Here is a 56456-nt window from a genome sequence, read left to right on the forward strand (position 1 = left end):
GTCGGAGCCGTGGCGCCGGGCTGAGCCGGAGCGGGAGCGCCGGGAGCGCCGGCCGGAGGCGTTCCGGGAGCGGGCTGCGCAGGCTGGGCCGGGGCAGTGCCCGCGGGCGGAGGCGGTGTCGGAGCGGCCGTTCCGGGCTGTGAGGGAGCTGCGGGAGCGCCGGGCTGCGGGGTCGCAGCCGGCGGGCGCGGCTGGGACGGCTGCGCCGAAGGCGGAACAGCAGGACCGCCGCGCGGAACGGCGGAGGGCGGAGCGCCAGCGCCAGGCTGAGCGGGAGCTCCTGGCTGGGGCGGAGCGGTCGGCGCCGTCGCAGGAGGCGTTCCCGGCGGACGAGGCTGTCCCGGTGCCGCCGAGGGCGGAACGGCCGGGCCGCCACGCGGAACGGCTGATGGCAGGGCACCAGCGCCCGGTTGGGCGGGCGCACTCGGAGCCGCGGCGGGCGGCGCGGCCGGCGGGCGAGGCTGGGTCGGTGCAGCCGAGGGCGGAACGGCCGGACCACCGCGCGGAACCGCCGAGGGCGGCGCGCCCGCACCCGGTTGGGGAGCTGCGGCCGGCGGCGCTACCGGCTGAGGCGCCGCACGCGGAACGGTCGGCTCCGCCGGCGGACGCGGCGGTGTCGGGCGGGCTGCCGGGGCTTCACTGGGGGTCGGCGCAGCGCGCGGCACGGCAGGCGCCTCACGCGGCATGGCCGGGCGCTCGGGCTGCTGGCGCATCGCGGGCGGCTCGGCACGCGGCTGCGGTGCAGGCATGGCGGGCGGTTGCGCCCGGGGCACGGACGGCGCGGGCTGCATCTGTGGCGGGCGCGGGGCCTGCGGCTGGGCGGGTGCAGCGGGCGCGGCAGGCCGTTCCGGCCCACGCTGCTGGCCGGGCTGTGCTCCTCCTGGCGGCTGCGGGCGCCGTGGCCCGCGTGGATCGTCATCTCCGGCGGCGGGGGCCTGTGCGACCCGGTATCCGGCCTCAGCGAAGGCCTGCCCGGCTTGCGAAAGGACGAGGGCCGGCAGGACAGTCCCGACCAGCAACCAGCGTTTCGTGCGCATCTTTATTCCCGTCGTTCTGTTTCAACGTGCGGGTATCAGGCCGCTTCCGGCCTGAACCCCCGATGAAGCGAAAACGGCGGGAATCGGGCAAGGGTTCCCGTGCTGCGGCGTTTTAGAGGCCGGCCTCGGCCTTCACATAGGCCGCGATCTCGGCATGGGTCGCGAACCAGCAATCGCCCTTGGCCTTGGCCAACCTGACCAGCTCCTCGAGGATCCAGAAGCGCGAGCGATAGGTGATGACATGCGGGTGCATGGTCAGCAGGAAGAGCCCGCCCTCGGCATAGGCGCCCTCGAATTCGCGGCGGAAAATGTCGAAGACCGCTTCCGGCGAGGTATACGGCCTGAGTCCCTGGAAGCGGTTCATGCTGAGATAGGGCGCGTCGTCGCGGATCCACTCGACCGGCAGTTCGACGATGCCGGTCGGCTCACCCTTCTCGACGATCTCGTAGGGGTCGTCATCGGCGAAGAGCGAGGAATCGTAGAGCAGACCGAGCTCGCGCTCGATCGAGAGCGTCACATCGGAGAAATCCCAGGACGGGGTGCGCATGCCGACGGGTCGGATGCCGGTGACCTTCTCCAGCGTATCGGCCGAGCGCAGGTGCAGTTCACGCTCGTTTTCGGGTGGCACCGCCGTGTTGACCTCGTGGATCCAGCCATGGAGACCGATCTCGTGGCCGGCGCCGATGATGCGGCGCTGCTCGTCCGGATAGAGCAGGGCGGTGACGGCGGGCACGAAGAAGCTCGCCGGAATGTCCTGCCGCTTCAGCAGGTCGAGGATCTTGGGCACACCGACGCGGTTGCCGTACTGGCCCCAGGACAGGCGCCCGACCGACTTGCCGCCGTCACGCAACTCGTTGGTCTCGTGATCGACATCGAAGGAAAGCGCCACCGCGCAGCGCGCGCCGTTCTTCCATCTGGCGGGCTTGAGGTTACGGCCGGCGCGGACCTGCTCGACCTTGCCGCGCCAGACCTCTTCCGGCCATTGCCAGGGCAGGAGTTCATCGGGCTGGCTCGTCATGGCGGCTCTCCTCAGGTCGTCGTAGCGACCGGCAGCACCGGCACGGCGGCGAGCAGGCGCTTGGTGTAGTCGTGCTGCGGATGGTCGTAGACCGCGCCGGCCGGGCCGCTCTCCACGATCCGGCCGCGATACATGATGGCGACGCGGTCGCAGAGATGACGGACGACCGAGAGGTCGTGCGAGATGAAGATCAGCGTCAGGTCGAGTTCCTGCCGCAGGCGGATCAGCAGGTTGATGATCTGCGCCTGGATCGAAACGTCGAGCGAGGCGACCGGCTCGTCGCAGACGACGACATCGGGCTGCATCGCGAGCGCACGGGCGATGGCGACGCGCTGGCGCTGGCCGCCCGAGAACTGGTGCGGATAGCGATCGGCGAAATCGGGATTGAGCCCGACCGCCGCCAGCCATTGCCGGACGTAATCCTTGGCCTGCGCACGTTCGACGAGACCGTGAGCTAGCGGCCCCTCGGCGATGCTGTCGCCGACCGTCATGCGCGGGTTGAGCGAGGCGAACGGGTCCTGGAAGATGGTCTGGACGCGCGTCGTGACCTTGTGCGGCTGTTCGCCCGCGCTCATCACAGGTGCGCCGTCGATGCGGACCGAGCCGCTATCGGGCGCATAGATGCCGGCCGCGACACGGCCGAGCGTCGACTTGCCAGAGCCGGATTCGCCGACGAGGCCGAGCGCCTCGCCGCGCTTCAGCACCAGCGTGACATCGTCGACCGCCTGAACCGCTGCCGGCGCCTTCGACAAACCGGCCTTCTGGGCAAGCTTGCGGAACAGGCCTGGCGTCCCGGCGAAACGCTTGGCGACATGCTCGATGCGGACATAGTGCGCGGCATCCGCGACAGCAGGTGGCGCCTGTTTCGCGGCGCGCGGCGGCGGCGCGACATCGGAACCGACGCCGCCGGCGAGTAGCTTGCCCGGCTCGGAGCGCGAAGGCAGCGCATCGAGCAGAGCCTGCGTATAGGGGTGCTGCGGATGGGTCAGCACCGAAAGCGTCTCCCCGGCCTCGACGATCCTGCCGTGGCGCATGACGCAGACATGGTCGGCGAGCGAGGCGACGACGGCGAGATCGTGGCTGATCCAGATCAGCGCCGTGCCGAGCTCGGCGACCAGCTCCTTCATCTCGGCGAGGATCTCGGCCTGCACGGAGACGTCGAGCGCGGTGGTCGGCTCGTCGCAGATGATCAGCTTCGGCCGGTGCAGCAGGGCGATCGCGATGGCGACGCGCTGGCGCATGCCGCCGGAGAACTGGTGCGGATAGAAATCGACCTTGGCTTCGGCATCGGGGATGCGGACCTGCGCCAAGGCGGCGACGGCGCGGCGGCGCGCCTCGGCGCCCGAGACCGCCTCATGGGCTTCCAGGGCGAGCCTGATCTGCGTGCCGATGGTCAGCATCGGGTTCAGCGTCATCATCGGGTCCTGGAAGACCATCGAGATCTGCTTGCCGCGCACCTTGCGCAGTTCGGCCGAAGGCAGGCCGGTGAGCTCGCGCCCCTCCAGCTTCACCGAGGAGCCGGGCTCGACACGGCCGGGCGGATCGATCAGGCCGATGATCGAGAAGCCGGTGATGCTCTTGCCCGAGCCGGATTCGCCGACGAGGCCCATCACCTCGCCGCGCTTCAGCGCGAAGGAGACGCCGTCGACCGCCTTCACCATGCCGGCGCGGGCGTGGAAATAGGTCGCAAGGTCGGTGACTTCGAGGAGAGGCGCGTCGCTCATCGCTTCAGCCTCGGATTGACCTGATCGCGGATGCGGTCGCCGACGAGGTTGATCGCGACGATCAGCACGATCAGCGCGAGGCCGGGATAGATCGAGATCCAGTAGCGGCCCGAGAGCATGTACTGGAAGCCGTTGGCGATCAGCATGCCGAGCGACGGCTCCGTCACCGGCAGGCCGACGCCGAGGAAGGAGAGCGTCGCCTCCAGTGCGATGGCATTGGCCACCTGCACGGTCGCGACCACGATCAATGGCGGCAGGCAATTCGGGAAGATATGGCGCAACACCACGCGCCAGCCCGGCAATGGCGTCGAGAGCACGGCCTCGACATAGTCCTTGCCGCGCTCGGCCGAGGCCGCGCCATGCGCCGTGCGGGCGAAATAGGCGTATTGCGCGGCGGCGAGCGCGGCGATGAGCTGCATCTTGCCCTGGCCGAGCAAAGCCGAGAGCACGAGCGCGAGCAGGATCGCCGGGAAGGCGAGCTGCAAGTCGATGACGCGCATGATGAAGGCCTCGCGGCGGCCGCCGGCATAGGCCGCGCCGATGCCGAGCGAGACGCCGAGCGTGAAGGCGATGGCACCCGCCACCAGCCCCATCTGCAGGGAGATGCGCAGGCCGTAGAGGATTGCCGAGAGCAGGTCGCGGCCCTGCGCGTCGGTGCCGAGCCAATGGGTATAGCCGCCCTCGCCGACGAAGCCGGGCGGGCGGCGCGCATCGGAGAGCGAGAGCTTGGCGAGGTCGTAAGGGTCCTGCGGCGCGACGAACGGCGCCAGCAAGGCGATACCGATCGTCAGGACGACGACGGCGAGCGCGACGACCGCCGTCTTGCTCTCGCGGAATTCGGCCCAGAAGCGGGCTACGGGAGAGGCGTCCTTCATCGCGCGCCTCCCTTTCTCAGGCGTGGATCAAGCCCGACATAGGCGAGGTCGACGAGGAAATTGATGGTAATGAAGACGAGGGCGACGAGCATCAGGTAGGCGACCATCACTGGCCGGTCGAGCGACTGGATCGAATCGATGATCAATTTGCCGATGCCGGGCCAGGAGAAGATCGTCTCGGTGACCACCGCGAAGGCAAGCGTCGAGGCAAATTCAAGCCCGAACACGGTGACGAGCGGGATCGCGATCAATCGCAGCACATGGCGGCGCAGCACGGTCCATTCCGAGAGCCCGGCAGCGCGAGCGAATTTCACAGTGTCCGACAACATGGTTTCGCGTGTGCCAGCGCGGGCAAGGCGCGTCATCAAAGCGAGCTTGAAGAAGGCGAGGTTCAACGCCGGCAGCAGCAAATGGCTCAGGCCGTTCAGCGTGAGGAAGCTCCATTCGACGCCGAAGATCGCGACGGTCTCGCCGCGCCCGCCGGCCGGGAGCCATTGGAGTTCGACGGCGAAGGCCATGATCAGCACAAGGCCAATCCAGAAGGTCGGCACGGAGAAACCGAGGATCGAGACCGTCATGATCAATTTCGAGGCGACGCTGTCCGGCCGGTAGCCGGCATAGATTCCGGCGGGAATGCCGATCAGCGCCGCGCCACAGACAGCCAACAACGTCAGTTCCAGCGTCGCCGGCAGCCGCGACAGGATCAGGTCCATCACCGGCATGCCGAAGACGAAGGAGCGGCCGAAATCGCCATGGAGCACCCGGCCGAGGAAGGTCAGGTACTGCTCCCAGAGCGGCCGGTCGAGCCCGTATTGGGCGATGGTCTGAAGCCGCAATTCCTGGCTGACATCGGGGCCGATCAGCACGTCGATCGGGTTGCCGATCGCATAGACGCCGACGAAGACCAGCACCGACATGACGAGCATGACGACGAGTGCCTGCGCCAGCCGGACGGCGACATGGCCTAGCATCGGTGGAGTTTCCGGCGCGGCCTCACGGCCAGTTCTCCACCATCACGGCCCGCGTCTCCTCGACGCCGACCTGCCAGAGCCTGAGCATCTCCTCGTCCGGCCGCTGGTAGAGGCCGTGGAAATTGCCGTCGCCGAGGATTTCGCGGCGCTTCGCCGGGCTCGCGGCGTGATATTCGGCCGCATTGAAGGGCGGCTTCAGCGTGTCCGGCATGGCGACGCCGGCGAGCCTGGTCCAGGGGAAGTTCTCCATCCAGGAGGCGTGCGAAGCCGCCGGATCGACCGCCTGGACCGCCGCCTGGAATTGCGGCGCCGCCCACCAGTTATGCAGGCGGATGCTGGCATCGGGATGGGCATCCAGCCATTCGGTGGCGAAGTTCAGCGCCGGTGAATTGCCGCCATGACCATTGACGAGGACGATGCGACGGAAGCCCGAGCGATAAAGGCCGTCGAAGATGTCGCCGAGCAGGGCGGCATAGGTGCTCAAGCGCAGCGAGATGCTGCCGGGGAAATTCAGGAAGCCCGGCGTCAACCCATAGGCCAGGACCGGGAAGACGGGAATGCCGAGCGGCTCGGCCGCCTCCTGCGCCACACGCTCGGACAGGATCACGTCGGTCGCAAGGCTTAAGTAGGCGTGCTGCTCGACGCTGCCGAGCGGCAGGACGCAGCGATCGTCCCGCTTCGCCTGGGCCTCGATCTGCATCCAGTTCAAGTCGGCGACACGCACGGCGCGATCCTTGCTTAGCTTCTGCAAGCAGTAGACAATCCCGGCGGGAACCGGCCGGTCGGCCGGAGCTTCCCAATCCTGCGGAGCGCCTGCCGAAGCCAACCTTGACTCTGGGCTTCGGGAGCGTCAAGTTCCATTTGGAACTAAATCGGCCGAGAGATATTCCTGATGCGACGCGCGCCGACCTCTCCTTCCCGCGTCGATCCGGAGCGCGAAGCCGCGTTGGCCGAGCTCGATCCGCTGACCGTGACCAAGCTCTGGGACAATCCCTGCTGGCTGTCCTTCCGTCTGAACTTCGTCGCTTTCCGCTTCAACGACCCGGTCTATCGCTGGATCGAGACGCGCTACGGGCTCGTGCGCCCGGAATTCGTCGCGCTCTATGCGGTGGGCTTGAAGGAAGGCGTCGCGGCCAAGAACATCGTCGCCTCCTCCGGCCTGCCGAAGAACACGCTCTCGCGCGCCGTGCAGAAGCTGCTGCAGCGGCGCCTGCTCAAGCGCGAGACCGATCCGGCGGATCTGCGCAGCTATGTGCTCCACCTCACGCCGGCCGGGCGCAAGATTTTCGACGAGACCATGGTGCCGATGGTCGAGCACCAGACGACGATGCTCGCCGGCCTCAGCGAGGACGAGCAGCAGCAGCTCTGCGCCCTGATGGACAAGCTCGTCTTCGCCTCGCCGGCCTGGCCTCAGGAACTCCAGACATAACCATAGAAAAACAGGGGATACCGTCATGACTCGCGTGAACAGCTTCCGCCTAGCCGCCTTCGCCGCCCTGCTCGGCGCCACCGTCTCGACCGGCGCGCTGGCGCAGACTCTGACGATCGGCGTCCGCGCCGGGCCGGAATCGATCGACCCCCATTTCACCGCAACCGGCACTCATGCCGAGGCGCTGAAGCATGTCTTCGACACGCTGACCTGGTCCGGCGACAAATTGCAGATCGAGCCGCGGCTGGCGCTGAGCTGGAAGACGCTGGAGCCGACGGTCTGGGAGTTCAAGCTGCGCCCCGGCGTCAAGTTCCATGACGGTTCGGACTTCACCGCCGAGGACGTGAAGTTCTCGATCGAGCGTATCCCGGTCGTCGCCGGGCCGAACCCGACCACGATCTATGTCCGGCGCGTCAAGGAGGTGAAGATCGTCGATCCGCTGACAGTGAATATCGTCACCGACGGGCCGGCGCCGAACCTGCCGAACGATTTCATCCGCTTGTTCATCGTCTCGCACAAGGCCGCCGCTGGCCTGACCAAGGACAGCGCCAACGAGGCCTTCAATTCCGGCAAGGCTGCGGTCGGCACCGGCCCCTACAAATTCGTCTCCTGGACGCCGAAGGACCAGATGGTTCTCGACCGGTTCGACGGCTACTGGGGCGCCAAGGAGCATTGGGCCAAGGTCGTGCGCAAGGAGCTGCCGAACGACGCCGCGCGCGTAGCCCAGCTCAAGGCGGGCCAGGTCGACATCATCGTGCGCGCGCCGGCTTCCGACGTGCCGACGCTGAAGCGCGATCCCAAGCTCACTGTCGCGACGATCGAGAGCGTCTATCTCTTCAACATGGAACTCGACATGCGGGACAAGTCTCCGCAGGTCAGCGCCAAGGACGGCTCGGCCCTGCCGAAGAACCCGCTGCAGGACGCGAAGGTGCGCGAGGCGATCGACCTCGCCATCGACCGCCCGGCGCTGGCGGAGATCGCGATGGAAGGGCTCGGCACGCCCGCAAACCAGCTGGTGACGCCGACCATCGCCGGCTTCAACAAGAGCCTGCCGGCGCTCAAGCCGGACCTCGCCAAGGCGAAGAAGCTGATGGAGGAGGCCGGCTACCCCAACGGCTTCAAGGTCGGCTTCTCCTTCACCAATGATCGCCTGCCCGGCGACCGGCAGGTCGGCACCTCGATCGCGCAGATGCTGGCACGCATCGGGATCGATGTGAATGCCAATGCCCAGCCTGGCGCCGTGTTCTTCCCGGCGCGCCTGCGCGGTGATTTCTCGCTGTCGATGTCCGGCTGGGGCACGCTGACGGGCGAAGCGAATTACACGCTGTCCTCCGTCGTCCATTCCAATGACCCGGCCAAGAAGCTCGGGGCGTTCAACGTGCTCGGCTACAAGAATGCCGAGGTCGACAAGCTGATCGAGGACGCGGCGGTCGAGATGGACGAGGCCAAGCGCAACCAGATGCTCTCGGACGCGGCCGCGATCGTCGCCAAGGACCGGCCGCGCCTGCCGATCGCCGCCGTGGGCTCGGCCTGGGCGATGCAGAAGGACAAGGTGACGATCTCCCCGCGCGTCGACGAGGACACGCTGGCGATGGACATCAAGCCCGCCAAGAAGTAACGGGGCCGCCTTCGACGCCATGGCCGGCACCTGCCGGCCATGGCGCAGTACGCTTCAAAGACCCGACAGGATACCGACATGACCCTCGCGCTTGCCATCCATGGCGGCTGCGGCACGTTGCCGAAAGCCGAAATGACGGAGGCCGAATGGGCCCAGGCCCGCTCCGACCTCGCCAGCGCATTGCGGGCCGGCTGGGCGATCCTGAGCAAGGGCGGCGCGGCCGTCGACGCCGTCGAGGCTGCGGTGCGGGTGATGGAGGATTCCCCGCATTTCAACGCCGGCCACGGCTCCGCCTTCAACACCGAGGGCGAGCATGAACTCGATGCCTCGATCATGGACGGGGCGACGCTGGCCGCCGGGGCGATCTGCGGCGCCAAGCGCATCCGCAACCCGATCGTCGCCGCCAAGGCCCTGATGCTGCGCGGCGATCCCCTACTGCTGGCCGGCCCCGCTGCCGATGATTTCGCCGAGCATGAGGGCGTCGATACCGTCGAGAACGAGCATTTCTCGACCGAGCGGCGCCGCAAGAACCTCGCCTCGATGAAGCTGCGCGAGATCGTCGGCACCGCCGCCGAGGCGAGCGAGGCCGAGAAGCATGGCACGGTCGGCGCCGTCGCCTGCGATGCACAGGGCCATCTCGCGGCGGCGACCTCGACCGGCGGCTATACCAACAAGCCGGTCGGCCGCGTCGGCGATTCCCCGATCATCGGCGCCGGCACCTATGCCCGCGACGGGCGCTGCGCCGTCTCCGGCACCGGCAAGGGCGAGTATTTCATCCGCTACTGTGTCGGCCACGAGATCGCGTCGCTGATCGCCTATAAGGGCCTCTCGCTGGAGGCGGCGACGGACGCGGTCCTGGCGGAGCTTTCCGAGCACAAGATCGGCGCCGGGCTCGTCGCCGTCGATGCCGATGGCGGGATCGTCGCCCCCTACAACACCGAAGGCATGTACCGCGGCTGGGTGACGGCTGACAGCCTGATCCATGTCGCGACCCATGACCATGTCGAACTGGCGGGGCAGGCGTAATGCGCGCTTCGTCTCCCGCAGCTCTCATCCTGAGGAGCCGCGCAGCGGCGTCTCGAAGGATGTTCGCGGAGGTGCGGGAGATATCTGGAGCATCCTTCGAGACGCAAGCCTCTGGCTTGCTCCTCAGGATGAGGGCTTGGTGGTGGAAAGGCTTCTGTTGTGACCGCTGAACCCATCCTGATCTGGGGCGCCGGCGCGATCGGCGGCACGCTCGGGGCCTATTGGGCACGAGCCGGCGTGCCGGTGCTGCTCGTCGATATCGTTCCGGAACATGTCGAAGCGTGCCGGACCAAGGGGCTCGCCATTTCCGGTCCGGTCGAGGAATTCACGCAGATCGTCCAGGCCGTGACGCCGGCCGAACTGACCGGGCGCTACAGCCGCATCGTGCTCGCCGTGAAGGCCGGCGCGACGGAGGCCGCGCTCGCGGCGCTTCAACCGCATCTGGCCGCGAATGGCTTCGTGCTCTCCGCCCAAAACGGCCTGAACGAAATCGCCCTCGCCAGGGCTGTCGGCGAGCGGCGGACCATGGGCTGCTTCGTCAATTTCGGTGCCGACTGGCTCGGGCCCGGCGAGATTCTCTACGGCAATCGCGGCGCGACCGTCGTCGGCGAGCTCGACGGAGCGATGAGCGAACGCGTCGTCGAGATGCATCGCCTGATGCAGTTGTTCGAGCCGGACGCGATCCTGACCGACAACATCTTCGGCTATCTCTGGGGCAAGCTCGCCTATGGCGCGATGCTGTTCGGGACGGCGCTGACCGACGATTCGATGTCGGCGAATTTTTCGGACCCGGACCGGCTGCCGGTCTGGCTCGCGCTCGGGCGCGAGGTCGGCGCGGTCGCGGCCAAGCGCGGCGTCATCTCGCTCGGCTTCGGCGATTTCGACCCGATGGTGTTCGCGCCCGGCCGGCCGGAAAGCCCGCAGATCGAGACGATCAACTGGCTCGCCCATTACACCGCGCAGACGGCCAAGACCCATTCCGGCATCTGGCGCGATCTCGCCGTACGCAAGCGCAAGACCGAGGTCACCCCGCAGATCGGCGTCATCGCCACGCTCGGCCGCGAGGTCGGCATCGCGACGCCCGCGATCGAGACCTTAGTCTCGCTGATCCACGATATCGAGGACGGCCGCCGCCCGATGGCCTTCGAGACGCTCAAGGTGTTGATCGACCAATGCAGATCCGCTTCGACGGCCGCGTAGCCCTCGTCACCGGCGCAGCCCAGGGCATCGGGCGCGCGATCGCCGCCGCCCTGGCCGAGGCCGGCGCGCGCGTCCATCTCGCCGATATCGATGAGGGCGGTGTTGCCGCGACGGCGCAGGAGCTCGGCGCGACCGGCCATGCCGTCGATCTCGGCTCGCCCGAGGCTGCACAGGCGCTGGTGCGCGAGATCGTGGCGGCCGATGGCCGGCTCGACCTTCTCATCCATGCGGCCGGCGGGGTGCGCGGACAGGTCGGCCGGGCGATCGAGGCGATTTCCGAGGGGGATTGGCGGGTGATCTTCGCCGCCAATGTCGATGCCGCCTTTTTCTTGGCGCAGGCGGCGGCGCCCGCGATGAAACAGGCCGGCTATGGGCGGATCGTGACGATCTCGTCGGGTGCAGGTTTGAGGCCGAGCCTCACCGGCATCCAGGCCTATGCCAGCGCCAAGCATGCGCTGGTCGGATTGACGAAGCAGCTCGCCTGGGAATTCGGACCGCACGGCATCACGGTGAATTCGGTGGCGCCGGGCTTCGTGCGCTCCAATCCCGCGAGCGAGCGGCAATGGCAGAGCTATGGGCCGGAGGGGCAGAAGCGCCTCGTCGAGAGCATCCATACCCGCCGGCTCGGCACGCCCGAGGACATCGCCAACGCCACGCTGTTCTTCCTGAGCGAGCAGGCCGGCTGGATCAGCGGGCAGGTGCTCTCGGTGGATGGCGGGCGGTCGTAGGGGCGGCTGGAGCGCGCCGTCATGCTCGGGCTTGACCCGAGCATCTCGTCCCGAAGGAGGCTCCAGCGCCTTGTTCTGCATGAGATTCTCGGGTCAAGCCCGAGAATGACGCCACCCTTATCTCAGCCGCAATTCGCCTGATCGGCCGGCATCTCGGCACCGACCATCCAGTTCGTGCCGAAGCGGTCGATCAGCATGCCGAAGCGCGGCGACCAGAAGGTTTCGCCGATCGGCATGGTGATCTTGGCGCCGCCCTCGGACAGGCCGGCGAAGATGCGGTCGGCCTCCTCCGGCGTCGCCACGCCAACGCTGACCGAGACCGAGCGCATCGGGCCGTCGCTGTTGTTGGGCGGGGCGTCGGAGGCCATCAGCAGCTGGCCCTCGATCTCCAGGCAGGCATGCAGGATCTTGTCGCGCCATTCCGCGGGGACATGCTCCTCCGCCGGCGTGCCCGTGTGCTCCATCATGGCCTGGATCTTGCCGCCCAGGACCTTCTCGTAATGGGTGAAAGCCTCGCGGCAACTGCCATCGAAAATCAGATAGGTCGACAGTTTCATATCGTTCTCTCCTCGGTTGCGACGGGAAGCGCTCAGCGCTTGCGGTGGTACTGGGCCGCCATGAACTCGGCCCACTGGCCGTCCGGGCCAAGGGCGCGAGAGGTCAGGGTGCGGTGGTCCGGCGACAGGAAGGTGATGATGTCCTGATACTTCGTCAGCGAGCCGTCGCCGGTCATGCTCGGCCCCTCGGTGTCGAGGACCAGCGACTTGCCGTCGGCCGAGAGAGCGCCGTCATAGGTCCACATCATCGTCATCATCGAGGCGACGAAGCTGCCGACGAAGCGGCCCTTGGCGGGATCGAAGCCGAGCGTCATCAGGCTGGTGACCGGCTTGCCTTCGGGGGAATCGCCCTGCCCTTCGCCGAGGGTCCAGAGCCCGCCGAGCGAGCGCACGCTCTCCGTGCCCTTCGAGGTCGAGCTCGGCTGGTCCGGCCCCATCGAGCAGTTCATCTCGGCGGTCCAGTCACCGATCAGCTGGTGGAGCCACTCATGCTCCTTCTGCGGTTCGCCCATCATGGTTTCTCTCCTCCGGTTTCGTTCTCTGGGTGATCGGGTTATGCGCCGCCTCAGGCGGTGCGCTCGGCCGCGGCCTTCATGGCCTTGAGTCCGGCCTCGAAATCGCCACCGACCATGCGGTCCATGTCCATGAAGACATGGATGATCTTGCCGATGAACGGCGTCGGGCCGGTCATGATCCAGGTCACGTTCGTACCCTGGCTCTGTGGCGTCAGCGCGAAGACGACGTCGTTATGCGCCTCGAAGGGCTTGAGGAAATCGAGCTTGAGCCCGAGCTTGCCCGGCGCCTGCGCCTCGGTGATGCGCATGCTGCCCTCGCCGACATTCTTGTCGCCGGCCCAGGCATAGGTCGCGCCGACACCGGTCTCGGGTCCGCCGAAGGTGCGTTTCATCGCCGGATCCTTCTTCTCCCAGGGCGACCAGGCGTTCCAGGCCCGGAAATCGGCGATCAGGGGGTAGATGCGATCCGGCGCGGCATTGATCGCGATGGAGCGCGTGACCTGGAAGGTATCGGGCTTGCGGGCGGCGAGGATCAGCACGACGACGATGCCGGTCGCGACGATACCGAGCAGGCTGAGAAGAATGGTCTTGAGCATGACGAGCACCTGAAATTGAGCGGAAGGAATGGTTTTGGCGTCAAACGCCGGAGCTATCGGGCGGTTTCGCCTTGATCTCGCGGAGCATCTCGTCCAGCCGCCCCAGGCTTTGGTCCCAGAAACGGCTGTAATGCTCCAGCCATTCCGAGACGTCCTGCAGCGGGCCGGGGTCGAGCCGGCAAGGTCGCCACTGGGCTTCCTTCCCCCGCGTGATCAGCCCGGCGCGCTCCAGCACCTTCAGGTGCTTGGAGACCGCCGGCAGGCTCATCGCGAAGGGCTCGGCCAGTTCCTTCACCGAACTCTCGCCTTGCGACAGCCGGGCCAGGATGGCGCGGCGCGTCGGGTCGGCGAGGGCTGCGAAGGTCAGGCTGAGCGGGTCCGTCGACATCGTATGAAACCGATCAGTTAATTAACTAATCGGTTCACTAATCGCATTCCTCCTGCCTGTCAACCGGGTTCGGCCGCAAGCTGGCGCGAGCCACCGCCGGTTGTTGTCAGGAGCGCGGACACGCGGCTAGAACCGGAGAGAGAACGAGGAGGGTTCATGAGCTTCGAGACCGCAGCGACACCGGAAGCCGCCGTGGACCGGCTCGAACGGCTCTATGACGAGGCGCGCTCGGCCTTGCGCAGCGACCTGCAGCGCTTCTTCGATACCGGCGAGGCCCCAACGCCCGATGACCGGGAGCGTTACCGCTACCCGATGCTGCGCGTGACCTACGAGCCGTCGAAGCTGCCGGCAGCGACGCGGCGGGGCTACGCCAAATTCGCGGTTCCCGGCATCTATTCGACCACGGTGACGCAGCCGGCCGAGTTCCGCGCCTATCTGCTCGACCAGCTCAAGCCACTGGTCGCCGAATATGGCGCGACGATCGAGACCGGCGTCAGCACGCAGGAAATCCCCTACCCCTATGCGCTCGAAGGCGGCGACGAACTGGGCCGCGGCAAGATCACCGCAGCGGAACTGGCGCGCTATTTCCCGACGCCGCTGCTCGCGCTGGTCGGCGACGAGATCGCCGACGGCACCTATGAATTGATCGAGGGCGAGCCGCGTCCGCTCTCGCTGTTCGACGCGGTGCGGGTCGACTATTCGCTAAGACGGCTGGTGCATTACACCGGCACCGACTGGCGGGCCGTGCAGCCCTGGGTGCTGCTAACCAACTATCACCGCTATGTCGACCAGTTCGTCCGGCTCGGCCTTGCCGAGATCGAAGCCGGCACCGCCGAGGCGCTGATCGCGCCGGGCGGCATCCGTATCGACAAGGACGGCATCGACGTCTCGGCCGCCGAGCGGGTGATGTCGGCGCCCTGGCACCGCTTCCAGATGCCGGCCTATCACCTGATCCGGACCGGCGGCGAGGGCGTGACGCTGGTCAATATCGGCGTCGGCCCCTCCAACGCGAAGAACATCACCGACCATCTCGCGGTACTCCGGCCGAATTGCTGGCTGATGGTCGGCCATTGCGGCGGCCTGCGCCAGACCCAGATCATCGGCGACTACGTGCTGGCCCATGCCTATCTCCGGCAGGACCGCATCCTCGACGATCTCGTGCCGCCGGATATCCCGATCCCGGCGCTGGCGGAGGTGCAGGTCGCGCTCCAGCAGGCGGCGGCCGACATAACCGGCGAGAAGGGCGACCGATTGAAGCAGCGCCTGCGCACCGGCACGGTCGTGACTCAGGACGACCGCAACTGGGAATTGCAATGGACCAAGGAGCGGCGGCGCATCAATCTCTCACGCGCGATCGCGGTCGACATGGAATCCGGCACGATCGCGGCTCAAGGGTATCGGCTCAGGGTGCCCTACGGCACCTTGCTCTGCGTCTCAGACAAGCCGCTCCATGGCGAGATCAAGCTGCCAGGCGCGGCGAACGCCTTCTACGAGCGCGCGGTCGGAGAGCATCTGCGCATCGGGCTCGACGCGCTGGAGAAGCTGAAGGAAGCCGGCGCGACGATCCACTCGCGCAAGCTCCGGAGCTTCGACGAGCCGCCGTTTCGGTAAGGCGCGGCGGCAGCCGCCTCTCCCTTCTCCCCCTGCGGGAGAAGGTGCCGGCAGGCGGATGAGGGGTCGCGCAGGTCTTGGACGTCGGTGTTCGGCCCACGACCAGCGTCGCGAGACCCCTCACCCTAACCCTCTCCCGCAAGGGGAGAGGGGATTGCGTTGCGCTCGGCCCGGCCGCTCAGCCGAAAACGCCGTAAGCCAGCAATCCCGCGATCACCCAGAGCGCGATATTGCCCCAGCGGTTGCGCCGGGCTTCGGCCCGGCCGATCGCCTCGACGCTGCGCTCGTCCAGCGAGAAACCGTGGCGCGAGGCGTCCTCGAGCTGGCCGAGCACGCGCTCGGCGCGGACGACCGTGTCGGGCAATGTGGCCAGCGAGCCGAGCAGGGAGCGGGCGCCGCGCCCCGCCTCCTCCAGGCGGCCTACGGGACCGAGATTATGGGTGATCCAGCTCCGCACCACCGGATCGGCCGTGCCCCACATGTCGAGATGCGGGTCGAGCGAGCGGGCGACGCCCTCGACCACCACCATGGTCTTCTGGAGCATGACGAGTTCGGTCCGGGTCGCCATGTCGAACATGCCGGTGATCTCGAAGAGCAGGGTCAGGACCTTGGCCATCGAGATCTGGTCGGCGCGCTTGTCGTGGATCGGCTCGCCGACGGCCCGGATCGCCTGGGCGAAATCCGCGACATCATGATGGGCCGGGACATAGCCGGCCTCGAAATGCACCTGCGCGACACGGGCGTAATCGCGGGTGATGAAGCCGAGCAGGATTTCGGCGAGGAAGCGCCGTTCCTTCAGGCCAAGCCGGCCCATGATGCCGCCATCGACCGCGACGAGCCGGCCCTCGGCATCGACGAAAAGATTTCCGGGATGCATGTCGGCATGGAAGAAGCCGTCGCGGATCGCATGCTTCAGGAAGGACTGGATGATGTTGCGGGCGAGCTCGGCCAAGTCGTGCCCGGCGGCGCGCAGGCCCTCGATGTCCGAGAGACGCACACCGTCGATCCATTCATCGACCAGCATCTCGCGGGCGGTGAGCTGCCAATCCGGTTCCGGCACGCGGAAATCGGCGTCGCCCTTGGTATTCTCCGCGAATTCGGAGAGGGCGGCCGCCTCCAGCCGCAGGTCCATCTCCATCGCGACCGAGCGGGCAAGGGTCTCGACCACGCCGGTGAAGCGCAGGCGCCGCGCCTCGGCGGAGCGCGCCTCGGCCGTCTCGGCGCCGAAACGCATCGCGGCGAGATCGCGGTTGAAGCGGTCGCGAATGCCGGGGCGCAGGATCTTCACCGCGACCTCGCGGCCATCCTTCAGCCGGGCGCGATGGACCTGGGCGATCGAGGCCGCGGCAACCGGTTCGCTGAATTCCGGGAACAGCGTCTCCAGCTTCACGCCATGGGCGGCCTCGACGATGGAGCGAGCCTCGGCCATCGGGAAGGCCGGCATCCGGTCCTGCAAGGCGGAGAGATCCTGCGCAATCTTCATGCCGACGACATCGGGCCGCGTCGCGAGGAACTGGCCGAACTTGACGTAGGAGGGGCCGAGCCGGGTCAGCGCCGCCGCGAGCCGCGTCGCGGAGGAGCCCGCGCCGCGGCGCTCGATCAGGCGGCCGACGCGGATCAGCCCGCGCGCCAGCGGCGGCAGCACGGAGGGGTCGACCAGCGCCAGCGCTCCCTCGCGCGCCAGCACGAAGCCGACGCGCGCGCCGCGCAGCATGTGGAAGAAGGAGGAGATCATGCGGGTCCAGCCGTCATGCTCGGGCTTGACCCGAGCATCTCAGGAAGGGAGCCTTTTCCGGCACGAGATGCCCGGGTCAAGCCCGGGCATGACGCAAGACAGCCCATCACAGCTTCCAGCCGGAATGCAGCGCCACGACGCCGCCGGTCATCGGCGTGAACTTCGCCCGGCGGAAGCCGGCATCCTCGATCATGTTCGCGAAGGCCTGCGGCTTCGGGAACTTGCGGATCGATTCGACGAGATACTGATAGGGCTCGGCCTCGCCGGTGACCATGCGGCCCATCGGCGGGATGACCTTGAAGGAATAGGTCTCGTAGATCTTGTCGAGCAAGGGCACGTCGACATGGCTGAATTCGAGGCAGAGGAAGCGCCCGCCGCGCTTCAGCACGCGATAGGCCTCGGCCAGCGCCTTGTCGATCTGCGGCACGTTCCGGATGCCGAAGGCGATGGTGTAGCAGTCGAAATGATTGTCGGGTAGCCCGAGCTGCTCGGCATTGCCCTGGACGAAGCGGATGCGATCATCGTCTGGAAAGCGCTTGTCGGCGCGCTGGCGCCCGACGCGCAGCATGTCGGCATTGATGTCGAGCACGGTGACATCGGTCTGAGGGCCACCGGCCTCCAGCACCGAGAAGGCGACATCGCCCGTGCCGCCGGCGACGTCGAGATGGTGGAAGGGCCGGTCCTTGGCCGGATTGATCGCGGTCAAGAGCGCGCTCTTCCAGGCCCGGTGCAGGCCGCCCGACATCAGGTCGTTCATCAGGTCGTAGCGGTTGGCGACCTTGTGGAAGACGTCGTCGACCTTCGCCTGCTTCTCGGCGAGCTTCACCGTCTCGAAGCCGAAATGGGTGGTGTCGGAAGCTGCTGTCACGGTCGGGCCGGCCTTGTGCAAATCTGTCTTGTACTCGCCTGAGCCGATCAATAGCCAAAGGCGGCGGGCTTGTCGCGGGCCCTCTCGACGCAGGCTTTATTTGAGGTCGCTGACATGCCTGAGCTACCCGAGGTCGAAACCGTCCGGCGCGGGCTGGAGCCCGCCATGCTGGGCGAGCGCTTCCAGCGCGTCGAGCTGCGCCGGCCGGACCTGCGCTTTCCCCTGCCCGAGCGCTTCACCGAGCGCCTGACCGGGCGGCGGATCGAGGCCCTGTCACGGCGGGCGAAATACCTGATCGCCGATCTCGATGACGGCGCCGCACTCGTGATGCATCTGGGCATGAGCGGGCGCTTCATCGTCGAGGCGCCCGGAACGCCGCCGACCGAGCCCGGCTCCTATTACAATGAGATCGGCCGGCATCTGATCCATGACCATGTCGTGTTCGAGATGGGGACCGGCGCGCGCGTCACCTATAACGACGTGCGCCGCTTCGGCTTCATGGACCTCGTGCCGCGCGCCGAACTGGCGACATCGAAGCATTTCGCCGGCATGGGCATCGAGCCGCTCGGCAACGAGCTTTCCGGCGAGACCCTAGCAAAGCTCTTCGCGGGCAAGTTCGCGCCCTTGAAGGCCGCGCTGCTCGACCAGCGGCTCGTGGCGGGCCTCGGCAATATCTATGTCTGCGAGGCCCTGTTCCGGGCAGGCCTCCACCCGGAAGCGGAAGCCGGCACGATCGCGACGCCGACAGGGCGGCCGCGCGAGACCGCGCATGAGCTCGCCCGGATCATCCGCGAGGTGCTGGAGGAGGCGGTCGCGGCCGGCGGCTCGACGCTGCGCGACTTCGCCCATGCCGACGGCTCGCTCGGCTATTTCCAGCACCGTTTCAAGGTCTATGACCGCGAGGGCGAGACCTGCGTCACGCCGGGTTGTGGTCAGTTGGTGAAGCGGCTGGTGCAGTCGGGGCGCTCGACGTTTTATTGCGAGAGTTGTCAGCCGGCGAAACGGCGCTAGCGACGCGGCTGCTCGGGGAACTCGAGCTTCGAGACGTCGTAACCGAGTGCTGCAGCTCGCGCGACCAGCTGCTTGCGCTGAGGGATATTGATCTGCGGATCGCGCGTGAAAATGTAGAGATCGCGCAACGTCGGATCGGCCGAGATGAACCAGCTGTAGTCGTCGGCGCGGTCCAACACCCAGTAGTCGCGCTGTACGGGCACGAAGCCATAAAGTTTGTAATCCACACGCAGCTTGGCGTTGAAGCCGGGGTCAAGGATCGTGCCCGGTCCGCCCACCGTCTTGAGTTCGCCCTGCGGCGTGCCCATGCGGCAGGAATCGAGCACCTGGATGCCGCCCTTGCGGTCCGGCTCGTATTCGGTCGCGCCGGCGACGCAGCCATCCGTGATCGTCATGGGGCGGCGCGCGATCTCTCGCCAGGTTCCGGTATAGAAGCGCGCGGCGTCGATCCGCTTGCGCGGTTCAGGCGCCTTGTCCGTACGCGTGAGCGTGGTTTCGGCGCAGCCGGCGAGCAGGGTGGCCGCCGTCGCGGCGAGCAGGATCGATTTCATGTCGGCCTCCCTTGGACCAGCGGCCGATCTGGCGGCGCTTCCAGAAGAATACGCGCGGGGCCATCCGCCGGATCCCTGCGCTATCTTGCACATGAGGATCTTTGCCCATTTCCCATTGACGCTACTGCCCGTGGACTTGGCCTGCTTCCGCCCGCTAAAGCTGGCAGCACAGGAGCATCCGGGAGGCCGCCATGGCTTATGAGACCATTCTCGTCGAGACGAAGGGCAAGGTCGGGCTGATCACGCTCAACCGCCCGCAAGCGCTGAACGCGCTGAACGGCCAGCTCATCGGCGAGATCAACCAGGCACTCGACGGCTTCGAGAAGGATGACGGCATCGGCTGCGTCGTCCTCACCGGCTCTGAGAAGGCCTTCGCCGCCGGCGCGGACATCAAGGAAATGCAGAGCCGGACCTTCCCCGGCACCTATCTCGACGACAAGTTCGCGGATTGGGACCGGATCGGCCAGCGCCGCAAGCCGATCGTCGCGGCGGTCGCGGGCTTCGCGCTCGGCGGCGGCTGCGAGCTCGCCATGATGTGCGACTTCATCATCGCCGCCGACAACGCCAAGTTCGGCCAGCCCGAGATCAATCTCGGCGTCATCCCCGGTGCCGGCGGCACCCAGCGCCTGACCAAGGCGGTCGGCAAGGCCAAGGCGATGGACCTGATCCTCACCGGGCGGATGATGAATGCCGAGGAAGCCGAGCGTTCCGGCCTCGTCGCCCGCGTCGTGCCGCTCGCCGATCTCCTGACCGAGACGCTGAAGGCGGCCGAGGCGATCGCGGCGAAATCGCTGCCCTCCGTGCTGATGGCGAAAGAATCGGTCGAGCGCGCCTTCGAGGTCGCGCTTCAGGAAGGCCTGCGCTTCGAGCGCCGCGTCTTCTCCTCGCTCTTCGCGACGCTCGACCAGAAGGAGGGCATGTCCGCCTTCGCCGAGAAGCGGAAGCCCGACTTCAAGAACGCCTGAGCCTCGCCGTCGTGGTTTTCCGTCATTCTCGGGCTTGACCCGAGAATCTCATCACGAGAAGGCACTGGTTTACGAGATGGTCGGGTCAAGCCCGACCATGACGCCCTGAGCAGGATCCGCATCATGACCGCCAGCAGCCCCGCCCTCCCGACCTATGCCGATGTCGAGGCCGCGGCCATCAGGCTGAAGGGCATCGCCCATCACACGCCGGCGATGAGCTCGGCCACCGCCAACCGGCGCACGCAAGCCAGCCTCGTCTTCAAGCCCGAGAACCTGCAGCGCATGGGCGCCTTCAAGTTCCGCGGCGGCTACAACGCGATCGCTTCGCTCAGCCCTGAGCAGAAGAAGGCCGGCGTCGTCACCTATTCCTCCGGCAACCATGCCCAGGCCATCGCCTATGCCGGCCAGCTGCTCGGCGTGCCGACCACGATCATCATGCCGAACGATGCCCCGGCCGCGAAGGTCGCGGCGACCGAGGGCTATGGCGGGCAGGTCATCCGCTATGACCGCTATACCGAGAACCGGCTCGAGATCGGCAACCGCCTCTCGGCCGAGCACGGGCTGACGATCATCCCTCCCTACGATCATCCTGACGTCATCGCCGGGCAGGGCACCGCGACCAAGGAGCTGATCGAGGATGCCGGCCCGCTCGACATCCTGCTAGTGCCGCTCGGCGGCGGCGGGCTTCTGGCCGGCGCGGCGCTCGTCGCCAAGGCACTGAACCCGGGCTGCCGCGTCTTCGGCGTCGAGCCGGAGGCCGGCAATGACGGCCAGCAATCCCTGCGCAAGGGCGAGATCGTCGCGATCGGCGTGCCCAAGACCATCGCCGACGGCGCCCAGACCGCCTTCCTCGGCGACCTGACCTTCCCGATCATCCAGCGCGAGGTCGAGGATATCGTCACCGTCAGCGACGACGCGCTCGTCGACGCGATGCGCTTCTTCGCCGAGCGGATGAAGCTCGTGGTCGAGCCGACCGGGTGCCTGGCGGCGGCGGCCGCATTCACTGGTGCCGTGCCGGTCGCGGGCAAGCGCGTCGGCGTCATCCTCTCCGGCGGCAATGTCGATCTGGCGAGCTTCGCGCGCTTTATCGCGCCCTCCGCGTGAGTTCGACAGGCCTGTGGCGATTCCGGCGTTGACGTAGCGCCGGCAAGCGACTATAGCCCCACCACTCGCGGCGGCCCGCGCAAGCTCGGCCGCCGCGCACGTTTTTCCAGCAAGGATGCGGCCAGCCCCGCCGGCAATAACGCCAGGCGCCCGGTCGCGATGAAGAGACGAGGACGTTTCGATGGCCAATACGACGTCGGCCAAGAAGGCTACGCGCAAGATCGCTCGCCGCACCGAGGTCAACAAGGCGCGCCGCTCGCGGATGCGCACCTTCCTGCGCAAGGTCGAGGAGGCGATCGCCTCCGGCGACAAGGCCAGCGCCGCCGAAGCCCTGAAGGCCGCCCAGCCGGAAATCATGCGCGCCGCGCAGAAGGGCGTGGTTCACAAGAACACCGCCTCGCGCAAGGTCTCGCGCCTGGCGCACCGGATCGGCACCCTGGCTTCCTGAGCCTGAATTCGCATCATTTCGATGACGGGAAAGCCCGGCCGAAAGGCCGGGCTTTTTCGTTGGCTTCATGGCCTCTGTGGCGCACTCGCCACAGGCTCCAACGGAACAAAACAAAGCTGCTTTCAAGCGATTTTCGCAAGCTTTCCACGGCCTTGCGGACTTGACTCTCGGGCGCCGTTCAGGGCGCGAAATCGCCCTCCGGAGCGGACTCTGCCGCTCATAAAAAGATGTGATTTTTCATCATCTTAGCAGGCAAAGGATTTTGGAAGACGGAATCGCGGCGACTCTGCGGCAGGCTTTTCGAGGCGCCGCAAAAAAAGATTCGGGGGCGCCTGGAAGGGGGGACATGAAGAAAATCTTAAGTTCCCCAACCAATTGCGGCAGACATCCCCAGCCGGCGCGACGCCCTGCGGACAGCGACTCTCGGAAGCCGGCTGACAGGGGTGTTGCAGCCCGTCGAGAGCGCCTTGTAAGGTCCCCTTCATCGCCGGGCGGACAGCAATGACCGCCGCGGGATTTCCAGAGATGATCAGCGTTTTGGCTCGCGACCATGGAGGTTGGAGGATGTGACCCTTTGTCTTTCTTGATCGAGATGAAGGGTGGCGTCGTCCCTCGGCGAGCCTTCCAAGCGTAATCAACAGAACCGGAACCGAACCCCGCCGCGGCGCGATGCGCCTGTCGGGACCGGAACCATTTTGACCAGACATAAGCACCGGGACGACGGTCAGGAAGCGGCCGCCGAACCCTTAGTGCGGACATTTTCAAAGAACGGGGCCATTGATGTTCGAGCGGCAGAATTTCGGGGACATGGTCGAGACGCCCGTGGTGGTGACGATCGCTGCTGAAGAGACTGCACCGGTTCACGTCGAGGAGGTTTCGATTCAGGACGCATGGGAGCGCGTGCGCCGTCGCCTGCGGGCGGAGCTCGGCGAGGACGTCTTCTCGAGCTGGTTCGGCCGGCTGGAGATCGCCGGCATCGTCGAGGGCGTGGCCTATCTCACCGTGCCGACCCGCTTCCTGAAGAGCTGGCTCGAGGCGCATTATACCGAGCGCCTGCGGGTGAACTGCATGGCCGAATTGCCGGCGCCGAACGGCGTGATGCTCTCGGTGCGCACCGTCTCGCGCGATCCCGCCGCCCAGCCGCAGATCGAGGCCCTGCGCAGCCGCCCCGCGACTGTCGCCGCCCCCGCTCCGGCCGAGGCTGGCCGCCAGGCCGTCGCCGGCAGCCCGCAGCCCTGCGAGAACGACCTCGTCGATGCCTGCGGCACCGCGCTCGACCGGCGCATGAACTTCCAGAGCTTCGTCGTCGGCAAGTCGAACCAGCTCGCCTTCGCGGCGGCCGAGCGCATCGCCGGCGCGCCGGCGGGCCAGAGCCCCTATAACCCGCTCTATCTCCATGCCGGCGTCGGCCTCGGCAAGACGCATCTGCTGCAGGCGATCGCCCAGGAAGCGCGCCGCCAGGGCAAGCGCGTCGCCTATTTCACCGCCGACCGCTTCATGTACGGCTTCGTCGCCGCGCTGAAGTCGCAGACGGCGCTCGCCTTCAAGGAGAAGCTGCGCGGCATCGACCTGCTCGTCGTCGACGACGTGCAGTTCATCCAGGGCAAGTCGATCCAGCAGGAATTCGGCCATACGATCAACGCGCTGCTCGATGCCGGCAAGCAGATCGTCGTCGCCGGCGACCGTCTTGCCGGTGAGCTCGAGGCGCTCGACGAGCGCATCCGCTCGCGGCTCGGTGGCGGCCTGGTGGTCGAAGTGGGAGAACTCGACGAGACCTTGCGCGCCACGATCCTCTCCAGCCGACTGGACGCGCTGCAGACCGCCCATCCGAATTTCCAGGTCAGCCCCGATGTCGTCGCCTATGTCTCGCGCGTCGTCGCGACCAATGGCCGCGACCTCGACGGCGCCGCCAACCGCCTGCTCGCCCATGCGACGCTGTCGGGCCAACTCGTGACGCTGGAGACGGCGGAAGCGGCGATCCGTGACCTCGTCCGCACCCGAGAGCCGCGCCGGGTCAAGATCGAGGACATCCAGAAGCTGGTCGCGACGCGCTACAATGTCAGCCGCGCCGACATCCTCTCGGAGCGCCGCACCGCAGCCGTCGTGAAGCCGCGCCAGATCGCGATGTATCTGTCGAAGGCGCTGACCCCGCGCTCGCTGCCCGAGATCGGCCGACGCTTCGGCGGGCGCGACCACACGACCGTGCTGCACGCCGTGCGCAAGATCGAGAAGGCGATCAGCGAGGACCGCTCGCTGCATGACGAGGTCGATCTGCTGAAGCGCATGCTGCAGGAGTGAGGCCTGCGGGGATTCACCACCCCTGCCAAATGGTTGTGGTTGCCGGAGCGGGCAGGCCTTGCGCCCCCGCCCGGCGTCCGGCAATGTCGCTGGCCATTCATTCGGCCCGTGCGTTCGCGCGTGGGCGGCCAGCGCCAGAAGACTAGACAATCATGAAGGTCACGGTCGAACGTTCCACGCTGCTCAAGTCGCTTGGCCACGTGCATCGCGTGGTGGAGCGCCGCAACACGATCCCGATCCTGTCGAACCTGCTGCTCTCGGCCTCCGAGAACGGCCTGCGGCTGAAGGCAACCGATCTCGATATCGAGGTGGTGGAGACGATCCCAGCCGACGCGGCCGAGCCCGGCGCCACGACCGTTCCGGCCCACACTCTCTACGACATCGTCCGCAAATTGCCTGACGGCGCCCAGGTCTCGCTGGAGACCACCGGCGATAGCGGCCTCGTGCTGCGCTCGGGCCGCTCGCGCTTCCAGCTCCAGACCCTGCCGGAAAGCGATTTCCCGGACATCACTGCCGGCGAAATGGCGCATCGCTTCGTGCTGCCGGCCGGCGAACTGAAGCGCCTGATCGACAAGACCCAGTTCGCGATCTCCACCGAGGAGACGCGCTATTATCTCAACGGCATCTATCTTCACACGATCGATGTCGATGGCCGCCCGGTACTGCGTGCGGTTGCGACCGATGGTCACCGCCTCGCGCGCGTCGACACCGCCGCCCCGCAGGGCTCGGTCGGCATGCCCGGCGTGATTGTGCCGCGCAAGGCCGTCTCCGAGATCCAGAAGCTGCTGGAGGATGGCGAGAGCGAGGTCGCGGTCGAGCTTTCCGGCTCGAAGATTCGCGTCGCCACCGCCAGCGTCGTGCTGACCTCGAAGCTGATCGACGGCACCTTCCCCGACTATCAGCGCGTCATTCCGAGCGGCAATGACAAGCGCCTGACCGTCGACAAGGGCGATTTCGCCGCGTCGGTCGACCGCGTCTCGACGATCTCGTCGGAGCGCGGCCGCGCCGTGAAGCTCTCCATGGCCGAAGGGCGCATGACGCTCTCCGTCACCAATCCGGATTCCGGTTCGGCGACCGAGGAGATCGAGGTCGATTACGAGGCGAGCCCGCTCGATATCGGCTTCAATGCCCGCTATCTCATGGATATCGCGGCCCAGCTCGACGGCGATACCGCGCTGCTCAAGCTCGCCGATCCCGGCTCGCCGACCGTGATCCAGGATCGCGAAGGCGCTTCCGCGCTCTACGTGCTGATGCCGATGCGCGTCTAGCAGCTGGCTCATGGCCGCCGTCGCGCGCCTGATCCTGCAGGACTTCCGTTCCTACGAGGCCCTCGATCTCCCGGTCGAGGGCCAAATCGTTGCGCTCGCGGGCGAGAACGGAGCCGGCAAGACCAATATTCTCGAAGCGCTCTCGCTGTTCACGCCGGGGCGGGGTCTACGCCGCGCCGAGATCACTGCGATGGCGCGGCAAGGCGGCGACGGCTCCTTCGCCGCCTCGATAACCCTTGATGATGAGGCGGGCCGGCTCGGCATCGGACTGGGACCACTCGATGCGGAGGGCCGCCGGCCGCGGCTGGCCCGGATCGACGGCGCCAATGTCGGCTCGGCGCTAGCCTTCAGCGACTATCTGCGCGTGGTCTGGCTGACGCCCGATCTCGACGGCCTGTTCCGAGGTGCGGCCGGCGACAGGCGCCGCTTCCTCGACCGGCTGGTGCTGGCGATCGATCCGAGCCACGCGACGCGCTCGAACGCGCTGGAGCGGGCGCTGCGCTCGCGCAATCGCATCCTTGAGGAAAGCCCCAATCAGGGGCAATGGCTTGATGCCGTCGAGCGCGAGGTCGCCGAACTCGGCGTCGCGGTTGCTGCTGCGCGGGCCGAGACCGTGGCGCGGCTCTCCGCCATCATCGCCGAGACGCGCGACGAGGCCTCGCCCTTCCCCTTCGCGGATATCGCGCTCTCCGGCGAGATCGACGCGCTCGTCGCCCGCCTGCCGGCCGTCGATGCCGAGGACGCCTATCGCGACCTGCTGCGCCAGAGCCGCCATCGCGACCGGGCGGCCGGGCGCACGCTCGCGGGACCGCAGGCCTCCGATCTCGAAGTCCGGCACGGGCCGAAGGATATTCCGGCCGGGCAGGGCTCGACTGGCGAGCAGAAGGCCTTGCTGATCGGGCTCGTGCTTGCCCATGCCAGGCTGGTCGCCGCGATGAGCGGCATCGCGCCGCTGGTCCTGCTCGACGAGATCGCCGCCCATCTCGATCCGCGTCGGCGGGCCGCGCTCTATGAGGGGCTGACGGGGCTCGGCTGCCAGGTCTGGATGACCGGCGCCGACGCCGCGCTGTTCGGCGACCTGCCGGCCGGGGCGCAGCGCTTTTCGGTCACGCCGGGACGGATCGATCCGCTCGATTGATCGGTCAGGCCACGGCTTGCGATGGGACGCCTGCCGACGTTCCTGCTAGTCTCGTGAGCAGTTTCGGAGGCTTTCCATGGACATTTCCAGCCTTGCCCTGTTCGCTGGCGTCTATTTCCTCGCCGTCGCCTCGCCCGGCCCGGCCATCGCGGCCCTGGTCGCGCGCTCGCTGTCCTCGGGCTTCCGGCGCTCTTTGCCCTTCCTTGCCGGCATCGTCGCGGGCGATCTCGTCTGGTTCACGCTCACCGCGCTGGGTTTGAGTGTGCTCATGCAGAGCTTCCACGGCATCTTCGTCGCGATCAAATATGCCGGCTGCGCCTATCTGCTCTATCTCGCCTACAAGGCTTGGACGGCCCCTGCCGAAGCGCCGAAGCCCTCCGCCGCCGCGCGCGGCGAGGGCGCCCGTCTGTTCCTCGGGGGCATCGCGCTGACGCTCGGCAACCCCAAGGTCATGGTCTTCTTCCTGTCGATCCTGCCCCTCGTCATCGATCTCAACGCAATGAGCACGCTCACTTTCGTCGAAGTCGCCGCGCTGATCGCCCCGATCATCACGGGCACGCTGATGGCCTATGCCTATGCGGCCGACCGGGCGCGGCGCCTTGTGGCCAGCCCGCGCGCGATGCGCTGGATCAACCGGACGACCGGCGGCGTGATGGCGGGCGCTGCTGCCGCGATCGCGACGCGGAGCTGAATGGCCTTGGCTTTGGCGGCGGGCCTGCTCGATCTCGGCTTCGCGCTGTTCCACGCCGCGTTTCGGCGTCTGTTCGGCTGGCCGGAACGGCTCGCGCCTTCCGGCAGCCTGAACACCGCGATCACGCAGACGCTCAACGCGATGCTGATCTTCGTCTTCCTGGCTTATGGCGCGGCCTTGATCTGGCTATCCGGGCAAGGCAGCGTGCATCCCGTGCTGCCGCTGGTGGGCGCCGCCTTCTGGGGCCTGCGGCTCACGCTGCAATTCATCTGGTTCGACCTCAAGCCCTGGCCCTCGAAGCTGATCACGGCGGTTTTCGCCCTAGCGGTCGTGATCCATTTGCTGGCCATCAAAATCTGAAGCTCGCCAACCTCCACGCGTCATCCCGGACGGAGCGAAGCGGAGATCCGGGATCCATCGTAGAGCACAGCGCCTTTCGATGGATCCCGGGGCAAGCCCGGGATGACGGTGTGGTTCCGCGCATGATCGACACAGCTTTGGAGGCCGAAAGGCTGGCCAAGCGTGCCCGGCTGCGGCACATCCCTTCTTCATGTCGCCATCCCGCGAATCAGACGCCCGCGCGATCCTCAAATCGGTGTGGGGCTACGATGATTTCCGCCCCGGCCAGTGGGAGGTGATCGCAGCCGCCCTTGCCGGCGAGGATGTCTTCGCGGTGATGCCGACCGGCTCCGGCAAGTCGATGTGCTACCAGCTCCCGGCACTGGTCGCAGGCGGGCTGACGCTGGTCGTCTCGCCGCTGATCGCGCTGATGCGCGATCAGGTCGGACAGCTCGTCCGGGCCGGCGTATCGGCCGCCTCGCTCAACTCGATGAATACGGAGGACGAGGCGGCGCAGGCCTGGGACAGGCTGAACTCCGGCGATCTTAGGCTGCTCTTCGTCTCGCCCGAGCGACTGGCCGGCGAGGGACTGGTTTCGCGCCTGAAACGACTCGGCGTGAACCGGCTCGCCATCGACGAGGCGCATTGCGTCTCGCAATGGGGGCATGATTTCCGCCCAGAGTACCGCCTGCTCGCCAAGACGCGCGAGGCTTTGGGCGGCGTGCCGGTGACGGCGCTGACCGCGACCGCCGACCGGCAGACCCAGGCCGATATCGCCCAGCAATTGTTTCCGCAGCCGCCGCACATGGTGGTGCATTCCTTCGACCGGCCGAACCTGAAGCTCGCCTTCGCGCCGAAGGAGCAGCCGCGCCGCCAGATCGACGATTTCCTGCGCCGGCACCGCAACGGCTCCGGCATCGTCTATTGCTCCTCGCGCAGCAAGACCGAGCGCCTCGCCACGGCGCTCAGTGAGAGGGGCTGGAACGCCCTGCCCTATCATGCCGGGCTGGAGCAGACGCAGCGCAACCGCAACCAGGATATCTTCCTGCAGGAGGACGGCGTCGTCGTCTGCGCGACCATCGCCTTCGGCATGGGCATCAACAAGCCCGATGTCCGCTTCGTCGTCCATGCGGATATGCCGGGCTCGATCGAGGGCTATTACCAGGAGATCGGCCGCGCCGGTCGCGATGGCCTGCCGGCGGATACGCTGACGCTCTACGGCGTCGACGACATGTCGCTCCGGCGCCGCCAGATCGACGAGAAACAGATCGACGACGAGCGCCGGCGCATCGAGCACAGGCGCCTCAACGCGATGATCGATCTCTGCGAGAACGCACTCTGCCGGCGCAGTGCCTTGCTGGCCTATTTCGGCGAGGAGACACCGCCCTGCCGGCACGGCAACGCCCCGTTCCGCTGCGATCTCTGCGACGCGGAGGCGCCCGCCTTGCAGGACGCAACGCTCGATGCGCGCAAATTGCTTTCGGCCGTGATCCGCTCGGGCGAGCGCTTCGGTGCCGGCCATCTCGCCGATATCCTCACCGGTACGACGACCGAGGTCATCCGCCGCCAGAACCATGACGGGTTGAAGACCTTCGGCGTCGGTGCGGACAAGCCCAAGGCCGCCTGGATGGGGCTGACGCGCAAGCTCTTCGCGGCGGGGGCACTGGCCGAAGCCAGCGTCGAGCATGGCGGTTTCTGCCTGACGTCGAAGGGCGAGGACATCCTGTTCGGCCGCGAAAGCATCGCGCTCCGGGTCGATCCCTTCACTGAGCGCCGTTCCCGCCGCTCCGAGCGCGATGCGGCGCGGGCGGACGGGCTCGACGAGAGCACGGCCGGCCTGTTCGAGCATCTGCGCAAGCTCAGGCTTCAGATCGCCCGCGAGGAGGGCGTCGCGGCCTATATCATCTTCACCGACCGGACATTGATCGCCATGGCCCGCGAACGGCCGCTCGGCCTCGACGAGATGCGGGCGATCGAGGGCGTCGGCGAGCGCAAGCTCGCGCAGTATGGCGAGGCCTTCGTCGAAGCGATCTCGGAATTCCGCGGCTGAGCATCGACGCGAATTGTCGCCGCGCTGACCTCTTCTCGCGCACGCACGCGTAGGCGCGTGAAAAAGCCATCGTCTCAGCCTATATTGTCGTTTCGAATCAGGATCATCGCGGGCGCGTGCTCGCCCGCTCAGGAACCACTTCATGACCGATGCCGCCCTCAGCGCCCAGCCCGACGACTACGGCGCCGATTCCATCAAGGTTCTCAAGGGCCTGGACGCGGTGCGCAAGCGGCCCGGCATGTATATCGGCGACACCGATGACGGCTCCGGCCTGCATCACATGGTCTACGAGGTCGTCGACAACGCGATCGACGAGGCGCTCGCCGGCCATGCCGACCTCGTCACGGTGACGCTGAATGCCGAGGGATCGGTCACGGTCAGCGATAACGGGCGCGGCATCCCGACCGATATCCACAGCGAGGAAGGCATCTCGGCGGCCGAGGTCATCATGACCCAGCTCCATGCCGGCGGTAAGTTCGACCAGAACTCCTACAAGGTCTCGGGCGGCTTGCACGGCGTCGGTGTCTCCGTCGTCAACGCGCTCTCGGTTTCGCTCAAGCTGCGCATCTGGCGCGGTGGTAACGAGCACTACATGGAATTCCGCCATGGCGACGCCGTCGCCCCGCTCGCGGTCGTCGGCCCGCAGGGCGACAGGCGCGGCACCGAGGTGACCTTCCTGCCCTCGCAGGAGACCTTCACCATGGTGGAGTTCGACTACAAGACGCTGGAGCACCGCCTGCGCGAGCTCGCCTTCCTGAACTCGGGCGTGCGCATCGTCCTGACCGATGCGCGCCATGCCGAAGTCGTCCGCGAGGAGCTGATGTACGACGGCGGCGTCGAGGCCTTCGTGCGCTATCTCGACCGCGCCAAGTCCTCCGTGATCGACAAGCCGATCATGCTGACCTCGGAGAAGGACGGCATCACCGTCGATGTCGCGCTGTGGTGGAACGACAGCTACCACGAGAACGTGCTCTGCTTCACCAACAACATCCCGCAGCGCGACGGCGGCACCCATCTCGCCGGCTTCCGCGCCGCGCTGACGCGCCAGATCACCGGCTATGCCGAAAGCTCCGGCATCTCCAAGAAGGAGAAGGTCTCGCTCACCGGCGACGATTGCCGCGAAGGCCTGACCGCGATCGTCTCGGTCAAGGTTCCCGATCCGAAATTCTCCTCGCAGACCAAGGACAAGCTGGTTTCGTCCGAAGTCCGCCCGGTCGTCGAGAACGTCGTCAACCAGGCGCTGTCGGAATGGCTGGAGGAGCATCCTGGCGAGGCCAAGACCATCGTCGGCAAGGTGGCGGAAGCCGCCGCCGCCCGCGAGGCCGCCCGCAAGGCGCGCGACCTCACCCGCCGCAAGGGCGCGCTCGATATCGCCTCGCTTCCCGGCAAGCTCGCGGATTGCCAGGAGCGCGATCCCGCCAAGTCCGAACTCTTCATCGTCGAGGGTGACTCGGCCGGCGGCTCCGCCAAGCAGGGCCGTGCCCGCGAATACCAGGCCGTGCTGCCGCTGCGCGGCAAGATCCTGAACGTCGAGCGGGCGCGCTTCGACAAGATGCTCTCGTCCGACCAGGTCGGCACGCTGATCACCGCACTCGGCGCCGGCATCGGCCGGGCGGAGGCCGATCAGGGCGGCTTCAACCTGGCGAAGCTGCGCTACCACAAGATCATCATCATGACCGACGCCGACGTCGACGGCGCCCATATCCGCACGCTGCTGCTGACCTTCTTCTACCGGCAGATGCCGGAGCTGATCGATGCCGGCCATCTCTTCATCGCCCAGCCGCCGCTCTACAAGGCGGCCCGCGGCAAGAGCCATGTCTATCTCAAGGACGAGCGGGCTCTGGAGCAGTATCTGGTCGACTCGACGCTGGACGGCGCGACCTTCCGCACCAGCGAGGGTGTCGAGCGCGGCGGCGAGGATCTGCGCGTCCTGATCGAGGAAGCCCGCAACGTCCGCAACGCGCTGGCGCAACTGCATTCGCGCTATGACCGCCGGGTCGTCGAGCAGATGGCGATCGCCGGCGTGCTGCATCCGGTCAGCGAAGACGACGAGGCCAAGGCGAACGAAGCCGCTGCTTACGTCGCGCGTCGGCTCGACGCGATCTCGGACGAGCTGGAACGCGGCTGGGAGGGCAAGGTCAGCGAGGGCGGCTTCGTCTTCTCGCGGATGATCCGTGGCGTGAAGCAGGCGGCGACGATCGATGCGGGACTGCTGGCCAGCACCGAAGCCCGCAAGCTCGACGCGGCCGCGACCTCGCTGCAGGAAGCCTATGCCAAGCCGGGCGTGCTCAGCCGCAAGGGCGATACCTTCACGGTCAACGGCCCGAGCGACCTGTTCGACGCGGTCTCGACCATCGGCAAGAAGGGCGTCTCGCTGCAGCGCTACAAAGGCCTGGGCGAGATGAACCCCGACCAGCTCTGGGAAACGACGCTCGACCGCGACGTGCGCTCGCTGCTGCGCGTGAAGAACGACCAGAACGACGAGGCCGATGATCTCTTCGTCAAGCTGATGGGCGATGTCGTCGAGCCGCGGCGCGAGTTCATCCAGACCAACGCGCTGAACGCGACGGTCGATATCTGATCGCCGCCAAGTGTCGTATGTCAGAATAAATGAGTTTAGATCAGAATACGTGAGTCCGAAGCAAGCTCCACTTTCTGCGTCCATTTGAGTTCTGCCTCGGCATCCTCATCTGGCAAGGTAGCCTTCGCTACTTGACAGCATTTTTGGTCCTGTTGGAGGTCGTATACTGGGCTCGGCTATTCGATGGAGCCGTGATGGCAGATGGGATGGTATGTCGGGGATAACAATCTCGACCGACCATGTGTTCGGGAGGCTATCCTCGGCTCCTGGAGCGCTCAGCGGTACCGGATGGTATCGCTCGTTAGGGGGAAAAAGGCGTTGAGGCGTATGCTAACAGGCCGAGACATAGACAATACCCCTGAGCGCTGGCGGCCCGACCAACGCTGATACCTGCCTACCTCTGCCAAGGTGGAACACCGCTATGGCTATCCCACCGATCTGGGTGCTCTACAAGCCTTTACACTGCTCGTACTGGCTGATGGCACGCTGGTCGTAGTAGGTCGGGCGCGCGATCCCCATCAGCCGATATCCCGTGTCGGGCCATTGGCCTCCATCCTTCGAAAGTCCGACTCCCGATCAAATGCTGGCCATCACGCTGTCCGCCTCAAGGGGCGACTCCGCGCTAGGGGAAAAACGGGTCAATCTCACGATCACGAAAGAGCGATTTGAATCGGCCTCTGGCAAAAAGTCGCAATCCTCGCCCTTTTGCGAAGTCCGCCGCCATGGCAGGAATGAAGTCATGAAGTTTCGGCTTCTCACACACGTCTTGATCTTGGGGCTGTTCGTCACAGCCACGATGTTGGCTGCCCTCGTGGCGCCGGCGAAGGCCGGATATGCCCGGATGGATAGCGAGACGATGGCGGAAATGTCGGCTGAGATGCCGTGTTGCCCCAACCCGAAAGACAAACAACCCGATTGCACGACGAACTGCCCGGTCGTGAGCTTCTGCTTGGCGAAGTGCTTTGCGAGCGTGCCGACCGCATCCGCCACCGTCGTCCAGGCGGTCGTCGCGGTGCTCGCGCTTGCGGGTAATGAGGCGCTGCGTATTTCGCGACCAGCCGAGCCTCCGGCCCGCCCACCACGAAGCTGAGACATCGCCGGCGCTGATGTGCCGGCTGCGATCGCACGGCAGTGCCGCGCGATCGGCGAATTGTGGCTAGCTCCACGTTCGGAGTTGTCTGCGCAGGCGGCAGCCCCACTGTCTCAGGATTTCGACAAATGGGTATCAACCCAACTTTGCGTGCGCTCGTCGCCGCGCTTCCGCTCGCCGCCATCGCTTTGCCGGCTCTGGCGGACATCAACGACTATGAATTCCGGCTCGTGCAGAGCGAGATCAAGCAGGGCAACGGCGTCGTTGTTGCTGTTCAGCTCGTCGACAAGCGATCGGGCAAGCCGATCCCCGACGCCGTTATATTCGCCAAGCGCATCGACATGGCGCCTGACGGCATGGAGATGATGGCGTCGCCGATCGAGGCGATGCCGTCGACCGAGCCTGGAACCTACCGCTTCAAGACCAACCTCACCATGGAAGGCGGTTGGCGCTTGTCGCTCGGTGCCAAGGTCCAGGGCGAGACCGGCACGCTTGCAAACAAGCTGATCCTCAAGGCTCTGCCATGAAGCGCGCGTTGGCTAGTGGCTTTGCGCTCGTTGCCGTTCTGGCCGCGGGAGGGGCGGGTTATTGGGCCGGTCATCGCGGTATCGCGATGCCTGCTCTGTGGAGTTGGCTCGGTATCGAGGGCTCTTTCGCGGCAAACGAGCCCGGCGGAAGCGGCCCGGTCATCTACTATCAGGATCCGGACCGGAAGCCCGTCTATTCGGCGCAGCCGCGGCAGACCGACGACGGCAGGCCCTTCACGGCCGTCCGGGCCAGCCAGGACGTCAGCTTCGAGGTGAAGCCTCCGAGCGAGGAGAGGACGGCACAGGCCGACCTGAAACGCATCCTCTACTACCGCAATCCCATGGGTCTTCCGGATACCTCGCCGGTGCCGAAGAAGGACTCGATGGGGATGGACTATCTCCCCGTCTACGAAGGCGAGGGAAACGAGGACGGCGTCATTAAGCTCTCGCCCGGCCGCATCCAACGCAGCGGGGTGCGCTCCGAACCAGTCCGGCGTCAGGTCATTGCCCAAACCATCCGGGTTCCGGGCGTGGTGCAGCTCGACGAGCGACGGGTTTCCGTCGTGACGATCCGAGCGGACGCCTTCGTCCAGGAGGTAGCGCCGATCACGACCGGCGATCGTGTCTCGAAGGGAACCCGGCTTGCCCGGATCTACTCTCCCGAGATCAGCACGGCCGGCGCGCAGTTCATCACCGAGCTCAATGCCGCCGCGCGCGGCGTGCCCGAAGGCGGCGCGCGGCAGCGTCTCGAAAACCTCGGCGTCCCGCCGGAGGTTATCGCCGAGATCGAGCGTAGCCGGAAGGTGCCGCTGACGATCAACTGGTCCGCCCCGCGCGACGGCATCGTGCTCGAACGGTCCGTCAGCGACGGCATGAAGATGGCCGCGGGTGGCAGCCTGTTCCGGCTCGCCGACATCTCGACGATCTGGGTGCTGGCCGATGTTCCGGAACGCCAACTGGCTGGCATGGGCATAGGCGCACCAGCCACTGTGCGGCTGCGCGGCCGTCCCGACACGACGTTCGAGGGACGCGTCAGCGTGATCTATCCGGAAATCGCCGAGGCGACGCGGACGGCAAAGGTCCGTATCGAGCTTGCCAACCGCGACGGCATCCTGCTGCCGAACATGTATGCCGACGTCGAGATCGGCTCCGGCGATACAGCTCCGCAACTCGCGGTTCTCGACAGCGCCGTGATTGACAGCGGCACGCGCCGCATCGTCATCCTCGATCGCGGCGAAGGTCGCTTCGAGCCGCGAGAGGTCAAGCTTGGCCGCCGCGGCGACGGCATGGTCGCGCTCACCGAGGGCGTCGCCGAGGGCGACCGTGTCGTCATCTCCGCCAACTTCCTCATCGATGCCGAGAGCAACCTCAAGGCCGCCCTGAGCGGGTTCGCACAGCCGGAGGTCAAGCCATGATCGCCCGCCTGATCGCCTGGTCGGCGCGTAACCTGGTGCTCGTCTTCGTTGCTGCGGCCTTCGCCGTGGCAGCCGGAATCTATGCGCTGAAGACCTTGCCGCTCGATGCCATCCCGGACCTTTCGGACGTCCAGGTCATCGTCTACACCGAATATCCCGGTCAGGCGCCTCAGGTGATCGAGGACCAGGTCACCTATCCGCTGACGACCTCGATGCTCACGGTGCCGAAGGCACGCGTCGTGCGCGGTTTCTCCTTCTTCGGCGTCTCCTTCGTCTACGTCATTTTCGAGGACGGGACTGATCCCTATTGGGCGCGTTCGCGCGTGCTCGAATACCTCAATGCCGCCGCGCGGCGTCTCCCGCCGGGCGTTTCGCCAACGCTCGGGCCGGACGCGACCGGGGTCGGCTGGGTCTACCAGTACGCGATCATGGCCAAGGACATGACCCTGGCCGAGCTGCGCTCCCTTCAGGACTGGGTCGTGCGCTTCGCGGCTTCTCGTGCCGAGGGCGTGGCCGAAGTCGCTAGCGTCGGCGGCTTCGTCAAGCAATACGCGATTGTGGTCGATCCGGTGCGGCTGCGCGCCCAGGGCGTCTCACTGGCGACGCTGCGGGAGGCTGTGCGCAGCAGCAACATGGATGTCGGTGGCCGTACGGTCGAGCTCAGCGAGTTCGAGTTCATGGTCCGCGGCCGCGGCTACCTGAAGTCGGTCGCGGATATCGAGAACATCGTCCTGAAGAGCGATCGAGGTGTGCCGCTGCGCCTCTCCGATGTCGCCCGCGTTGAACTTGGCCCGGACGAGCGGCGCGGCATCACCGAACTCAACGGCGAGGGTGAGGTCGCGAGCGGCATCATCCTGCAACGCTTCGGCGCCAATGCGCTCTCCGTCATTGAGCACGCCAAGGCGCGGCTTGCCGAGGTCGCGGCAAACCTGCCGGGCGGGGCCGAGATCGTGCCGGTCTATGACCGCTCCGGGCTGATCGAGCGAGCGATCGAGACGCTGAAGGGCACGCTGATCGAGGAGAGCATCATCGTCGCCCTGGTCTGCATCGTCTTCCTGCTGCATCTGCGCAGCGCAGTGGTGGCGATCATCATGCTGCCCGTAGGCATCCTGATGGCCTTCGCGGCGATGAAGGCGCTGGGGCTTGGCTCCAACATCATGAGCCTCGGCGGGATCGCCATCGCGGTCGGAGCCATGATCGACGCAGCCATCGTTATGATCGAGAACGCCCATAAGCATTTGGAACGGGCTCCGCCGGACAAGCCGCGGGTTGAAATCCTGATCGAGGCGGCCAGCGAAGTCGGGCCGGCGCTGTTCTTCAGCCTGCTCGTCATTACCGTCTCGTTCCTGCCGATCTTCACGCTGGAAGCGGAGGAAGGCCGCCTGTTCGGGCCGCTCGCCTACACCAAGACCTTCGCCATGGCGGCGGCCGCTCTCCTGTCGGTGACGCTCGTCCCGGCGCTGATGGTCATCTTCGTCAGGGGGCGGATCATCCTGGAAAGCAGAAACCCGATCAATCGTGGCCTGATCGCGCTCTACCGTCCGCTGATCCGCGGCGTTCTGGGGGCCAAGACGCTAACGATCCTGGTTGCGGTGGCCGTCCTCGGGCTCAGCCTCTGGCCAGCTCGGCAGCTCGGTTCGGAGTTCATGCCGACCCTCGACGAGGGCACGCTGATGTACATGCCGACCACCCTACCCGGGATCTCCGTCACCAAGGCCGCCGAGCTGCTCCAGATCCAGAACCGGATCATCCGCTCCTTCCCGGAAGTTGCCTCGGTCTACGGCAAGGCAGGGCGCGCCCAGACCGCAACCGACCCGGCACCGACCGAGATGTTCGAGACCATCATCAATCTGAAGTCGAGGGCGGAATGGCGCGAAGGCGTCACGCTCGACAGCCTCAAGGAGGAGATGGACAAGGCCCTCCAGTTCCCGGGCGTCTCCAACGCCTGGACGCAGCCGATCCGCGCTCGCATCGACATGCTGGCGACCGGCATCCGCACGCCGATCGGGGTCAAGGTGTTCGGCACCGATCTCGTGCAGATGGAGGCTATCTCGCGCCAGGTCGAGACCGTGCTGAAGGCCGTCCCGGGAACGAGCAGCGCCTATGCCGAGCGTGTCATCGGCGGCTACTTCCTCGACATCGTGCCGGACCGGATCGCGCTTGGGCGCTACGGACTCTCCGTCAGCGATGTCCAGAACGCGGTCGTGATGGCGATGGGCGGCGAGACCGTGACGACGACGGTCGAGGGTCGCGAGCGCTACGGGGTCAGCATCCGTTACCCCCGGGATCTGCGGTCCGATCCGCAGGCGATCGCGAGCGAGGTCCAGGTCTCGACGCCGTCCGGTGCCAGCGTGCCGCTCGCAGAGGTAGCGAGCATCGAGCGCAAGCGCGGCGCTACCTCGATCCGCACCGAGAACGGTGAGCTCGCGGTCTATATTTTCGTGGACACGGTAGGGCGCGATCTCGGCGGCTATGTCCGCGAAGCTCAGAATGCGATCGCGCAGAGTGTCAAGCTGCCTGCTGGCTACCGCATCGCCTGGAGCGGCCAGTTTGAGTATCTCGAACGGGCGGAAGCACGCCTCAAGCTGGTCGTGCCGGTGACGCTCGCGATCATATTCCTGCTGCTCTACCTGAACTTCAGCAGGCTGACCGAGACGTTCATCGTCATGTTGTCGCTGCCGTTCGCGCTGGTCGGCGGTGTCTGGCTGCTCTGGTGGCTCGGCTTCAACATGTCGGTCGCGGTGGCCGTCGGCTTCATCGCTCTGGCAGGCGTAGCCGCCGAGACCGGGGTGATCATGCTGATCTATCTCGATCACGCACTGAGCGAGGTGCGGGCGCGATGCGAAGCGGAGGGCCGGGTATTCACGCGCGCGGACCTGCATGAGGCGATTATGCTGGGTGCTGTCGAGCGCGTCCGGCCGAAGATCATGACCGTGGTCGCGATCATGGCGGGCCTGCTGCCGATCCTCTGGAATACCGGCACTGGGTCCGAGGTGATGCAGCGGATCGCGGTGCCGATGATCGGCGGCATGGTCTCCTCGACCATGCTCACGCTGCTGGTGATCCCGGCGATCTATGGCCTCATCAAGGGCTGGCGGCTGCCGACCGCTAAGAAGTTTGCATTCGAAGCAGAGTCAGCGCAGTTCGCTGCCGCTGTTGAATAGTGGAGGGACAAGAGATGCACGACATGATGGGCAATATGGGCTGGGGTATGGGCTTCGTGGGTGTGCTCGGCATTGCCGTTCTGGTGCTGGTGATCGCCGCACTCGTGAAATACACCTTCTTCCGGTAAGCGCGCGCTTGCTCGACCGGAGGAGAAGGCGAAGCGGCCGTTGGCGCGCGACACATCCAGAGGCCGCAATAGGACCTGGCCCGATGTGCTGGCGTCTCCTGCGAAAGACGGTTCCAGTAATTGTCTTGGTGTCTGCTCCAGCGTGCGGCGCCAAATTTGGCTACACCGCGCCTTGTTGCTGGTCGGAGTGAACCGCGGTTCAGTTCTGTCAGTCGTGCTTCACAAGAGCGGAATTCCCGTAACGGTCCCGGCCCCAGAACATTATGCCATCCACAAATTGATCATGGCCTTGCGCCAGCGATCTGACTGCAACGAGAGTACACAACGGAACAAGGATGTCTTTCAAGCACACTCCCTCATGAAGGTGTTCCGCCCCCAACAAGCGGTCCTGGTGGAAGGCCCCCATACGACCGGGGTAAAGCGGCCGGTCTCAACGAGAGAGAATCGAAAACACAAACCGACGGGTTGCAGTCGAAGAGCCGAGCGGCGCTCAACTTGCACAGCACGAGAGCATGGCCACATCCTTGCTAAAGGCAAGCGCGGCGAGTTTAAGGCCTTCCACGGTAGTCAAATAGGGGAAGATGGTCTCGGCGAGTTGCTGCACGGTCAGGCGGGATGCAATTGCGAGTGCGGCTGTCTGAATGCTGTCCGCGCCTTCGGGTGCCAAAATGTGAGCGCCGAGCAGCTTGCCGCTGCCGGCGTCGGCTACAAGCTTTATGAGTCCGCGGGTGTCGCGGGCGGCAAGCGCGCGCGGTACCTGATCGAGACCGATCGACGAAACGCGGACAGCATATCCCCTGGCGCGCGCCTCGGCCTCGGTCAACCCGACGCTCGCAACCTGCGGGTCGGTGAAGACGATGGCCGGCATGGCGCTGTTGTCGTAGCGCAAGCTGTCGCCGCCCAGGGCATTCCTGACGGCAAGTTTGGCTCCGTAGGCGGCCATGTAGACGAACTGGTCGCGGCCAGTCACGTCACCGGCCGCATAGATTCCAGCCTTGGTCGTGCGCATGTGCTCGTCGACAATGACGGCGCCCTTCGGAGAGACGGTGACGCCATGTTCGGCGAGCCCTAAACCTTCGATGTTGGGCGTACGCCCTGTGGAGATCAGCACTTGGTCGGCGTCGATCGCAATACGCTGCCCCTCACGCGTGACGGTCAGGGAAACGCCTCTCGCGGCTTTGCGGATCGCGTGGTAGGCAATGCCCGAAACGACGGCAATCCCTTCTGCCTCGAAATATCGCGTCAACGCCGAGCCGATTTCCGGCTCGGCCTGGGGCAGTAGGTGCGACCGACAGACGAGCGTAACCTCGACACCGGTGCGAGCGAACATTTGAGCAAGCTCGGCGCCGATATAGCCGCCGCCGATGACAAGCAGCGAGCGCGGAAGTTCCTCGAGGTCGAGCGCCGTCGTGCTGGTCAGGTAGGGTACTGTCTCGATGCCGGGGATGGCGGGCACGGCCGGACGCGCACCGGTAGCGATGACAATCTTGCCGGCGGCAATGCGTGCGCCGTTGACCTCGACCCCGCCGTCGACGATGCGCGCCGGTCCATCGCGATAGGTGATGCCGTTGTAGGCAGGCAGCAGATCGGCGTATTTGGCCTGTCGCAGCTCGGAAACCAGTGCGTCCTTCTGGCGGACCGTCCCGCGCCAGTCGATCAGTTCCGCATGGGCGGCGATACCGGCAAAGCGAGCTGTCGCGCGCGCATCGTGGAGCGTCTCGACGGCGCGGATCAGCGTCTTCGAGGGCACGCAGCCGACATTGACGCAGGTTCCGCCAATCGTGCCGTTGCCGATGAGCGCGACCTGCGCACCTTGATCGGCCGCCGTGATCGCGGCGGAGAAGCCCGCCGAGCCGGCGCCAATCACGGCGAGGTCATAGGCGCGCCCGTTCCCGCCATTGAAGACGGACCGCTGTCCGGTGTCAGTGTTGCCCTGGGGCGCGGACGATGGGCAGCAATCGTTCATGGTCTCACGCCTTCTTTGTTTACTGTGGTCTCGCGAGTTGCTCTCGCCCGGCGATGAGCTACCCAGGTGGCGAGACCGAATCCTGCAATGGCGAGGGGATCACCGTCAGGCTCACGCCTGCGAGCCACGCGCCAAGACCGGCCAGGGGCAGGCTTAGGGCGATGAGCGGTGCCGCACAGCAGATCGCGACAAGTCCAACTCCCGCCAGGCTTGCAACCCGGTCAATCATCCTAGCTGCCTTGCTGCCGCGGATGGGCCGGATAGCCCGCATTTGCACTGGCGGCCGCAATTGCTTCCGGGCTTGTCTTCGCATCGTCGAACATGACGGTCGCGGTCTTCGCCTCGAACGAGACGGCCACATTTGCGACGCCGGGGACCGCCGCCATCGAGGTCTTCACGATGTAGGGACACGAGGCGCAGGTCATGTTGTCGACGGCGAAGGTGACGGTGCGCTCGCCTGCAAACACGGGCGTCGCCATCATCGGGACCATCAGGACCATGACGTTCAAGCTCTTCTTCATTGGGCGGATCTCCTGTTGCGACTAGGCGGAAAGCAGAAGCGGCGCGATGTAGTCGAAGGCGAAAGCGGCGATCACGAGCACGGTCGCGATCCAAAGCGCGCTCCGGACAAGGCGGCCGGGGATGGGGCGCGCGCAGGCTGCGCCGTCGGCGCAGGCGCGCCGCGACTTCCAGTAGACGAGGTAGAAGCCGTAGCCGAGCACGCCCGCCGTTCCGGCGACGAACAATGGCTTATAGGGCGCGAGCGCCGTCAAATTGCCGATCCAGGCGCCGCCAATACCAAGGCTGAACAGGATGAGCGGAACGATGCAGCAGCTTGAAGCGGCAATGGCGCCGAGAATGCCGCCGGCGGCGACCAGACGCTGTCGCGCTGTTTCATTCTGCGCAGGCACCGGGGTCACCGCTGCTGAAATGCCTGCTGCTCCGTGCCGCGATGCATTCATGTCGGGCCTCGCCTTTCTTGCCGAACTCCTGTCCGATTGCTAGCGTGCAGCCTGTAGCAACTACAGGGTCAAGGGCGCATTTGCGATGCGTGATCACACTGGCGTGAAGGGCATGCAGCGAGCCGAGCTCGCCCGGCGGGCCGGCTGCAATCTGGAGACTGTGCGCTATTACGAAAAGGTCGGCCTTCTGCCGGAGCCGCCGCGCACGGCGAGCGGCTATCGCAGCTACGATACGCTCCACGAGCGGCGGCTCCGCTTCGTCTTGCGGGCGCGCCAGCTCGGATTCTCGCTGGCTGAGATCCGCGAGCTCCTCCGTCTCGTAGACGAGCGCGACCGGCCTTGTGCAGAGGCGAGAAACGTCGCCGCAGTCCACCTCGCCGACGTTCGGGAAAAGATAGCCGATCTGAAGCGCATGGAGCGGGTGCTCAAGGATGTCGTCACCGAGTGCGGCGACGGCACGTTGCCGGAATGTCCGCTGATCGAGACGCTGTTCCGAGAAGCGGCGGTCGGCTGATATCTTGCCCTTGCCGGAGAGATGCAATCGAGCGCGGCGATGCGCTGTTCTATGGGCTCAGCCATCTGGCATAGAGGGCAGCCTGATAGAGGAAGTAGAGCGCCGCTGCGAAGCCGTCGACGCGGCGATTCGCACTACGAAGCAAGCCGACTTTGGTTTGCAGCAGACAGGCCTATCGCCCCTCCGGTCCCCGATCACGACTTTAAGCTCATGGGCACGTAACGAAAACGCGCTGCCACACGTAAACCGGTTGACGCAGTCGAAACCGAGCCGTCCTCAACCGCGCTCATGATCACGCTCGGACACAGGCAACCAATTGGCGAACGATGAAGGGACATTACCGTCTTAGCCATGCTGGATCATGTCGCGCAGCCTCTTTTAAGACCCATCTTGCACCCTTTCGCGGCCATGCTCGCGCGCCGCGGAGTCACGGCCGATGCTGTGACCCTTACGGGCTTCGTGATTGGGCTCGCGGCGTTGCCAGCGCTGGCTATGCAGGCATTTGAACTCGCCTTGATCGCGATCTTGGTGAACCGTTTTTTCGACGGGCTAGATGGCAGTATTGCCCGCATTCGGGGGCCAACTGATCGCGGCGCATATCTCGATATCGCGCTGGACTTCGCATTCTACGGCATGGTTCCGCTCGGGTTCGCAATCGCCGATCCTGCGACGAACGGACTGCCCGCCGCCGTTCTGGCGGCGGCATTTATTGGAACGGGATCCAGCTTTCTTGCCTTCGCCGCTATCGCGGCAAAGCTTGGGCTGACGAGCGATCTCCACCCACGCAAGGGCATCTACTATCTCGGAGGCCTGACCGAAGGCGCGGAGACGATAGCGGCCTTTGTCGCCGCGTGCCTCTTTCCGAGCTTCTTTCCCGCGATTGCATATGTCTTCGCGTTGGCCTGCGGCGTGACCACCGTGACGCGCTGGTGGCATGGCTGGACGGTGTTCGGCCGGTCCTCCGCTCACGCATTGTCCCGCGTCCCAACCCTTGCACCGTTAAACTGCGAGGACACCTGAATGGAATCTATTTACTGGTCGATTACGTGGGCGTGCCACCGCAAGTGCGTCCACTGCTACGAGGATCGGTTCCGTCCCTATGTTCGCGGTGCTCTTGCCGATGTAGCCGGCCAGACCAGTCGAAACTGGCCCCTTGTCCTCCAGAATCTGCCCGAGCGGATGACCTATCGCGACCTCGACCAACCCGCATCGAGCGGAGGTTGGGAGGAGCGGCGCGGGCGCATCATTCTGTCCGGCGGCGAGGTGCTGATCGATCCTGTTCGAGAGCCGGCGCTCTATCCGCTTCTGGACGCGCTTCGTGCCCGATACGCCCGCGTCGGTGGGGTCAACGTCGTGGTGCAGACGACCGGTGACCTTTTGACCGAGCCTATCATCCGGGAACTCTTGGATCGTGGCGTCTGGATGATATCGGTCTCGGGCATGGACGATTTCCATGTCGGGCTTGAGGGCGCCAAGCGAAACCCGATGCAGGAGCGGCTCATCAACTGGTTCGAGGCGGCTGGGATGCGTCGTTCCGGACTGCACCACCAGACCCGTAAATGGCATGAGGAGGACGGGCCGCTCTACTCGTTCTTTGGCGCAACGCCCGATGCCTGGATCGGGAAGCTGTGGCCTCGTGGTCGGGCTTGGCAGAACGGGCTTTCGACGGCGTCCATGACCGACAATTTCTGCAATCGCTGGTCCGGCGGGCTGAATTTCCTCAACCATCGCTATTCTGGCTCGGAGGTCGCGATCGACGCTGCCGGCGATGTCTATCCCTGCTGCATGAAGACCAGGGTACCGATCGGCAATCTCACCGAAGAGCCGCTCGAAGGCATTCTCGATTCGCTGGTTGGTCATCCAGTGTTCGAGGCTATCAACGCCGGTCATCCTGAACGCATGGGTCTGGCCTACGGCTGGGATCTCGACACCTTCCTTGCCCGCGCGCAGGCTTCGCAGCCCAAACGGGGCGAATATCGCAATCTCTGCATCGGCTGCGACCGTTTCCACGAGGAGGTCCTGGGGCCGGTTCTCGCGCGGATCCGCGAGCGCCGGCTCTCTGGTCGAAACCGTGAAGCCGCTGAATGATCTGCTGGAGCAGCACATGATCCATCGTCGAGAACTTGTGCGCCTGACGCTCGGAAGCATCGCCGCGGGAATCGCTCTGCCTGCCCGGGCCCAGGATAAGCCGGTGCAGCCTGCGGACTGGCAGCAGATATTGCAGCGTGCGAAGGGGCGGACGGTTTATTGGAACGCTTGGGCCGGCGACGAGCGGACCAACGCGTTCATCGCATGGGTCGGGCAAGAAGTGGCGCGCGACTTTGGTGTCCGCGTGGACCACGTGCGCCTGCGCGACACTTCCGAAGCCGTGACGCGCGTCGTGGCCGAGAAGCAGGCTGGGCGCGATGCCGGCGGAAGCGTCGATCTGATCTGGATCAACGGACCGAATTTCCTCGCGATGAAGCAACAGAAATTGCTTTACGGGCCGTTTGTCGGGGCTTTACCGAACTGGAAGTTCGTCGATACGACCCAGAAGAGGTCGAACGTTGTGGATTTCACGGTTCCCGTCGAAGGCCTGGCGGCGCCCTGGCGGATGGCGCAAGTCGTCTACGTCTACGACAGTGCCCGGGGGCGGCGGGAAACCTTGCCCTATTCGTCCGGCGAGATGCTGACTTGGGCTAAAGTCAATCCGGGGCGGATGACGCACCCTGGTATCCGCGACTTCCTCGGCTCGACCTTCCTCAAACAGGCGCTCTACGAACTGACGGATGATCCGGCAGTCCTCGCCAGACCAGCGGATGAGCGAACCTTCGTTGCGGCCACGCGGCCGCTTTGGGATTGGTATGGAGAGCTGAAACCGACGCTCTGGCGCAAGGGTGAGGAGTTTCCGGAGACGGGGCCGGCGCAACGCCAGCTTTTCGTCGACAACGAGATCGACTTCTACATCTCGTTCAGCCCGGCCGAGGCAGCGACTGGTATCGTGAACCGGCAGTTGCCGGCGAGCGCGCGCGTCTTCGTTATGCGGGGCGGCACGATCGGCAACACCTCCTTCGTCGCGATCCCCTACAACGCCGCAAATCCTGAAGCGGCGATGGTCGTCGCCAACTTCTTATTGGAGCCAGCCACCCAGGCGCGCGCGCAGGATCCGCGGAACATGGGCAACTTCACCGTCCTCGACCTTGAGAAATTATCGCCGGGGCAGAGGGCCTTGTTTGCGCGCCCGGATGATCTGCCCGCCTTGCCGACGAATGCCGAGCTCGGCTCCGTCCTGCCCGAGCCACATCCTTCCTGGATGACACGGATCACCACCGAATGGGAGAAGCGTTACGTCCGATGAACGCCGCTTGCCAAGTCGCGCTGAGCGTCGTCATTCCGACGCTGAACGCGGCGGATGTGCTGCCAGCCGCGCTCGTCCGGTTGGCCACCGCCCGCGCAGAAGGGCTCGTCGGCGAAGTCATCGTCAGTGACGGAGGCTCAACCGATCGGACGACCGAGATCGCTCTGGCAGATGGCGCACGAGTCTGTGTGGGTCCGCCGGGACGTGGTCTCCAGATGGCGCGGGGTGCCTCGGCCGCGAATGGGCGATGGCTGCTGTTCCTGCACGCCGATACGCGCGTGGAGGACGGGTGGCAGGAGGCGGTCGCAGGTTTTGCGGCGCGGCGTGGCGAGGGCGCGGCCGCCGCATTCACGTTCGCTCTGGACGATGCCTCTCCAGCGGCACGACGCCTTGAGCGGCTTGTTTCCTGGCGCAACCGTTGGCTCGGCTTGCCATATGGCGATCAGGGGCTCCTGATCTCACGGCATCTCTATGACGAAGTCGGAGGGTTCGAGCCGCTGCCGCTGATGGAGGATGTCGATATCGTGCGGCGCTTGGGGCGCGCCCGGCTGGCGATCCTGCCAGCGCGGGCGATTACGAGCGCGGTTCGCTACCGTCGGGGGGGCTATTTGCGCCGCTCGTCCCGGAACCTCCTCTGCCTGACATTGTGGTTCGCCGGCCTGCCGCCCAGAATGATCGCGAGGCTTTACGGCTGAGCATGTCGGCGACGCTCGTCATCATGGTCAAGGCTCCGCTCATGGGACGGGCAAAGACGCGATTGGCCCGACAGGTTGGAGCCGTCGAGGCGATGCGATTCTATCGCACGGCCTGCGCCACGTTGCTGCGCCGCGTTGGGCAAGACAAGCGTTGGCAGACGGTGCTTGCCGTGGATCCTCCTCGCGCCCTGCGTGCCGGCTTCTGGCCGTCGGGTTTGTCGCGCCGTCCGCAGGCGCGAGGCGATCTCGGCGCGCGCATGGTCGAGCAATTCCGCCTGGTGCGGCATGGCCCGGTGGTTCTGATCGGATCCGATGTTCCTGGGATCACTGCGGCACATATCGCCCAAGCCTTTGCCTTGCTGCGACATAACGATGCCGTTCTGGGGCCGGCGGAGGACGGCGGCTACTGGCTCATCGGGCTCAGAGCGGGGTTCCGGCCTAGCGGTATCTTCGCTGGCGTCCGCTGGTCGAGCCAGCACGCAATGTCCGATACGGTGGATAATCTTGCCGGCGCCCGCATCGCGCTGGCGGCGACGCTTTTCGACGTTGACGACGGGGTCGACTGGCGACGGTGGAAGCGCACCGCCTTGCAGGGCAGGGTGCCTTGATGCTGCGGTTGGTCCCCGCCTTGACGCTCCTGCTGTTCCTGTCACCCGTCATGATTGGGCTGGCGGGCACGCTGGCTCCGGCCTTCGGCTATCTGCCTGCGATCGGAGCACGGACGCTGTCGCTCGAACCCTGGCGCGTCTTGTTCTCCTGGCCCGGCTTCGCCTCGTCTCTGTGGCTCACACTGTCGGCTGGGGCCGCAGCGAGCCTGTTGTCGTTGCTTGGCGCACTCGCGCTTGTCATGTCGCTGTCGGGAACACGCTGGTTCCAGCGTGCCCTGGCGGCTCTCACGCCCGTGCTCGCGACGCCCCATGCCGCAATCGCTCTGGGGCTCGCCTTCCTGATCGCGCCATCTGGCTGGATCGTCAGGCTGATCTCTCCGGATCTGACCGGGTGGGTGCGCCCGCCGGGGGATCTCGTTACCGTTCGTGATCCGCAAGGGATGGCTTTGACCCTCGGGCTTGTCGTCAAGGAGATCCCCTATCTAAGCATCGCGCTAGCGGCGTCGCTCGGACAAGTGCCGACCGAACGGTTACTGGCCTGCGCTGGCACGATGGGCTACCGGCGCCGGACCGCCTGGGTGAAGCTCGTCCTGCCGCAGCTATGGCCGCAGATTCGCCTCCCGTTCTACGCCGTGATCGCCTATTCCTGCTCCGTCGTCGATCAGGCTCTGGTGCTGGGCCCAGGAAATCCGCCACCGCTCGCCGTGCTGGCGACGCGCTGGTTCGCCGACTACGATCTCGCTCAATATCTGCCGGCCGCGGCCATCGGCGTTCTTCAAGTTAGCATTGTCGTCGGTGCGATCCTGTCGAGCTACGGAGCCGAGATCGTCGTGAAGCGGCTTGGGCGAGCTTGGGTGCAGCGCGGCGCCCGCACGAGCGTCGTCGACTGGCTCGCCCCAGCGCTCGGCACCGTCGCTGCGATTGTCGTCACTGGCGGGCTTGTCGGTCTCGTGGGACTCGTCCTTTGGTCTTTCGCCTCGGCCTGGCCTTTCCCTGAAAGCTTCCCCAGAGCGTTCAGCCTCGCCTCCTGGACCGCCTCGTCCGGTCGCTTCCTCTCTAACCTTGGCAGTACGGTTGCGATCGCCGTGCTCTCGACGAGCTGCGCCGTGCTGATGAGCGTTGGTAGCCTCGAGCATGAAGCACGGATTCAACGCAGGGCTTCGAACGGCGTGCTCTGGTTGGTCTACGCGCCACTTCTGGTGCCTCAGATTGCCTTTCTGTTCGGCTTGCAGGTCGCGCTCGTGCATCTGCGCTTGGACGGCTCGTTGCTGGCCGTCGTCTGGGCTCACCTGATCTACGTGCTCCCCTATGTCTTTTTGAGTTTGGCAGACCCGTACAGGGCGCTCGATCCGCGCTTTGCCCGCAGCGCCGCCTGCCTCGGCGCCTCTCCGACGCGGATCTTCTTCTCGATCAAGCTGCCGCTGTTGCTGCGCCCTGTGCTGATCTCGGCGGCGGTCGGTGTCGCGGTCAGCACAGGGCAGTACCTGACGACGGTGTTCGCAGGAGGCGGCCGCGTTGCGACTATCACCACCGAGGCGCTAACCCTGGGCAGTGGCGCGGATCGCTCGACCATCGGCGTCCTCGGATTGCTTCAATCGGCCGTGCCGCTGGCCGCCTACGCGCTCGCCATTTTCATCCCCCAGCTCGTCTATCGTCATCGCAAAGGGCTTATTTGATGAGGGCGGCAAACGGATGCGGCCTCGTGCTGCAAGGAGTGACGATCAGCCTCTTCCAGCAAGCGCTGATCGATAACCTGAACGTCGCAATCGCCCCAGGAAAGGTGGCGACCGTCATGGGGCCGAGCGGTTCGGGCAAGTCGAGCCTTCTCGCCTTCGTCGCTGGCTTCCTCGATCAGACCAGCTTCTCGGCCAGCGGAACGATACGCCTCGACGACCGGGACGTGACAGCCTTGCCACCCGAGAAGCGTCGCATCGGACTGCTCTTTCAGGACGATCTGCTCTTCCCGCATCTGACGGTCGCGGGGAATCTACTCTTCGGCATTCCTGCCGCGACGATCGGCCGGTCGGCGCGCGAGGAGCTGGTCAACCAGGCTCTGGCCGAAGCCGGCCTCTCGGGCTTCGGAGAGCGTGATCCTGCGACCCTGTCCGGCGGGCAGAAGGCCCGCGTTGCGTTGATGCGGGTGCTCTTGTCGGAGCCGCGCGCCCTGCTGTTGGACGAGGCCTTCGCAAAGCTCGACACCGCCTTGCGCGGCGCCTTCCGGGCCATGGTCTTCGCCTCGGCGCGGGAGCGCGGGCTGCCGGTTCTGATGGTGACGCATGATCCCGACGACGCGGCTGCAGCCGGAGGCGAATTGGTCAAGCTGTAGGCCCGCCCGTCAGGACGAGTTGCGGCAACGCCTGCAAGGTCGTGACCTCTCTGTCGGGGCTGCCGGGGAGCCGCTCGCGGCGTTGGCCGTAGCGGTTGCACCAGACCGTCCTCATTCCAAAAGCGGAGGCGGCATGGGCGTCCCAGGCATTGGAAGATTGGAAGGAGACCTCCTCCACCGTGAGGCCGATCCGATTGAGTGCGCGTTGATAGACCAGGGAGGCGGGTTTGAACGCCCCGACCTCCTCGACCGAGATCACGGCGTCGAACAGCCCCGAGAACCCGGCGCTCGCAACAGCGGACCGGAGCATCTCAGGCGTCCCGTTCGAGAGGATCGCCAGCCGGATACCGCCCGCTTTCAGCCGCCGCAGCACATCTGGGACCTCAGGGAACGGTTCCAACGTCATGTAGAGTTCAAGCAGGCCTTCGCGCAGAGCCGGCGCATCGATCTCCAGGCTTTCCAGCGCGAAGTCGAGAGCATTCGCGGTCACGCGATAAAAGTCTTCATGACGTCCTTGGGCCGACAGCAACCAGGTGTACTGGAGCTGCTTGTCCCGCCAGAGACTGGTCAGAGCGGCGAACTTGTCGCCGAGGATATCCTTGTATGCCGACGTTGCCGACGTGAAGTCGAACAGGGTCCCGTACGCATCAAAGATGCACCCCCTGACCCCCTGCAGTGGCACCAGCCTCATCGATTGTCCTTCTCGAACGTTTTTCCGGCGTGCTGTGCGACAGGACGAGCCCGCCGCCCTGCAAAGAGGCTCTGCGCCGGAGTTCGTGCGAAAGCGTCAACTCGTTACGCGGACTCAGGATGAAAAGCCCAAGCTGTTTTTATTTTGCTCGCGCAGAAACAAGTGAGCTGCTTCTGCCGAAAGAGGAATAGGTGAGCGCAGGGATATCTCCGTGACATTTCCAAGATCGATGGCCGCCTCCGTGCGGCGGCCGGTTCAGGAGCCTGGTGGCCTTCGCGCCGATCTCTGCGTGATCGGAGCCGGCTCGGGAGGTCTGACGGTTGCTGCCGGCGCCGTGCAGATGGGGGCTTCCGTCGTCCTTGTTGAAAAGGGTGACATGGGGGGCGATTGCCTCAACACCGGATGCGTTCCCTCCAAGGCCTTGATCGCCGCCGGTCAATTGGCGATCCAGCCTCGCCGCAGCGTCGATTTCGGTATTCGTTTCACCGGGCTGGATGTCGTTTTCGAGGATGTCCATGCGCACATCCACAGCGTGATCGGCGCCATCGCGCCACATGACAGCGTCGAGCGGTTCGAAAGCCTAGGGGTTCAAGTGATCAAGGCTCACGCTCGATTCGTGGCGCCAGATGCGGTGCAAGCGGGCGAAACGCGGATCAGGGCCCGCCGTTTCGTCATCGCGACCGGGTCTCGACCGATGATCCCGCCCCTACCAGGCCTCGGCAGTGTCGACTATCTGACCAACGAGACGATCTTCGAGCTGAAGAAGCGTCCCAGTCACCTTATCGTCATCGGAGGCGGCCCGATCGGTGTCGAACTGGCTCAAGCCCAGCGGCGCCTAGGCGCACAGGTCACGCTCGTCGCGCGGCACGGGATCCTGACACGCGACGAGCCGGAGGCGGTCGATGTGGTGCGTCTAGCGCTCGCGTCTGACGGTATTCGACTGATCGAGAGAGCGGAGGTTGCTGCCGTCAACGGCACTGAGGCCGGCGTGGCCGTGCAACTCAACTCTTCGGATCCCGACGCGAGGTCCATCCACGGCAGTCATTTGCTCCTGGCGGCAGGACGGGTCGCCGATACGAACGATCTTGGACTTGAGCTTGCAGGCATCGCGGCCGGGAAAAAGGGAATAGAAGTCGACTCTCGCCTCAGGACGTCGAACCGACGAGTGTTCGCGATCGGTGACGCGATCAATGGCCCGCTGTTCACGCATATCGCCGGCTATCATGCCGGCATCGTCATCCGCAACGCGCTGTTCGGCCTGCCGGCGGGCACCAATTATGCGGCTCTTCCGTGGGTTACATTTACCGATCCCGAGCTCGCGCATGTCGGCCTTACCGAAGCCGAGGCGCGAGCGCGGAAGCATCACGTCAGCATCCTGACGATGCCATTTGCGAACAATGACCGAGCACAGACGGAACGGGCTACGGAGGGGTTGGCAAAGGTCGTCGTGGGCTCCCGTGGGCGGATACTAGGGGCCACGATCGTTGGGCGTCACGCCGGGGAACTCATCGGCCTCTGGGCGCTTGCGATCTCATCGGGACTGCGGATCGGAGCAGTGGCGAATGCCGTCTTGCCTTACCCGACCTTGTCGGAGCTCTCCAAACGGGTGGCCGGCAGCTATTTCTCGCCCACCCTGTTCGGGCCAATGACACGGACGATCGTCCGCCTTGTCCAGCGCATCCTTCCGTGAAGGGGGCAAGCAGCTTGTCATTAAAAGAATCGCTCCGAGATCGCCGCGTCTGGATCGCCCTTCTCGTCGTGGCCGCCCTGATCTTCATGCGTCTATCGGGGGCAGCGGGCTATATCACGCTCGATTCGGTGCGTTCCCATCGTAGCCTGCTGCTCGCATTCGTCGAGAGACATGGCATTCTGGCGGCCGCCGGCTATGTGATGACGTATATTACAGTGGCCGCATTGGCCTTGCCCGGCGCTGCTCTGCTCAGCCTTATCGGCGGCTTCCTGTTTGGGGCAGTGCTCGGAACGACGTTGACGGTGACAGGCGCGACGATCGGCGCAACTCTGGTTTTTCTGCTTGCGAACTCCCTCTTGGGACGCGACCTGTCCGATCGGTTCGGTCGGCAGGCGCAGCGACTGGCAGCCGGTTTTCGACGCGATGCCGCCAGCTATCTACTCGTGCTTCGTCTTGTTCCGTTTTTCCCATTCTTCCTGGTGAACCTTGTGCCGGCGATTGTCGGCATTCCCCTTCGAACCTTCGTCATCACGACGTTCCTCGGCATCATCCCCGGCTCCGCCGTCTATTCTCTCGGCGGAGCCGGGTTGGGCGCGATCTTGGACTCCGGGCAGCCTCTGACGGCCGGCTCCATCCTGACGCCCGGCGTGGTTGCCGGGCTTATCGGCCTCGCTGCCATGTCGCTTGCGGCTATACCGGCCCGGCGCTGGCTGCAGAAGCGCGAAGAGCAAGGCGAATGACCATGGCTCTCGCCCACGCCAGGTCCGATCGGCAACGACAGGTCGCATGCTGCGTCGAGCCACTGAATGGCGGCACGCATGTCCAGTTCTAGCCGGGCGCGTGAACACCACGCCGTTCTACTGGGAGGTGGGCACGCCCATGCCGTCGCAATGCTCCATTTCGCCCGTCGCCGGACGAGCGGGCTGAGGATGACATTGGTTAGCGAGAGCCATTCGGCAATCTATTCGGGCATGCTTCCGGGGCATCTGGCGGGGTATTATCCGCGCGAGGCACTCGATATCGATCTAACGCGGCTGTCTTCGCGATGCGGTGCAAACTTCATCGTCGCCAGGGCAAGCGGAATCGACGGGGCCCGCCGCCGGTTATTGCTCGCCAGCGGCGATGAGCTCGCTTACGATAGCCTGTCGATCGACGTTGGCAGCGTAACTGACCTCAGCGGGATAAAAGGGGCGGACAGGTTCGGCATTCCGCTGAAGCCCAGCATGGAATTGCCCTCCCGGTTGACAGAAATCGGCCCGGAGCATGCGGGCCATGATTGCCCGAAGGAGATCGTGATTATCGGTGGCGGCGCGGCGGGCGTCGAGATCGCATTCGCCATGCGAAGTCGCTCCACCCGGATGCATGGCGATCACGGCCCCCCTCGCATTGTCGTTGCATGCCGCTCGGGCCTTTTGCCGTCACTGAGCGCCTTGGCGAGGAGCATGGCGCGCGCCGCGTTGAAGCGGCATGACATAACGGTCGCCGAAGGCTTCGACGTCGTCGAAGTGACCGAGCGGGCAGTCCATGCGCGCGACGGACGCATGATAGCCTCGGCCATGACAATCATCGCGACCGGCCCGCGCGCGCCGGAGTGGCTGGCCGAAACCGGGCTCGCGGCCGCGGCGAATGGTTCGATCCTGACGAATCACGATCTCTCGACCCTGGGCGACCCCGCCATCTTCGCCGTCGGCGACTGCGCGACGATCATCGGCGCGCCGCGAGAGAAGGCCGGGGTGTTCGCCGTGCGCCAAGGGCCAGTGCTCGCAGCCAACCTGCGGTGCAGAGCGCATGGAATAGAACTCGCTTCTTATCGGCCACAGCGTCGTCATTTGACCATCCTCTCGACGAGCGACGGAAAAGCCATAGCGAGTAGCGGCGGCTGGTTCGCATTTGCTGGCAGGCTAGTTTGGCGCTGGAAGCACTGGATCGATTGCCGCTTCATGGCGCAGTTCACATCGACGTGAAGTCGGTAACGGCGAGCGGGGCGTCACCGTAATTCCTGTTGCCGCCTCAGCCGGCACGGATGGCAACCAGCTCGGGATACAATCATGATCAATCGTAGGCAGGCGCTTGCCACTCTCTCGCTTTCTTCGGTCGCCCTGGCGGCGTTCGAGGTATTTGCCGCCGAGGGGCAACCCTTCTCGCGCGCTGCCTTTGACGCTGCGCTCAAGGCCGGGAAGCCGATCCTGATCGATGTTTCAGCTCCCTGGTGCCCGACATGTCAGGCTCAGGCTCCGATCTTGTCGGAACTCGTAAAATCACCACGCTTCGCCGGCCTGACCTTCTTCGCCGTGGACTTCGACAGCCAGAAGGACGTCCTACGCGCGCTGCGGGTACAGTCGCAGAGCACGCTGATCGTGTTCAAAGGCGGCGCCGAAATCGGTCGGTCGGTCGGCGATACAAGCAAGACGTCGATCGAGGCCTTGCTTTCACGCGCCATCTGAGGGCAATCCCGTGGCAGCTGCGTCAGGCTTCGCGCTCATCGCCGGCATTTTGTCGATCCTGTCTCCCTGCGTTCTGCCGCTTCTGCCGATCGTCCTCGGCACCGCGGTTTCCGAGCATCGGCTCGGGCCCGTCGCGCTGGCGGCGGGGCTAGCGCTTTCCTTCACGGCGATCGGCTTGTTCGTCGCCACGATCGGGTTTGCGGTCGGTCTAGACGCAGGCCTGTTCCGCGCGGCCGGAGCGCTGATGCTGGTGATGCTTGGTGTGGTGTTGGCGCTTCCTTCGCTCCATGCACGCGTCGCAGCCGCAGGCGGTCCGTTAAGCAACTGGACCGAGCAGCGTTTCGGCGGAATTTCGCCGGGAGGGCTGCAGGGCCAGTTCGGCGTTGGATTGTTGCTGGGCGCGGTCTGGGGACCTTGTGTCGGCCCGACGCTCGGAGCTGCCTCGGTGATGGCGGCGCGCGGCGAGAACCTCGGCGAGGTAGCATTCATCATGCTGGCCTTTGGCATCGGCGCCGGCTTGCCACTGATCGGCCTGGGGTTGCTGTCTCGCAGTCGCCTATTGGCGATCCGCGGCCGCCTGATGAGCGCAGGCCAGGGAGTTAAATCGGCGCTGGGCGGCATCCTCGTTCTAGTAGGGCTTTTGATCCTGACCGGTTGGGACAAGCAGCTCGAAGCGGCTCTCGTTTCTGCATCTCCGGCCTGGCTCACCCGGCTCACGACTTCGTTCTGAGCAAAGCCATGCCGTATCACGTTGAAAGAGGAGTTCGAACATGAATGACATCACGCCGCTGCTGCCGCGTGAGCGCGTGCCAGCTCTTGATCTCAGGCTAACGCCGGATGGCTCCAGGTTCAGCCTTGCCGATGAAAGGCCGGAGAATTTTACGCTGGTGATCGTCTATCGCGGCTTGCACTGCCCGATTTGCCGCACACAACTGCGTGATCTCGAAGGCAAGCTCGATGCCTTTGCGCAAAAGGGCGTCGGCGTCATTGCGGTTTCGACCGACGATGAGGAACGGGCAGGCAGGACCAAGGCTGATTGGGGTCTGGAACGGCTGCGGGTCGGATACGGCTTCAGCCTCGAATCTGCTCGCGAATGGGGCCTGTACCTTTCGGCTGGCCACGGCACGACCTCGATGGGTGTCGAGGAGCCAAAGGTCTTTGCCGAGCCGGGGCTGTTCCTCGTGCGGCCCGACGGGACACTGTATTTCGCTAGCGTCCAGACCATGCCGTTCGCCCGCCCCGCTCTGGCGGACATCCTGGGAGCGATCGACTATGTGGTGGCCAAGAACTACCCCGCGCGCGGTGAGATCGAGTCATTGAAGGAAGCGATCGGCGACGGCCTGATGCCGGCCTAGCAAGAAGCCGCCGCCCAATGGACGAGACCCGTCGACAAATCATTCGCGCCTCGGCTGCCGCTCTTGTCGCGACCAAATTGATACAGGACGCGGCGGCGCAGTCGCGTCCGCCCGCGTTCGGTGGCTCCTATGGCCAGTTTGTGGAGATCGAGCCACGCGAGGATGTAAGCCACATCGCTCTGACAGGACTTGATGGGAAGCGGCGGCTGCTGTCCTCCTACCGCGGACAATCCGTATTACTGAGCTTTTGGGCGAGCTGGTGCGCGCCATGCCGTCGCGAGTTGCCGACTCTGCACGAGCTTGGAGTCCAGGCGAAACGCAATCGCCGGAGCTTTGCGGTCGTTCCTGTATCGCTCGATCGGGACGTGGCGACGGCACGCGGCTTTCTTGATCGGCTGCATCTGGCAACGCTGAACAGTTTCATCGACAGCGAAGGCGAGGTGGCTTCGGGACCAAAGTCGAAGGTCGCGACTCCCTTCCCGCTATACGGCCTGCCGATGAGCTACATCATTGATGCGCAAGGTCGCAGTGCCGGATATCTCGTAGGCGACGCAGACTGGAATCAACCTTCGGCTGTAATGCTGCTTCAACATTACGCAAGGATGTGACGATTCACCTTCTCTCTACCCTCATGCTGAGTTGAAACAGGAGCGAATATTTGTTTCCCATACGGCGTAACAAGCGCCGTTCAGTAAACGAATACTCTCCAGAGGCCGCCAGTTAAACACGCGGGACGGGTTCCGCGCTGGTGGAAGCTCGCAAGGAGAGGAATGATGATCACGCGCTATAAAAGTCTCGACCGTCGCAGCCTTCTCGGTGCCGCCGCGCTGCTTGTCGCCGGGGTCGCAGTGCTTCCGCCCATGCCGGCACTCGCCTACAGCGAGACTTCGAGGAAGGCCATCAACGTCGACACCGCCGGCGTGGCCATCCACGGCTACGACCCCGTCGCCTATTTCACCGTCGGCAAACCGACGCCAGGCAATGCGCAGTTCACGGCCAAGCATGAAGGCGCCACCTATCGGTTCGCGAGTGCGGCCAATCGTGACGCCTTCCAAAAAGAGCCGGCGAAATATGCGCCGGCCTTCGGTGGCTTCTGCGCGATGGGCGCAGCGCTGGAGAAGAAGCTGGATGGCGATCCCAAACTCTGGCGCATCGTCGATGGAAAGCTCTACCTGAACGTCGGCGAGCCGGCCCAGAAGCGCTG

Annotated in this window: 53 protein-coding genes and 1 pseudogene (1 of these 54 running past the window's edge); 38 read left to right on the top strand and 16 right to left on the bottom strand. The window is 65.6% G+C overall.

Translation table 11 applies throughout. The features are described 5' to 3' along the window. Positions 1 to 1149 precede the first annotated feature (1149 nt). The 5 genes from AC07NY_RS21460 to AC07NY_RS21480 are packed head-to-tail and all read right to left on the bottom strand — an operon-like array spanning position 1150 to position 6349. Positions 1150 to 2055 (bottom strand): polysaccharide deacetylase family protein, encoded by a 906-nt coding sequence (locus AC07NY_RS21460; RefSeq protein WP_494585496.1) that lies wholly within the window; start codon positions 2053 to 2055, stop codon positions 1150 to 1152. A gap of 11 nt (positions 2056 to 2066) precedes the next feature. Further along, the gene (locus tag AC07NY_RS21465) at positions 2067 to 3779 is read right to left on the bottom strand and encodes a dipeptide ABC transporter ATP-binding protein (protein ID WP_494585497.1); all 1713 of its coding nucleotides are present in this window, start codon (positions 3777 to 3779) and stop codon (positions 2067 to 2069) included. Further along, positions 3776 to 4654 (bottom strand): ABC transporter permease, encoded by an 879-nt coding sequence (locus AC07NY_RS21470; RefSeq protein WP_494585498.1) that lies wholly within the window; start codon positions 4652 to 4654, stop codon positions 3776 to 3778. Before AC07NY_RS21470 ends, AC07NY_RS21465 begins: the two co-directional genes overlap by 4 nt. Beyond that, complete coding sequence (locus AC07NY_RS21475; protein WP_494585499.1) at positions 4651 to 5625, bottom strand: ABC transporter permease; 975 nt, start codon at positions 5623 to 5625, stop codon at positions 4651 to 4653. The genes AC07NY_RS21470 and AC07NY_RS21475 overlap by 4 nt, the downstream gene beginning before the upstream one ends. Positions 5626 to 5647: 22 nt before the next feature. Continuing rightward, positions 5648 to 6349, bottom strand: a complete 702-nt coding sequence (locus AC07NY_RS21480; protein WP_494585500.1) for a creatininase family protein — start codon at positions 6347 to 6349, stop codon at positions 5648 to 5650. A 168-nt stretch (positions 6350 to 6517) separates the two neighbouring features. On the opposite strand from AC07NY_RS21480, the gene AC07NY_RS21485 reads away from it, so the two are divergent. From AC07NY_RS21485 to AC07NY_RS21505, 5 genes are all read left to right on the top strand, one after another. Next, positions 6518 to 7054 carry a MarR family winged helix-turn-helix transcriptional regulator gene (locus AC07NY_RS21485; protein WP_494585501.1) on the top strand — a complete coding sequence of 179 codons (537 nt, stop codon included), beginning with the start codon at positions 6518 to 6520 and terminating at the stop codon, positions 7052 to 7054. A 25-nt stretch (positions 7055 to 7079) separates the two neighbouring features. Further along, on the top strand, positions 7080 to 8672 hold the full coding sequence (locus AC07NY_RS21490; protein ID WP_494585502.1) for an ABC transporter substrate-binding protein: 1593 nt from the start codon (positions 7080 to 7082) through the stop codon (positions 8670 to 8672). Between the two features lie 78 nt (positions 8673 to 8750). After that, on the top strand, positions 8751 to 9698 hold the full coding sequence (locus tag AC07NY_RS21495) for an isoaspartyl peptidase/L-asparaginase family protein (RefSeq protein ID WP_494585504.1): 948 nt from the start codon (positions 8751 to 8753) through the stop codon (positions 9696 to 9698). 159 nt (positions 9699 to 9857) lie between these two features. Next, positions 9858 to 10898: a ketopantoate reductase family protein gene (locus tag AC07NY_RS21500; RefSeq protein WP_494585505.1), complete on the top strand. Its 1041-nt coding sequence runs from the start codon at positions 9858 to 9860 to the stop codon at positions 10896 to 10898. After that, positions 10871 to 11626, top strand: a complete 756-nt coding sequence (locus AC07NY_RS21505; protein ID WP_494585506.1) for an SDR family NAD(P)-dependent oxidoreductase — start codon at positions 10871 to 10873, stop codon at positions 11624 to 11626. The genes AC07NY_RS21500 and AC07NY_RS21505 overlap by 28 nt, the downstream gene beginning before the upstream one ends. Before the next feature lie 122 nt (positions 11627 to 11748). Here AC07NY_RS21505 and AC07NY_RS21510 read toward each other — a convergent pair whose 3' ends face one another. The 4 genes from AC07NY_RS21510 to AC07NY_RS21525 are packed head-to-tail and all read right to left on the bottom strand — an operon-like array spanning position 11749 to position 13682. Next, positions 11749 to 12183, bottom strand: coding sequence for a VOC family protein (locus tag AC07NY_RS21510; RefSeq protein ID WP_494585507.1), 435 nt, complete (start codon positions 12181 to 12183; stop codon positions 11749 to 11751). A 32-nt stretch (positions 12184 to 12215) separates the two neighbouring features. Continuing rightward, entirely contained in the window at positions 12216 to 12698 is a 483-nt protein-coding gene (locus AC07NY_RS21515; RefSeq protein ID WP_494585508.1) for a DUF1579 domain-containing protein, read from the bottom strand. 50 nt (positions 12699 to 12748) lie between these two features. Then, positions 12749 to 13294, bottom strand: coding sequence for an SRPBCC family protein (locus AC07NY_RS21520; protein ID WP_494585509.1), 546 nt, complete (start codon positions 13292 to 13294; stop codon positions 12749 to 12751). A 40-nt stretch (positions 13295 to 13334) separates the two neighbouring features. Further along, entirely contained in the window at positions 13335 to 13682 is a 348-nt protein-coding gene (locus AC07NY_RS21525; protein WP_492286908.1) for an ArsR/SmtB family transcription factor, read from the bottom strand. Between the two features lie 156 nt (positions 13683 to 13838). On the opposite strand from AC07NY_RS21525, the gene AC07NY_RS21530 reads away from it, so the two are divergent. Further along, a complete protein-coding gene (locus tag AC07NY_RS21530; RefSeq protein WP_494585510.1) occupies positions 13839 to 15293 on the top strand; it encodes an AMP nucleosidase in 1455 nt (484 codons plus the stop codon). 178 nt (positions 15294 to 15471) lie between these two features. On the opposite strand, the gene ubiB is transcribed toward AC07NY_RS21530, so the two are convergent. Both ubiB and ubiE read right to left on the bottom strand, forming a co-directional pair. Then, complete coding sequence (gene ubiB, locus AC07NY_RS21535) at positions 15472 to 17028, bottom strand: 2-polyprenylphenol 6-hydroxylase (protein WP_494585511.1); 1557 nt, start codon at positions 17026 to 17028, stop codon at positions 15472 to 15474. Positions 17029 to 17134: 106 nt separating this feature from the next. Next, on the bottom strand, positions 17135 to 17896 hold the full coding sequence (gene ubiE, locus AC07NY_RS21540; protein WP_494585512.1) for a bifunctional demethylmenaquinone methyltransferase/2-methoxy-6-polyprenyl-1,4-benzoquinol methylase UbiE: 762 nt from the start codon (positions 17894 to 17896) through the stop codon (positions 17135 to 17137). Between the two features lie 114 nt (positions 17897 to 18010). On the opposite strand from ubiE, the gene mutM reads away from it, so the two are divergent. Then, positions 18011 to 18907 carry a bifunctional DNA-formamidopyrimidine glycosylase/DNA-(apurinic or apyrimidinic site) lyase gene (gene mutM, locus AC07NY_RS21545; RefSeq protein WP_494585513.1) on the top strand — a complete coding sequence of 299 codons (897 nt, stop codon included), beginning with the start codon at positions 18011 to 18013 and terminating at the stop codon, positions 18905 to 18907. Here mutM and AC07NY_RS21550 read toward each other — a convergent pair. After that, positions 18904 to 19458 carry a lipocalin family protein gene (locus AC07NY_RS21550; RefSeq protein ID WP_492286913.1) on the bottom strand — a complete coding sequence of 185 codons (555 nt, stop codon included), beginning with the start codon at positions 19456 to 19458 and terminating at the stop codon, positions 18904 to 18906. The genes mutM and AC07NY_RS21550 overlap by 4 nt on opposite strands. Before the next feature lie 191 nt (positions 19459 to 19649). Here AC07NY_RS21550 and AC07NY_RS21555 point away from each other — a divergent pair, with 191 nt between their 5' ends. The 15 genes and pseudogenes from AC07NY_RS21555 to AC07NY_RS21625 form a co-directional block, all read left to right on the top strand. Next, positions 19650 to 20423, top strand: coding sequence for an enoyl-CoA hydratase (locus AC07NY_RS21555; protein WP_494585514.1), 774 nt, complete (start codon positions 19650 to 19652; stop codon positions 20421 to 20423). A gap of 123 nt (positions 20424 to 20546) precedes the next feature. Continuing rightward, complete coding sequence (locus tag AC07NY_RS21560; protein ID WP_494585515.1) at positions 20547 to 21527, top strand: threo-3-hydroxy-L-aspartate ammonia-lyase; 981 nt, start codon at positions 20547 to 20549, stop codon at positions 21525 to 21527. Positions 21528 to 21708: 181 nt separating this feature from the next. Beyond that, the gene (rpsT, locus tag AC07NY_RS21565; protein ID WP_492286916.1) at positions 21709 to 21975 is read left to right on the top strand and encodes a 30S ribosomal protein S20; all 267 of its coding nucleotides are present in this window, start codon (positions 21709 to 21711) and stop codon (positions 21973 to 21975) included. Between the two features lie 780 nt (positions 21976 to 22755). After that, the gene (dnaA, locus tag AC07NY_RS21570) at positions 22756 to 24273 is read left to right on the top strand and encodes a chromosomal replication initiator protein DnaA (protein WP_492286917.1); all 1518 of its coding nucleotides are present in this window, start codon (positions 22756 to 22758) and stop codon (positions 24271 to 24273) included. 152 nt (positions 24274 to 24425) lie between these two features. Further along, positions 24426 to 25541 carry a DNA polymerase III subunit beta gene (gene dnaN / locus AC07NY_RS21575; RefSeq protein WP_454654030.1) on the top strand — a complete coding sequence of 372 codons (1116 nt, stop codon included), beginning with the start codon at positions 24426 to 24428 and terminating at the stop codon, positions 25539 to 25541. A 10-nt stretch (positions 25542 to 25551) separates the two neighbouring features. Continuing rightward, on the top strand, positions 25552 to 26679 hold the full coding sequence (gene recF, locus AC07NY_RS21580; protein ID WP_492286918.1) for a DNA replication/repair protein RecF: 1128 nt from the start codon (positions 25552 to 25554) through the stop codon (positions 26677 to 26679). 76 nt (positions 26680 to 26755) lie between these two features. Further along, positions 26756 to 27370: a LysE family translocator gene (locus AC07NY_RS21585; protein WP_494585516.1), complete on the top strand. Its 615-nt coding sequence runs from the start codon at positions 26756 to 26758 to the stop codon at positions 27368 to 27370. After that, positions 27371 to 27730: a hypothetical protein gene (locus AC07NY_RS21590; protein ID WP_492286920.1), complete on the top strand. Its 360-nt coding sequence runs from the start codon at positions 27371 to 27373 to the stop codon at positions 27728 to 27730. Between the two features lie 190 nt (positions 27731 to 27920). Next, on the top strand, positions 27921 to 29759 hold the full coding sequence (gene recQ / locus AC07NY_RS21595; protein WP_494585517.1) for a DNA helicase RecQ: 1839 nt from the start codon (positions 27921 to 27923) through the stop codon (positions 29757 to 29759). Positions 29760 to 29901: 142 nt separating this feature from the next. After that, a complete protein-coding gene (gene gyrB, locus AC07NY_RS21600) occupies positions 29902 to 32340 on the top strand; it encodes a DNA topoisomerase (ATP-hydrolyzing) subunit B (RefSeq protein WP_494585519.1) in 2439 nt (812 codons plus the stop codon). A gap of 580 nt (positions 32341 to 32920) precedes the next feature. Beyond that, on the top strand, positions 32921 to 33430 hold the full coding sequence (locus tag AC07NY_RS21605; RefSeq protein WP_494585520.1) for a hypothetical protein: 510 nt from the start codon (positions 32921 to 32923) through the stop codon (positions 33428 to 33430). A gap of 128 nt (positions 33431 to 33558) precedes the next feature. Continuing rightward, the gene (locus AC07NY_RS21610; RefSeq protein ID WP_494585521.1) at positions 33559 to 33957 is read left to right on the top strand and encodes a FixH family protein; all 399 of its coding nucleotides are present in this window, start codon (positions 33559 to 33561) and stop codon (positions 33955 to 33957) included. After that, positions 33954 to 35372, top strand: coding sequence for an efflux RND transporter periplasmic adaptor subunit (locus AC07NY_RS21615; RefSeq protein WP_494585748.1), 1419 nt, complete (start codon positions 33954 to 33956; stop codon positions 35370 to 35372). Before AC07NY_RS21610 ends, AC07NY_RS21615 begins: the two co-directional genes overlap by 4 nt. Then, complete coding sequence (locus AC07NY_RS21620) at positions 35369 to 38536, top strand: efflux RND transporter permease subunit (RefSeq protein WP_494585522.1); 3168 nt, start codon at positions 35369 to 35371, stop codon at positions 38534 to 38536. The genes AC07NY_RS21615 and AC07NY_RS21620 overlap by 4 nt, the downstream gene beginning before the upstream one ends. A 342-nt stretch (positions 38537 to 38878) precedes the next feature. Further along, a pseudogene (locus AC07NY_RS21625) lies at positions 38879 to 39037 on the top strand (GSU2403 family nucleotidyltransferase fold protein); the annotation flags it as partial. A gap of 117 nt (positions 39038 to 39154) precedes the next feature. Here AC07NY_RS21625 and merA read toward each other — a convergent pair. From merA to AC07NY_RS21640, 3 genes are all read right to left on the bottom strand, one after another. Then, positions 39155 to 40630, bottom strand: a complete 1476-nt coding sequence (merA, locus tag AC07NY_RS21630) for a mercury(II) reductase (protein ID WP_494585523.1) — start codon at positions 40628 to 40630, stop codon at positions 39155 to 39157. A 230-nt stretch (positions 40631 to 40860) separates the two neighbouring features. Beyond that, entirely contained in the window at positions 40861 to 41151 is a 291-nt protein-coding gene (locus AC07NY_RS21635) for a cation transporter (protein ID WP_494585524.1), read from the bottom strand. 21 nt (positions 41152 to 41172) lie between these two features. Continuing rightward, complete coding sequence (locus tag AC07NY_RS21640; RefSeq protein WP_494585525.1) at positions 41173 to 41592, bottom strand: mercuric transporter MerT family protein; 420 nt, start codon at positions 41590 to 41592, stop codon at positions 41173 to 41175. A gap of 85 nt (positions 41593 to 41677) precedes the next feature. Between AC07NY_RS21640 and AC07NY_RS21645 the strand changes: the two genes are divergently transcribed. The 8 genes from AC07NY_RS21645 to AC07NY_RS21680 all read left to right on the top strand — a co-directional run bounded on the left by AC07NY_RS21645 (position 41678) and on the right by AC07NY_RS21680 (position 49072). Then, entirely contained in the window at positions 41678 to 42106 is a 429-nt protein-coding gene (locus AC07NY_RS21645) for a MerR family transcriptional regulator (RefSeq protein ID WP_494585526.1), read from the top strand. Positions 42107 to 42457: 351 nt separating this feature from the next. After that, complete coding sequence (locus AC07NY_RS21650; protein ID WP_494585527.1) at positions 42458 to 43126, top strand: CDP-alcohol phosphatidyltransferase family protein; 669 nt, start codon at positions 42458 to 42460, stop codon at positions 43124 to 43126. Next, a complete protein-coding gene (locus tag AC07NY_RS21655; RefSeq protein WP_494585528.1) occupies positions 43127 to 44194 on the top strand; it encodes a radical SAM/SPASM domain-containing protein in 1068 nt (355 codons plus the stop codon). Then, entirely contained in the window at positions 44178 to 45443 is a 1266-nt protein-coding gene (locus AC07NY_RS21660) for an ABC transporter substrate-binding protein (protein WP_494585529.1), read from the top strand. The genes AC07NY_RS21655 and AC07NY_RS21660 overlap by 17 nt, the downstream gene beginning before the upstream one ends. Continuing rightward, positions 45440 to 46138, top strand: a complete 699-nt coding sequence (locus tag AC07NY_RS21665) for a TIGR04283 family arsenosugar biosynthesis glycosyltransferase (protein ID WP_494585530.1) — start codon at positions 45440 to 45442, stop codon at positions 46136 to 46138. The genes AC07NY_RS21660 and AC07NY_RS21665 overlap by 4 nt, the downstream gene beginning before the upstream one ends. Before the next feature lie 2 nt (positions 46139 to 46140). Further along, positions 46141 to 46746, top strand: coding sequence for a TIGR04282 family arsenosugar biosynthesis glycosyltransferase (locus tag AC07NY_RS21670; protein WP_494585531.1), 606 nt, complete (start codon positions 46141 to 46143; stop codon positions 46744 to 46746). Further along, positions 46746 to 48422: an ABC transporter permease gene (locus tag AC07NY_RS21675; protein WP_494585532.1), complete on the top strand. Its 1677-nt coding sequence runs from the start codon at positions 46746 to 46748 to the stop codon at positions 48420 to 48422. Before AC07NY_RS21670 ends, AC07NY_RS21675 begins: the two co-directional genes overlap by 1 nt. Next, positions 48422 to 49072, top strand: coding sequence for an ATP-binding cassette domain-containing protein (locus AC07NY_RS21680; protein WP_494585533.1), 651 nt, complete (start codon positions 48422 to 48424; stop codon positions 49070 to 49072). Before AC07NY_RS21675 ends, AC07NY_RS21680 begins: the two co-directional genes overlap by 1 nt. Here the strand turns inward: AC07NY_RS21680 and AC07NY_RS21685 are convergent. Further along, entirely contained in the window at positions 49062 to 49763 is a 702-nt protein-coding gene (locus AC07NY_RS21685) for a haloacid dehalogenase type II (protein ID WP_494585534.1), read from the bottom strand. The genes AC07NY_RS21680 and AC07NY_RS21685 overlap by 11 nt on opposite strands. Before the next feature lie 229 nt (positions 49764 to 49992). Here AC07NY_RS21685 and AC07NY_RS21690 point away from each other — a divergent pair, with 229 nt between their 5' ends. From AC07NY_RS21690 to AC07NY_RS21725, 8 genes are all read left to right on the top strand, one after another. Next, entirely contained in the window at positions 49993 to 51453 is a 1461-nt protein-coding gene (locus tag AC07NY_RS21690; RefSeq protein ID WP_494585535.1) for a dihydrolipoyl dehydrogenase family protein, read from the top strand. Continuing rightward, positions 51450 to 52193, top strand: a complete 744-nt coding sequence (locus tag AC07NY_RS21695) for a TVP38/TMEM64 family protein (protein ID WP_494585536.1) — start codon at positions 51450 to 51452, stop codon at positions 52191 to 52193. The genes AC07NY_RS21690 and AC07NY_RS21695 overlap by 4 nt, the downstream gene beginning before the upstream one ends. Positions 52194 to 52271: 78 nt before the next feature. Then, entirely contained in the window at positions 52272 to 53417 is a 1146-nt protein-coding gene (locus tag AC07NY_RS21700; protein ID WP_494585749.1) for an FAD-dependent oxidoreductase, read from the top strand. An 84-nt stretch (positions 53418 to 53501) separates the two neighbouring features. After that, complete coding sequence (locus tag AC07NY_RS21705; RefSeq protein ID WP_494585537.1) at positions 53502 to 53897, top strand: thioredoxin family protein; 396 nt, start codon at positions 53502 to 53504, stop codon at positions 53895 to 53897. Positions 53898 to 53907: 10 nt separating this feature from the next. Continuing rightward, positions 53908 to 54627: a cytochrome c biogenesis CcdA family protein gene (locus AC07NY_RS21710; protein ID WP_494585538.1), complete on the top strand. Its 720-nt coding sequence runs from the start codon at positions 53908 to 53910 to the stop codon at positions 54625 to 54627. A gap of 40 nt (positions 54628 to 54667) precedes the next feature. Beyond that, positions 54668 to 55252 (top strand): peroxiredoxin-like family protein, encoded by a 585-nt coding sequence (locus AC07NY_RS21715; protein WP_494585539.1) that lies wholly within the window; start codon positions 54668 to 54670, stop codon positions 55250 to 55252. Positions 55253 to 55269: 17 nt separating this feature from the next. Continuing rightward, positions 55270 to 55860 (top strand): TlpA disulfide reductase family protein, encoded by a 591-nt coding sequence (locus AC07NY_RS21720; protein WP_494585540.1) that lies wholly within the window; start codon positions 55270 to 55272, stop codon positions 55858 to 55860. A 165-nt stretch (positions 55861 to 56025) separates the two neighbouring features. Next, positions 56026 to 56456, top strand: the 5' portion of a protein-coding gene (locus tag AC07NY_RS21725) for a YHS domain-containing (seleno)protein (protein WP_494585541.1). 82 nt of this gene lie beyond the right edge of the window; only the first 431 of its 513 coding nucleotides appear in the window; its start codon is at positions 56026 to 56028; its stop codon lies off the right edge, out of view.

The organism is Allobosea sp. GW821-FHT09G06, from assembly GCF_059416005.1.

Bases quoted from the DNA above. Each gene is read 5' to 3' on its own strand.
- AC07NY_RS21460 (WP_494585496.1), bottom strand. From the start codon at position 2,055: ATGACGAGCCAGCCCGATGAACTCCTGCCCTGGCAATGGCCGGAAGAG.
- AC07NY_RS21465 (WP_494585497.1), bottom strand. From the start codon at position 3,779: ATGAGCGACGCGCCTCTCCTCGAAGTCACCGACCTTGCGACCTATTTC.
- AC07NY_RS21470 (WP_494585498.1), bottom strand. From the start codon at position 4,654: ATGAAGGACGCCTCTCCCGTAGCCCGCTTCTGGGCCGAATTCCGCGAG.
- AC07NY_RS21475 (WP_494585499.1), bottom strand. From the start codon at position 5,625: ATGCTAGGCCATGTCGCCGTCCGGCTGGCGCAGGCACTCGTCGTCATG.
- AC07NY_RS21485 (WP_494585501.1), top strand. From the start codon at position 6,518: ATGCGACGCGCGCCGACCTCTCCTTCCCGCGTCGATCCGGAGCGCGAA.
- AC07NY_RS21490 (WP_494585502.1), top strand. From the start codon at position 7,080: ATGACTCGCGTGAACAGCTTCCGCCTAGCCGCCTTCGCCGCCCTGCTC.
- AC07NY_RS21495 (WP_494585504.1), top strand. From the start codon at position 8,751: ATGACCCTCGCGCTTGCCATCCATGGCGGCTGCGGCACGTTGCCGAAA.
- AC07NY_RS21505 (WP_494585506.1), top strand. From the start codon at position 10,871: ATGCAGATCCGCTTCGACGGCCGCGTAGCCCTCGTCACCGGCGCAGCC.
- AC07NY_RS21510 (WP_494585507.1), bottom strand. From the start codon at position 12,183: ATGAAACTGTCGACCTATCTGATTTTCGATGGCAGTTGCCGCGAGGCT.
- AC07NY_RS21515 (WP_494585508.1), bottom strand. From the start codon at position 12,698: ATGATGGGCGAACCGCAGAAGGAGCATGAGTGGCTCCACCAGCTGATC.
- AC07NY_RS21520 (WP_494585509.1), bottom strand. From the start codon at position 13,294: ATGCTCAAGACCATTCTTCTCAGCCTGCTCGGTATCGTCGCGACCGGC.
- AC07NY_RS21525 (WP_492286908.1), bottom strand. From the start codon at position 13,682: ATGTCGACGGACCCGCTCAGCCTGACCTTCGCAGCCCTCGCCGACCCG.
- AC07NY_RS21530 (WP_494585510.1), top strand. From the start codon at position 13,839: ATGAGCTTCGAGACCGCAGCGACACCGGAAGCCGCCGTGGACCGGCTC.
- ubiB (WP_494585511.1), bottom strand. From the start codon at position 17,028: ATGATCTCCTCCTTCTTCCACATGCTGCGCGGCGCGCGCGTCGGCTTC.
- mutM (WP_494585513.1), top strand. From the start codon at position 18,011: ATGCCTGAGCTACCCGAGGTCGAAACCGTCCGGCGCGGGCTGGAGCCC.
- AC07NY_RS21550 (WP_492286913.1), bottom strand. From the start codon at position 19,458: ATGAAATCGATCCTGCTCGCCGCGACGGCGGCCACCCTGCTCGCCGGC.
- AC07NY_RS21555 (WP_494585514.1), top strand. From the start codon at position 19,650: ATGGCTTATGAGACCATTCTCGTCGAGACGAAGGGCAAGGTCGGGCTG.
- AC07NY_RS21560 (WP_494585515.1), top strand. From the start codon at position 20,547: ATGACCGCCAGCAGCCCCGCCCTCCCGACCTATGCCGATGTCGAGGCC.
- rpsT (WP_492286916.1), top strand. From the start codon at position 21,709: ATGGCCAATACGACGTCGGCCAAGAAGGCTACGCGCAAGATCGCTCGC.
- dnaA (WP_492286917.1), top strand. From the start codon at position 22,756: ATGTTCGAGCGGCAGAATTTCGGGGACATGGTCGAGACGCCCGTGGTG.
- dnaN (WP_454654030.1), top strand. From the start codon at position 24,426: ATGAAGGTCACGGTCGAACGTTCCACGCTGCTCAAGTCGCTTGGCCAC.
- recF (WP_492286918.1), top strand. From the start codon at position 25,552: ATGGCCGCCGTCGCGCGCCTGATCCTGCAGGACTTCCGTTCCTACGAG.
- AC07NY_RS21585 (WP_494585516.1), top strand. From the start codon at position 26,756: ATGGACATTTCCAGCCTTGCCCTGTTCGCTGGCGTCTATTTCCTCGCC.
- AC07NY_RS21590 (WP_492286920.1), top strand. From the start codon at position 27,371: ATGGCCTTGGCTTTGGCGGCGGGCCTGCTCGATCTCGGCTTCGCGCTG.
- recQ (WP_494585517.1), top strand. From the start codon at position 27,921: ATGTCGCCATCCCGCGAATCAGACGCCCGCGCGATCCTCAAATCGGTG.
- gyrB (WP_494585519.1), top strand. From the start codon at position 29,902: ATGACCGATGCCGCCCTCAGCGCCCAGCCCGACGACTACGGCGCCGAT.
- AC07NY_RS21605 (WP_494585520.1), top strand. From the start codon at position 32,921: ATGCTGGCCATCACGCTGTCCGCCTCAAGGGGCGACTCCGCGCTAGGG.
- AC07NY_RS21610 (WP_494585521.1), top strand. From the start codon at position 33,559: ATGGGTATCAACCCAACTTTGCGTGCGCTCGTCGCCGCGCTTCCGCTC.
- AC07NY_RS21615 (WP_494585748.1), top strand. From the start codon at position 33,954: ATGAAGCGCGCGTTGGCTAGTGGCTTTGCGCTCGTTGCCGTTCTGGCC.
- AC07NY_RS21620 (WP_494585522.1), top strand. From the start codon at position 35,369: ATGATCGCCCGCCTGATCGCCTGGTCGGCGCGTAACCTGGTGCTCGTC.
- merA (WP_494585523.1), bottom strand. From the start codon at position 40,630: ATGAACGATTGCTGCCCATCGTCCGCGCCCCAGGGCAACACTGACACC.
- AC07NY_RS21635 (WP_494585524.1), bottom strand. From the start codon at position 41,151: ATGAAGAAGAGCTTGAACGTCATGGTCCTGATGGTCCCGATGATGGCG.
- AC07NY_RS21640 (WP_494585525.1), bottom strand. From the start codon at position 41,592: ATGAATGCATCGCGGCACGGAGCAGCAGGCATTTCAGCAGCGGTGACC.
- AC07NY_RS21645 (WP_494585526.1), top strand. From the start codon at position 41,678: ATGCGTGATCACACTGGCGTGAAGGGCATGCAGCGAGCCGAGCTCGCC.
- AC07NY_RS21650 (WP_494585527.1), top strand. From the start codon at position 42,458: ATGCTGGATCATGTCGCGCAGCCTCTTTTAAGACCCATCTTGCACCCT.
- AC07NY_RS21655 (WP_494585528.1), top strand. From the start codon at position 43,127: ATGGAATCTATTTACTGGTCGATTACGTGGGCGTGCCACCGCAAGTGC.
- AC07NY_RS21665 (WP_494585530.1), top strand. From the start codon at position 45,440: ATGAACGCCGCTTGCCAAGTCGCGCTGAGCGTCGTCATTCCGACGCTG.
- AC07NY_RS21670 (WP_494585531.1), top strand. From the start codon at position 46,141: ATGTCGGCGACGCTCGTCATCATGGTCAAGGCTCCGCTCATGGGACGG.
- AC07NY_RS21675 (WP_494585532.1), top strand. From the start codon at position 46,746: ATGCTGCGGTTGGTCCCCGCCTTGACGCTCCTGCTGTTCCTGTCACCC.
- AC07NY_RS21680 (WP_494585533.1), top strand. From the start codon at position 48,422: ATGAGGGCGGCAAACGGATGCGGCCTCGTGCTGCAAGGAGTGACGATC.
- AC07NY_RS21685 (WP_494585534.1), bottom strand. From the start codon at position 49,763: ATGAGGCTGGTGCCACTGCAGGGGGTCAGGGGGTGCATCTTTGATGCG.
- AC07NY_RS21690 (WP_494585535.1), top strand. From the start codon at position 49,993: ATGGCCGCCTCCGTGCGGCGGCCGGTTCAGGAGCCTGGTGGCCTTCGC.
- AC07NY_RS21700 (WP_494585749.1), top strand. From the start codon at position 52,272: ATGTCCAGTTCTAGCCGGGCGCGTGAACACCACGCCGTTCTACTGGGA.
- AC07NY_RS21705 (WP_494585537.1), top strand. From the start codon at position 53,502: ATGATCAATCGTAGGCAGGCGCTTGCCACTCTCTCGCTTTCTTCGGTC.
- AC07NY_RS21715 (WP_494585539.1), top strand. From the start codon at position 54,668: ATGAATGACATCACGCCGCTGCTGCCGCGTGAGCGCGTGCCAGCTCTT.
- AC07NY_RS21720 (WP_494585540.1), top strand. From the start codon at position 55,270: ATGGACGAGACCCGTCGACAAATCATTCGCGCCTCGGCTGCCGCTCTT.